We start from the raw sequence: 57,671 nt of genomic DNA on the forward strand, positions 1-57,671 counted from the left end.
GGTCGAAGGGTATGACTTTGCCTTCGACTTGCGCGAAGCCGTACTTGGATAGCATGCGTGCGGCGTCCAGCTTGTGGCAGGTCTTGATGGCATAGCTGTCGCTTTGCAAGGTGTCTGCCAGGAAGATGGCTATGGTCTCACCGTCGTTGGTGAGATTGGCTATTTTCTGTTGTAAGGTGTTTTGGATGCACACGATAAATCTCAGGTGTCAGGGTTCGGGCGTCGGGGCTTGAGTGTTAAGCAATCATATGTTCTGATTATGAGGGTAAGTGTTTGGGTTGTCAAGGGGAGGATGTGGGAGATAGCGTTTCTATTCGGAAGGTCGAAATAAGGAAACCCGTTCGTCTTGAGCTTGTCGAAGTGCGAGAACTCTGGGCGAGTGGTTCGCCCTTCGGCAAGTTCAAGACTCTCACCACGAACGGTAGTAAAACGCTCTTGACCACCTAGAAAGAAACGCTATCCTATTCCAATAGGATGGGCGAAATAGATAGTATGTGTGTATCTATGGATAAGGGCAGGCTGGACATTATAGGGTATATCGCGCAAAATGCAACCCAACATTGTGAAGTCCTATTGAAGCCTGAAGGGAGGACGAAAAATGCGACTACAAGGCAAGGTAGCGATCATTACGGGCGCGGCGGGCGGTATGGGCGCGGAGGAAGCGCGGCTGTTCGCGCGGGAAGGCGCGAAGGTGGTCATCGCCGATGTGCTGGACGACGAGGGCAAGCAGGTCGAAGCGGAGATTGCGGAAGCAGGCGGCGAGGCGACTTATATCCGCACGAATGTTACCAGCGAGCATAGCTGGGAACGCCTGATTGCGGAGACCGTTTCGCTGTACGGCAAACTGGACATTCTGGTTAACAACGCCGGAGTCAGCAGTTCGTCTGAGGTTGACAAATTGGACTTCGACGGCTGGAAGCGGATTATGGATGTCAACGCGACGGGCGTGTTCCTAGGGACGAAATACGCCGTGGAGCAGATGCGGCAGACGGGCGGCGGCGCCATCGTCAACATCTCGTCGATAATGGGCTTCGTGGGCGGAGAAGGCGGACATCCAGCGTACCATGCGTCGAAGGGCGCGGTTCGCATATTCACGAAGGCGATGGCGGTACAGTATGGACCTGAAGGCATCCGCGTCAACTCCATTCATCCGGGATTTATGCCGCCAATGCGAACATCCACGCCGGACGACGCGCAGCGCGCCGAACAAGTGCGCCTGACGCCATTACGCCGGACTGGTGAACTGATAGAAGTCGCCAATGGCGTGTTGTTCTTGGCATCGGACGAAGCGTCGTTCGTCACCGGAACTGAGCTGGTGATAGACGGTGGATTTATTGCGCGGTAACGCGGTCTCGCAGTCGGGCATCGTCGCTCGCATTCAATTTACCCACTAGCAACCACCCGTCCCTGCCGTCTTCGTGCACCGGGTACGGCAGTGTCTTGGCGCGAAAGCCTGCCGCCTCCATCAGAGCAAGCCAAGTGCTCAGCGGGAATATGCCGGTAATATGGCGGTCTATTTCCACGCGCGCGCTGCCGTCCGCGCCCTTGAAGATGTACACGAACACGGATTCGAGCATGTTATCGTCTGGGTCAGGGTCATGGTCAAACTCGATGGATACGAATTCTGGCGTTACGTCGCGCCGTATGCCGGCGTCAAGCTGTGTGCCGGGATAAGTCTCGGTGTACCAGTCCGGCGCCATGATAAGCACACCGCCATCGCGCAAATGCTCCCGCGCAGTCGCAAGCGTTGCGCCGATGTCGTCTTCGCTCATCAGGTGGCAGACGGCATCGTGAATCAGCACCGCGTCGAACTTCTCGTACAGCCGTACAGTGCGCATATCGCCTATGTGTTGCGCGACAGTGGGATTGAGCCGCTTGCAGTTGGCGAGCATCTTCGCGGACGGATCGACGACTGTTACATCGTGCGCCGGCAGGTCGCGCCGCATATGCTCGCCGTGGCATGCGGCATCGGCGGACAGGCTATCGTCGCAGTTGGGATATAGTATATGATGTAGGTTGTTGCCGCCGCCCACACCTAGCTCGAGAATTCTCAGCCTGCCCTGCCCTAACTCAGATGTCAGCGCGTTACGCCAGTGTACCGCCTCCATCTCGTAGTCCGAGTGGTGGCTGATGAGCGGCCAAAGGTGGGCGAATTCGTCATACATTCGGTTCATCTTGTCACCTGCACCCATCGTAATTCGTCCATAGACATATTATACAGAGGAGGAAAATATGACCGACTATATTTCGTATTTCAACGGTGAATGGGTACCATTGAGCCAGGTTCGCATCGACCCCGACGACCGCGGTTTCACGACTGGCGATGTGGTGTTCGATGTGGAGCGCACCTTCAACGGCAAGACCTTTCGCATGAGCTACCACATCGCAAGGCTGTATCGCTCGCTTCAGTACGCGCGGATGGACCCGGGACTGTCCCCGGAGGAGATGCATGCCATAAGCGAAGAAGTCGTGGCGCGCAACGAGGACGCCCGCGCCGAAGTCGGCGATTATTATGTCCGCCAGTTCGTGACGCGCGGCAAGGGCAGGTGGGCGCACTCTGCGGGACCGCCATCGGTCTGCGTACGCGTCAGCCCCATCGATCTAGGGCGATACGCGCCGGCGTACACCGATGGGCTGCACGCGGTCGTCGCCCGAACGCGCAGCTACTCTCCGGAATCCCTGGATTCCAAGATTAAGCACCAGAGCCGTATGAACTTCGAGCTAGCCGAGTTCGAAGCGGCGGATGTTGATCCGGAGGCATGGCCACTGCTGACTGACCTTGACGGCAACATCACCGAAGGCACATCCAACAATGTGTTCATCATAACCGACGGCGTCATACGCACGCCCGGTGACAGTACGATCCTCCAGGGCGGATCGCGCAGCATGGTACTCGAACTCGCCAGCCAACTGGGTATCCCGTTCGCGCAAGAGGAACTACAGCCTTACGACTTGTACACATCCGATGAGGTGTTCTTTTCGCGCACAGGACCTTGCATCCTGCCCGTAACGAGGGTTGACAATCGCATTGTCGCCGACGGCAAGCCGGGCGAGATTACACAGCAGCTTCTGGCTGCGTGGAGTGAGACGGTAGGCGTGAACATTATCGACCAAGTGATGAGTCAAGCATAATTCAGGCACCACGCAATAGCGAACTTAAAGCACGCAGCAAAGGGGCTTGGCAGTTATCGCCAAGCCCCGTCGAATTAATTCGTGGTGCCGAGGAAGGGACTCGAACCCCCACTCTCTTGCGAGAAGCGGATTTTAAGTCCGCCGCGTCTGCCATTTCGCCACCTCGGCATGTTTCTCTCCCAATGCATACGCATGGCAGCCCTACGTAAATTGTAGCATAGAGTTCGGCGAAGCGTGATTGGACAGGACTGCCCATCCGCTAGTGTCGAAAGGCAAAGAAGCGGGAAGAAGTGGAGAAAGAACACGGCGGCGATGAAGGACACCGCCGCCACGATTTCAGTCCGTTAGAATTAAGCGATTATAGGAACAACGGCGCGAAAACCAGCGCGACGATGGACATCAGCTTGATGAGAATGTTCAGCGCAGGCCCGGATGTGTCCTTGAACGGGTCGCCAACGGTGTCGCCGACGACTGCCGCGTCATGCTGCTCGGAGCCCTTGCCGCCGAGATTGCCTGCTTCTATGTACTTCTTCGCGTTGTCCCAAGAGCCGCCCGCGTTCGCCATCATGATTGCGAGCAGGAAGCCGGTGGCAATCGCGCCGATGAGCAAGCCGCCAAGCGCAGCCGCTCCCAGGATTATGCCGACCAAGACCGGCACGACCACCGCGAGCAAGCCCGGCACGACCATCTCTTTCATCGCGCCGTTAGTGCTGATTGCAACCGCCTGCGCGTAGTCCGCTTCCGCCTCGCCTTCGAGCAAGCCTTTGATTTCGCGGAACTGCCGGCGCACTTCCTCGACCATCGCGCCTGCCGCTCTGCCGACCGCTTGCATCGTGAGTGCCGCGAACAGGAAAGGCATCATCGCGCCGATAATCAAACCCATCAGCACACGGATATCCAGTAGGTCGAATGACTGTATGCCCGCAGACAGCGAGTACGCCGCCATCAACGCGAGCGCGGTAAGCACGGCGGAACCGATGGCAAAGCCCTTGCCTGTCGCAGCCGTGGTGTTGCCGAGCGAGTCGAGCGCGTCAGTTCGTTCGCGCACTGCCGGGTCGAGGTGCGCCTGCTCCGCGATGCCGCCCGCGTTGTCCGCGACAGGTCCGTACGCATCGGTTGCAAGCGTTATTCCCAGCGTAGATAGCATGCCGACCGCCGCAAGCGCCACGCCGTATGTACCAGCCATCCAGTAGGTCAAGCCCATTGCGACCACGACAACGATGCCGGGTATGAATGTGCTCAGCATGCCGAGTCCCAAGCCGCCGATGATGACGGTCGCCGGTCCCGTTTCCGCCTGCCCTGCCAAGTCTCTGGTGGGCTTGAACTCGAACGATGTGTAGTACTCGGACGCCGTGCCGATTAGCTGCCCTGCGACAAGCCCGATGAGCACGACCCAGAAGAGCTTGAAGTCCAGCCCGAGCATGTAGATTGCGATGCCCGTGCCAATCAGCACGAGTATGCCTGCCGCAATGATGCCGGTTCGCAATGACCAAAGTAGCTTGCCCATATCGGCGTCTTCGCCCGTTCGCACGAGGAATGTGCCAATGATGGCGGAGAATATGCCGATTGCGGCAACGAGGATGGGTAGCATCATAAGATTGCCGTCGAACCCGCCCGGGTTGGCGATGCTGAGCGCCGCCGCGCCGACTGCTGCGAGCGCGATAGTGGCGATAATCGAGCCGACATAGCTCTCGAACAGGTCTGCGCCCATTCCTGCGACATCGCCCACATTGTCGCCCACATTGTCCGCGACAGTCGCCGGATTGCGCGGGTCGTCCTCCGGTATGCCCTGCTCCACCTTGCCGACTAGGTCCGCGCCAACGTCCGCCGCCTTCGTGTAGATGCCGCCGCCGACCCTTGCGAACAGCGCGATGGACGATGCGCCGAAGCCGAAGCCCGCAACCACGCTGATGTCTTGGAATATCAGATACAGGATGGACACGCCAAGAAGGCCGATGCCCACAACCGATATGCCCATCACCGTGCCGCTGTTGAAGGCGACCCGCAGCGCCGGATTCAAGCCCTGCTGCGCCTTGACCGCCGTGCGCGTGTTGGCGCGAACCGCGATGCTCATGCCTATGTAGCCCGCGAGCGCCGAGCCTATCGCACCCACCAGATACGATATAGCCGTGGATGCGGGGAATGCGCTGACACTGCCCACGCGCCCGGTAACATCGAAGTCGATGAATACCGCGAGTATGATCGCGATGACCACGACAAACGCAGCGAGTAGCGTGTATTCGCGCTTCAGGAACGCTTGCGCACCTTCCTGGATTGCTCGCCCGATGAACTGGATTTCCTCGCTGCCGGGGTCCTGCTTTGTCACATTCATAGCAAGGTACGTGGCGAACGCCAGCGCAACGATGCCGGCAATCACAGCAAGAAGTATGATTTCCACAATCAGCCTCCAAAAAAATGGTCTTCCCCATGATTATGGAAAATACGGGAAGACTAGGGTTACTTTGCCTAATGATAATGTTTGAATGCCGCTAGAAAAAGTAACATAGCGAGATTGCCAAGGTCAAGATTGCGATTCCGGCGCGGCATGAATTCAACCATTTATTCCGTCCCCGCACGCTCATTGAGAAGCGCCTCCAATCGCTGCTGCCGCAGTGCAACAGTCAGGTCGCCGCGTGTGCGCTCAAGAACGCCGCGAACCATGTCCGTGCTGCGCCGCAATCCGCGCGTAACCGCGTCCGGGAAGTCCATCGTCACGAGGATGGTGTAAATCTCATCCATCAGTGCGAGCGCGCGTTCGCAGCCGTCGAAATCGTCTCGGCGCAGCTTGTCCAAGATGTGCCGGCGCAGCTCGCCGACGGTATCCGCAAGCCCACCAAGATACGGCGCCGCGCCAACTTGCAAGTCTTCAGGCGTTGGCAGTGGCTTGCCTTGAATGAAGGCGAGCACAGCGTTCGCCTCGACATACTCCTTCAGCGCGTCCTGCATATAGCCGGTGAAATACACTTCCGGGTGTTCTTGCAGCAGCGCGCCCGACTCATCCACAAGCGCCGCCGCGCTGCCAACCAGCCCGCGCGCCGTCTCAAACTCGCCGCGATGAATGGCGCGAATGGAGTCGGCGCAGTGGCGAATCATCTCGCGCGAAAGGCGCAGCGCGCGCTCCCGCGTCCTGTCGGTATCGGCGAGGGATTGCCGCGCGGTTTCGGCGGTGGCGCGGAGTTGGGTGATGTGGTTGGGAGAGTTGTTCATTGCTCAAACCTGCTTCGGCGCGATGGTGAGTTGAACGCCTATGCCATCGAGCGCCTTCATTACGGCACCGATTCCTGGGTCGCGCTCTTCGGGCAGCGACTTGTGCAAGCTCGCGCGCCGGGACCGCGGTTCTTGAGTTGGACCGTTCACGCCTTTGGCGCGCGCCACATTGCCGACAGCTCTCATGAAATACGCCGGGTCATTCTCTTCAAGCGCAGCCTTCAGATATTCGATGATTACTTCGTCATCGGTGAGCAGTTGTGCGCTGTCCCAAGGGGTGTAGGATTCTTTGCTCATGTCATTACCTCAGACTTCACTCGCCATCTGCCTAGCGCGCCTTATGTCTCGTTGTTGACTCGCCTTATCCCCGCCGCAAAGCAGAATAACTATCCGCCGTTGGCGTATGACGTAGTAGATGCGGTAGCCTTGACCGACATTGACGCGAAGTTCGCTGACACCGCCACCGACAGACCTACGGTCTCCAAAATTGCCTTCCTCTGCGCGGTCGATGCGAACTAAAATCTGCGCCTGCACTCGTTTATCGCGCAACCCGCTCAGCCAACGCAGAAACTCATCGCTCTTGATTACCTCATATCTCATTCAGGAATTGCCTTCGCAGGGAAGAATACAATGCGAGGGGAGATGAGCCGGGTCGCCCTTGCATGTCGGCACGGCTGGGCTATCTGCCGTCGGCGTGGGGCCAGACTTTGATTGCGACTTGCGCGAGTCGGCGGGCGCGTTCTTCGATTGGGCTTTGTTTACTTGTGGGATTTAGCCTCAAATCGGTAGTTTGTTGGGTTTGATGTAAGTCCATCGTATTTTTGCCCATTCGTGCCGCTCCCTAAAGCCGCGCTCAATCTCATTGCGCCGCGCTTCTGTCTGTATGCGCCCATCGGCAAATGCCTTGTCTATCGTTGCCCTAACATCCAGATTGTTGCCCTTATCGCTGTTGCAAGGAGCGCAGGCTAGAGCGCGGTTGAAGCAGTCGTCATTCGTCCCATCACCCTTGTTGGGTTCAATATGGTCAAGGTGGAGTTCGCGGCGGTCGGGGGCTTTCTCCGTGCCGCAATACCAGCATGCCGTCTCCCATTCGTCCACAAACGCTTGCCATATGGTATCGCTGGTTTCCACCGCTTTCCGCTTGAATTGCGGAGGGGGCAATGACTTGATTATCGGCTTCTGTTCCTCAACTGGTGTCTTCCGTTCTGGCAGGTCGTTAAAGCCCCGAACCTTAATCACCTTATCAGCGTTCTCAAAGCGCGACTCCACGCTCTCTATCAATTCCCCTTCCGTGATGATGCCTAAATCGGGGTGCTTATGGAGCGGAAGTCCCATATATCCTTAAACACTGCTGTAGTGCCTGCTTGGTCAGGAAACTCCAACCCCTTTTCGTAAGCGTCTTGTTCGCTCTGAACACCCCATGATTCCAGTAGGTCATATTCATGCTCAAGTTCTGCATCAGTAAGCGGCGGCTTCAGTTTGCCCTCAGATGTTTGATTTTTACCAAATGGTGGGTCTATGCACACAAGGTCAATGCTCTCGCTGTCCAATGCTTTCAGGAACGGCAGATTGTCGCTTATGAACATCGTTCCGCAAATGCTGTCAGCATTAGTCATATTGCCCTCCCTGGCGCATTTGCTATCAAGTCCTCATAGCGCAACCGCTTACCATCAATGCCTTGAACAGTCGCTACCATCTACGATTCCGTATTCAACAGACGGCTGTTGTGACGATTTCAGATGCATCATATCACACGTCATATCTCCTAAATCGCCCCCACCAACTCCCGCGCTGCCCGCTCCACGTCGTCTGCGAAAGTAACTGCGCTCACCACGCAGATACAGTCTGCGTCCGCCTGCGCAACCTCCGCGATGTTGCTCGCGTTGATGCCGCCAATCGCCACTACCGGCGCGCTTACCGCTGCCTTCACGCTGCCAATCATCTCGGGGCCCAGCGCCGTGCGCCCGCTCTTGCCCATGGTGGTTGTCGCGTATATCGCGCCGACCGCTACATAGTCTGCGCCCTGCGCTTCGGACTGGCGAGATTCTTCGACGCCGTTGTTCGACCGTCCGATAATCTGCTCGGGCGACAGAACGCGCCGCGCCTCTGCGACCGGCAAGTCCGTCTGCCCGACATGCAGTCCATGCGCCTCTGACAGGTATGCGATGTCCGCGTCGTCATTGGCGATGAACAGCGCGTCATACTCGTCGCACAGTGCCTTGATTGCGCGCGCCACTTGCAGCACCTCGCCCTTGTCGCGCGTCTTGTCGCGCAGTTGGATGACGCTTGTGCCACCTCGCAGCGCCGCCGCCGCAACATCGACGACATCCCTGCCTTTAGTTGCTTCCGGATCTACGATGACATAAAGCCCGTGCATTTTGGCGATGCGGCGTTGGCGTTCTTCGCTGATAGTGGTCATTATTTCCTCGCTGGTGCATTAATTTTGATTGGCAGAACAATGAGCATTCTAGCATGCGCGCGCTAATGGGTTTCCTGCCTGCCCTGAAGTTATGCTGTCAGCTGAGATTACAGTTCAATGGCGTTGCGGACGACACGCAGGCTTGCGACCCTGTTAAGATGGTCGAGCTGCACCGACACTACATCAATGCGCCAATTGCGCTGCCAGCCGTTGGTTTCGGTGAGATAGCGCTGCGCCGCGGTGAGCATTTGCTGTTGCTTACGCGGGGTAACGGACTCTTCCGGAGTGCCCAGTTGACGACCGCGCCGCGTGCGCACTTCCACGAACACGAGCGTATCGCCGTCTTGCGCAACGATGTCTATCTCGCTTCTGCCGCAGCGCACATTCGTGCCGATAATCGCGCAGCCGGCCGCTTCTAGGTGCCGCCGCGCAGCCAGCTCCCCTAGCCTGCCCGTCTCTTGGCGCGAGTTCATAGCGCGGACTCGACAAGCCGTCGCACCGGTGCGAAAGAATAGCGGTGAATCTCGCAAGGTCCGACATTCTCCAGCGCGTCTAGATGCTGGCGCGTGGCGTATCCCTTGTGCTGCGCGAATCCGTATGCGGGATATACATCGCTATATTCGCGCATCATGGAATCGCGTGTTTCCTTCGCCACGATGGACGCGGCGGCAATGGAAAGACACTTTGCGTCGCCTTTGATGATGGAACGCTGGTCGGTTGCCAAGTCCGGCAGGAGAATGGCGTCTAGCAAGAGGAAATCCGGTCGCACGGGCAGCGCGTCGATCGCCCTTGACATTGCCGTTCTGGTAGCCTCGACTATGCCGATAGCGTCGATTTCAGCGGAGGAGGCTGCGCCCGTCGCCATCGTAACAGGCGCGTCACCCATGTCTTGCAGCGCCTTTTCGCGCTGACGGGGCGTGAGGAGCTTGCTGTCCCTTATGCCCGCAATCCATTCGTCGCTTGGATGAACCGGCAAAGACACTGCTCCTGCCACTACTGGACCTGCAAGGCTTCCGCGTCCCGCTTCATCCACTCCGGTGATGACGGTGTAGCCGTCTTCAAGCAGAGCCGCTTCTTGGTCGTAAGTCGGGACAATGACTGAAGGCATGAATTTCAGCCGTCAATGCCGCGCTGAATACCGCGAATGTACGCTATCTGCCCGACGTGCTGCGCTTCTTCAACAATCAAATGGCCTAGCATCCCACCAACCGTAACTTCCCAATCGGCGGTCATGACAATCTTTGTGTTGAGATCTTCCGCGGTCAGCAGGTCAATGCACTGGAATGCCTCTTCGCGCACCGTCCTATAGTATGCCATCAGATCATCGAGCGAAAAGTGCGGCAGGTTTACGACTTGTTCGACAGAAAATCCAAAGCCGCTGTCGTGTTCGGGAAGACCGAGTTTTTCGTGCCAACCGTCGCGCTCCCAGACCTGTTGGCTATGGCGAATTCGGTGATTGATTAGACCGTCCTCAACACGCGCGATATGCCAGACCACGAAGTCGATGTGGTGCGATTCGGGCGTGGGCTGGAAGCGGCGCTCTTCCGGCGTAAGTCCCTCTAGCGCATCATCCAAGTCTTCCATGTATTCCGCCAAGGCAGCTTTCACGATGTCTCTGAAGTCCATGAGTTACCTTCCGGCGAGCACTTCGACCGGAGCCGGAGCCTCGATTTCGATTATGCCGCCGCCGATGATTTCGTCGGCTTCGTAGAATGTAACCGCCTGACCCGGAGTAACGGCGCGCTGCGGCTCATCGAAGCGCAGTTCTGCCCAGTCGCCGCGCGGTGTCAGCGTTGCCGGCGCTTCGCTCGCCTTGTAGCGAATCTTCGCGGTTATGGCGATAGCGCCGTCCGGTGGTTCTCCTGCGATGTAGTTGATGCGAGAGGCCCACAAGTCGCGGCGCAGCAAGTCGTCGTGCCTGCCCAGCGTCACACGGTTGGATTCGGAGTCGATGGCGGTAACATACAGCGGGTCGCCGGTGTTGCCCTGCAAGCCCAAGCGCCGCCGCTGCCCAATCGTGAAGAACTGGATGCCTGGGTGCGTGCCCAGAACATTGCCGTGCGCGTCCACCATATCGCCCGGCTTTGGTTCAACGCGCTTCCCCACGAATTTCCGATAGTCGCCGTCCGGAATAAAGCAGATTTCCTGGCTATCCGGCTTGTCCGCGACCGGCAGTCCGGCGTCCGCCGCGATGCGGCGAATGTCAGATTTCGGGTACTCGCCTACCGGCAGCAGTAGGCGGTTCAACTCTGCTTGCCGAAGCGTGAACAGCACATAAGACTGGTCCTTGCCCGCGTCTATGCCCTTGAGCAGCCGAGTGCGGTCGGCTTCGTGCCGTATGCGCGCATAGTGTCCTGTGGCGATGTAGTCTGCGTCCATGAACAATGCGCGGCGCAGCAGGAAGTCGAACTTAATCTTGTCGTTGCACGCGAGGCACGGGTGCGGCGTGCGTCCGCGGTCGTATTCGCGCACGAAATAGTCGATGACGTGCTGTTGGAACTCGCGCTCGAAGTTGACGAAGTAGTGGCGTGCGCCGATGGCGTCGCACACGCGGCGGGCGTCCTGCACATCTTCGACCGAGCAGCAACGCTTGTTCAGCGGCGCGGCTGCGGCGTCTTCCTCAGACCAAAGCCGCATCGTAACGCCCACGACGTCATAGCCCTGCCTCTTCAGCAGCAAGGCGGCAACCGAGGAGTCCACTCCCCCGCTCATTGCGACCACGACGCGCTTAGTATTCATAGAGTGAGCGTAACATACGGCGTTGTACGGTTCAACGAATTACGTCACAGTAGTGCGGTCAGACAGAGAGATCATCTCGCAGATGGTGGAACGAATTTGATCGAATGGGACTTTCCGCGCTCCAAGCCTGTTCAAGCCACTAATGCCTATACTTTTCTGTTCAGGAGCATTCTTTTCCAAGACGTAAGTGGGCAGAACAAAGAAATCCCATTGAGATACATCAAGTGGGTCAAGCATATTAGGCGCATATGCGGCACGAGGATTGTAGAGACAGAATACATATACATCGGCAGAACGAACTTGGTCGTCCGAAAAAGTGTCGGTTTCAGCGTCCCAAACCAATTTACGCGCGATGTCGAATGTTGGAATTGACTCTTTTTCCTGTTTCCAACTCTGTTTGTATCCTGACGACTTGACTTCAATTTTAACCCCATCAGGGCTAATCAAATCGTAGGAGTCCCATCCCTCTCGTGCATCCGACATTACCGTTACGCCATTGATAGCGAAGGCTACGATATACTCTGCGAATATGCCCCTTTCAGTGTTGTTGAGTATGTCAGAACCATACCATTCCCAAAAATTAAGCAAGGTCGCCTTGTCATGGACGCTATACCCTCTAGAATGTAACCGTTCGTTTCCTGTACGACGCTGTGGGTGGATGCGTCCTAGGGAGTCGTTCATCGGTTACTTCTCCTTGCCCTTCAGCCACTTCTCACGAATACACGCTGTTTGACCTCACCCGCCCTGCAAACCTATAATATCTCTATGACACAAACGCAACAGATTACTATGCAGTCCCTCGACTACGCCCGCTACGCCGCCGATGTCGCCTCCGACAAGTTGGCGACGGACATCGTGGTGCTGGATATTTCAGACATCAGCGATTTCGCGGACTACTTCGTGATTATCAGCGTGGAGTCCACGCGGCAGATGCGCTCGCTCGTGGAAGACCTTGAGCACGCGTTGGAGGAAAAAGGCGGCATACGACACCATCGCGAAGGCGCGCCTGAATCCGGATGGATGCTGCTGGACTTCGGCGATGTCGTCATCCATGTGTTCGGCGTAGAAGAGCGGCAGTTCTACGCGCTTGAAGCGGCATGGTCGGAGGCTACCGAGCTGGTCAGGATTCTATGATCCAGTCGTCTATGCCGCGCTCGTAGTCGATAATCTCCCCTTCGTCGAAGAAGAGCGAGAGTTCCGTCTCGGCGGATTCCGGCGAATCCGAGCCGTGAATCAGATTCATTCCGATGGTCAGCCCGAAGTCGCCGCGAATGGTGCCGGGCGTCGCCTCGACCGGATTCGTCGCACCCATCGTGGTTCGTACCACATCCACCGCATTCTCGCCCTCGACCGCGATAGCAACCAGCGGTGACGAGGTGATGAACTCCACCAGCCCCGCAAAGAAGGGCTTATCCACATGCGCGCCGTAGTGCTTGTGCGCCAGTTCCGGGGTTACTTGCAGCATCTTCATGCCAGCAAGTTTCAGCCCGCGCCGTTCCAGCCGCGCGATTATTTCACCGCTGAGACCGCGCTGCACGGCATCGGGCTTGATGAGTACCAAGGTTCTTTGCATATTGCCTATCGCTCCTGATTCAAGTGTTTCGCCAAGTTCGTTGCGCCGTGCTGACCTGCGAGCTGCGCAGATACAGCGGTTCAAGTGTCAAGGCGTCCGCCACACGCCCGGCTTGCAGTTCGCGGTAGCCGATGGATGCCAGCGTGCCCGCTCGCCGTGTTGGCGGCGCCAATTCGACGATGTTCGCGGCGGGACCAAATGCATCGCGCAGCAGCTCTGTCGTTTGCGCAACGCCTTCGCCGCAGATGATTGCGCCCATCGATACGAAGTATGAAATCGCATCCACGAGTTCGTCATGCTCCACAACCGTGTCTCCACGCGGCACTCCATGCGCGAACATGCCAAGATACACGCGCCGCCTGCCCGCGCCAACGAGCGCGCAGACAGGCCCGCCCAACCCGAGATATGGCTGTGCCTCAATGTCCAACGAGCCGACAGCGACCAGCGGTATGTCGAGCGACATTGCCATTGCCTTCGCCGCGCTCATGCCCACGCGCAGCGCGCTGAATCCCCCAGGTCCGGACGCAATGTATATGGCATCTAGTTCGCTGACGCTGCTACCCGTGCGCTCAAGCAGGCTCATTATGCTCGGCACAAGTTCGACGGAATGGTTGCGCTCGGAGCGCCAAGTCAGTTCGACGACTGGCTCGCCATTGCGGGACAGGCCTATCGATGCGAAGCGCGTGGATGTGTCAATGGCAAGTTCCATCGTTACGCCTCACCATTCGCACTGTTACAGTGCCCACCGTTGCCAGGCGCGTCGTTGCCGGGCGCATCGTTGCTGGGCGTAGTGGCTTCGAGAGAAGATGCGCCGCTAAACTGCTTTTCAAGGTCGTTCATGATCGCGTGGTATCGCTCTGAGTCAGCCTTGAATGTAAGAGTGCGTATTTCGCCGCCGGTTGATTCGATGCGAACGGTTAGGGACTCGCCTATGAAGGCATCGCTGCCCTTCTCCGCCCACTCCACGACGCACACGCCGTCGCCCAGAAAGTAGTCGTCAAGCCCGAGGTCGATAACCTCTTCGATGCTGTCGAGGCGGTATAAGTCCATGTGGTACAGCGTTAGCCGCGCCGCGTACTCGCAAATCAGCACGAAGGTCGGGCTGCGCGCATACTCATCGCCGCCAAGTCCCCACAGGATGCCCTGCGTTAGGCAAGTCTTACCCGCGCCAAGATCGCCGGACAGCAAGAACACATCGCCAGCGCGAGCGTGCGCGCCGAGAAGCCTGCCGACCGCCTGCGTCTGCTCCGGGCTGCTTGTCGTAAGTGAAATTGTCTGCTTCGTATCGATTTCCATGGACGTTTAGTGCTTGCCTGTCAAGAGGTGAACATGCGTGTATTATGTTCAGGTATAGCGCGTGTCGCACTGCCGTACACGCATAGCATTTGTGCGCCGGCAGACTGCGGACATGCGCGAAATAACTGTGTAGATAGAATACCAGAACAAGGCGCGGGCCGGTAAGAGATTGCCAGCGCGCAGAGGGCATGTCGGGTAGGATGCAGGCAATGAGAACGCTGATAGTCGCGGATGTGCACAGCAACCTTGATGCGTTTCAAGCGGTGATAGATGACGCGGCGTCGAACGGCGGCTTCGACGAGATATGGTCGCTTGGAGACATATTAGGCTATGGACCGGAGCCGTCCGAGTGCATCGAACTGCTGCGCTCGTATCCGCACAAGATGGTCGCGGGGAATCACGATCTCGGCTCGGTGGGCGAAGTGTCGCTGAGACGCTTCAATCCGTATGCGGCTGCGGCGAATCGGTGGACAGCCGAGCAGCTTACGCCCGAGCAGGCAGACTACATCCGAGCATTGCCGCTGACATTGGAAATCGGCGAGTTCACGCTGGCGCACGGCAGCCCGCGCGACCCAATTTGGGAATACCTGACGACCGCCGAAGCCGCAATCGCCTGCTTCACGCACATCGAGACATACTGGTGTCTGGTCGGGCATTCGCACCTGCCGTTCCTGTGCATCCCGCGACTGGACAGCGCCGCGTTCATGGAGCTGCCGGAAGACCGGCGCGTGCAGCTCGACGACAACCCGTTGATAATCAATCCCGGCTCCGTGGGCCAACCCCGGGACCGCGATCCCCGCGCAAGCTTCGTCGTGTACGACAATGCGGACAACACGATACTGCACAGACGTGTCCCCTACGACATCGAAGCCACGCAAGAGAAGATGCGCCGCCACAACCTGCCGGACTTTCTAATCGACCGGCTTGCAGTGGGGCATTAGTTTGGCATTAGAAGTATCGGCGCAAAGGGATTAGGCTATGTGGACATTTCGACGACGGCTTTAATTTCCTGTCATTTCGAGCGAAAGCGAGAAATCTAAAGTCTATAATAGGCTGACATGCAATGATTTTAGATTCCTCACTGCGTTCGGAATGACATGATAAGCGTATCTGGTCAAATGTCCACGGAACCTAACACGGCAGGATGACGCAAATCCGCCGCCACATCTTACTCGTCGTCTTCGTCGAAATCTTCGGTTGAGGCGGAGCCGCCGCCAAAGCCGACCCTTGGCGTATTGGCGCCGCGCGTGCTCTGCGATTTCCGACGCGGCAGATTGGCGATGTCGTCCCTGATGCGCTGAATGTCCTCGCCTACTTCCGCAAGGCTCACTGCGATTGCAGCCACGCCGGCGTTGCGAAGGGTTTCAATTTCGGACTTGCCGATTTCGGCTGGCACGTTCACGATCGCGCGCTTGCGGACGATGCCGCGCATCTTCTGGATGATGAGCAGCTTCTGCACGGTGAGCGGCAGCAGACCGTCTGTCGGAGTGAGCAGCGCGCAGTCGATGTCCAACGTGCGGATAGCCCGAGCTTCGTCTTCGTCGAACTCCGGCTCATCGAACCCGACAGCGATGACCTTGCCTAGCGCGTCGTCGTTCAGCACGGCAGCGGCGGTGCCTTCCGGATCGAACACGATGAAGTCACAGCCGGCGTCCTTCAGCGCCGTCGCGTGGTCCGCGCTTGCGCTGCCTACCCTCGCGCCCCATAGCCTATCACTGAGCGCGTCTCCAACACGGCTGGCGGCGCTGCCGTCGGATGCGTCCAGCGTAACGAGAAGCGCATCCGCAGGCGAGTCTGCGAGCGCTGAATCGTCGGCAAGCTCGGTTGCGGACACACGCCCGATAACGGCGATGTCCGGCGTTGCGGCTGCCTGCCGAGATGCCACGAACCCGATGCCGGGCGAACTGGTCTGCGTTTTGTCCAATAGGTCGGTAAGTCTGCTCATGGATTAACCTCTGATTTCGTCGAACGGGCGCGTAAGACGCGCGAAACGATGTATGGCTTATGGCTAGTTATGATTTCAAATCCGCTCGTCGATTTCCCCTTCTCGGGGCAAGAACAGCATGAACGGCAATTATGCCCTGCTGCATCAAGTTCACACGACAGTGCGACTTATCACGAATTATCGGCATATAGTTTATGGTTGTACACCTGTTCAAGTCAACGCACTTGCCAATGTCGCCGCGCGGTATTACCCTTTGACCGAATTCACAGCAAGGGAGATTTCAGTTGAGAATAGACCCGAAAACATTCGAGGGCTTCAATCGCGTGCTGACCGGCGTCGTCGTGCCGCGCCCGATAGCGTTCGTGTCGAGCGTGTCGGCGGACGGCGTTGTCAACCTCGCGCCGTTCTCGTTCTTCAACGCGATGGCGTATGATCCGGCGACAATCGTGATGGGCATATCGCGCAGCGCGGGCTGGAAGGCGAAGGACACGCTGGCGAACATCGAGCAGACCGGAGAGTTCGTGGTCAACGTGGTTGTGGACGACATCGCAGAAGCGATGAACAGCACCGCAGCCGAGTTCCCCGCCGATGTGGACGAATTCGAGATAAGCGGGCTGACCGCCACGCCGTCCGAAATAGTGCGCGCGCCGAGGGTCGTGGAATCGCCAGTGAACATGGAGTGCAAGCTCAATCAGGTCGTTGACGTCGGCGACGGCACGAAGCACGCGATAGTCATCGGCGAGATAGTGCTGATGCACATCCGCGACGACATCATCAGCGGGCATCGCATCAACCACGAGCGGCTGAAGCCGGTCGGCAGGCTCGCGGGCAATATGTACTGCAATACGCATGATGTGTATGAGCTAGTCCGGCCACAGTACGATGGCGAGGAGGGTTAATTGGAAGCGAAGCAGTTTGAGGGCAAAACCCTCCGTTACATCGCGGCTGAGCCGGACGGCTATGATCCGGCTCGCAAATATCCGATGATAATCCTGCTGCACGGATTCGGCGCGCACATGGGCGATCTTGTGAGTCTCGCGCCTGCAATCGACCCTGAAGGCTATGTCTATATCTTCCCTAACGCGCCGATTCCGTTCGAGATAGGCCCCGGCATGACCGGCTTTGGCTGGACACAACCGCGCCGCATTCCGCAAGAGCTGCGACGCGCTGAAGACATTGACCAAGTGGTTGATATGCTGGCATCGCTGGTCGATGAGGTGGCCGAGCAATATCCCACAGAGCCGGGCAAGATCATACTGGGAGGCTTCTCACAGGGCGGCATGATGACCTACCGATACGGATTGCCGAATCCGCAGTTGTTCAAAGGCTTGGCGGCGCTGAGCGGCGTCGCGCCGGACGAAGATACGATACGAGATCGCCTGCCGGACGACCGCTCGCAGCCCATATTCGTGGCGCACGGCACTGGAGATACGGTGATTGAGGTGCAAATGGCGCGAGACACACGTGATTTCCTGCAATCCGAAGGTTACGCGCCCGAGTACCACGAGTATCTTATGGCGCACGAAATCAGCCAGCAGACGCTGACCGACCTTTCGGAGTGGATAAAGAAGACGCTGCCACCTGCAGGCAGTTAAGCTAACTGAAGGCGCGGCATAATGCACCGCAGCGCATGAAAAAATGCGGTGCCGCTCGCAAGCACTAGAGGCAGCGCGCAATACCAAACCAACACAATAAATCGGGCTGCACAACACAGCAAACCCATATCAAGATACACTAAGGAGTAAATGAAATGGTCAAAATTAGAGAGAACAACATCCTGAAGAAGAACCGCGAAGGCAAGAAGGGTTTGGGGCTGAGCCTCGTTTTCCCCAGCGCTGAGGCGATCGAACTGGTCGGCATGCTGGGCGGGTTTGACTTCGTGAACCTCGATGCCGAGCACGGACTGTTCACGCAGGAATCGGTGGACGCTATGGTGCGTGTCGCAGACGGCTATGGGCTCACGACGATTATGCGCGTGCCGGACAAGGGCGCGAACTTCATCAACCTCTACCTAGACCGCGGCGTCATGGGCGTACTTGGTCCGCATGTGGAGACCGCAGAGGAAGCGAAAGCGCTTGTTGACGCCTGTCGCTTCACGCCTGAAGGCGAACGAAGTTGGGGCGGCGGCAGAGGCACCTATTACAACGACAGCGGACTTATCGACCAACCGGGACTGGACCGCAGCGAGTTCATGGAACTGACGAACAAAGAGATGCTCGTAATGGCGCAGCTGGAATCGGCAACCGCGTTCGATAACCTTGACGCCATTCTCGAAGTAGAAGGCATTGACGCATTCGCCTGGGGCACGAACGACTTGGCGCAGTCTATGGGTTATCCGGGAAAGCCGGAACATCCCGTTGTGCAGGAAGCGCAGGATGCAATCGGCGAACGGATTCATGCAGCCGGCAGGCACCTGTCGTCCGACATCCACACGGCGATTGCGCTGAACGACCTTATCCTGAGCGGCTCGCGCGCTTTCCTCGAAGCGAACCAATAGCGCGCCAGACGAGGGCAAATGGCGACAACCAAATCACAACGATAATTGCCACGGAGGGTGTAACATGGCAATGATGAAGGCTGCGTTCTACGACGGCAACGGCACAATGACGCTCGGCGAGTATCCGCGTCCGGAGGTGGGCCCCGGCGACGCCATTGTGCGAATCCGCTCCACAGGCATCTGCGGCTCTGACTTGCAGGTGAAGGCGGACCAGAAGGAAGCCGACGAATCGCCCGTTGGACACGAGGTCGCGGGCGAAGTCGTTGCCGTGGGCGAAGGCATTGACGAAGACTTGCTCGGCACGCGCGTGGCAATCGAGACTATCGGGCATGGGCGCGCGTGCCTGCGCTGCTGGTACTGTCGAATGGGTCAGTACAAGCAATGCAGGAGCATGGCGGCACCCGAAGGCGGCGGGTTCGCCGAATACATCAAGCGCAAAGCGTGGGGCTGCTATCCCCTGCCCGACAACTTGACATGGGAAGAGGCGGCGCTGGTCGAGCCGTTCGCGGTGTCGGTGCACGGCGTGCGGCGCGGTCAGCTCATCGGCGGCGAGACGGTCGTCGTGCTTGGCGCGGGCAATATCGGCTTGACGGCGGTCGCTGCAGCGCGCGCGCTCGGCGCCGGCACGATATTCGTAACCGCGCGGCACGAACAGCAGGCAACGCTCGCCAAGCAGCTCGGCGCGGACCACGCATTCGCCCCGGACGACCCTGCTCTCAACGACGCTATAATGGACGCGACGCAAGGGCTGGGCGCGGACCTGACCGTGGAAACCGTAGGCGGCTGGCGTCCGGACCCGATTACGCAGGCTATCGAAATAACACGACAACAGGGACGATTCGTGGTCATCGGCGGGTACCGCACGCCCATCACCGTTGACTGGCTGCCGCCGATGATGAAGGAGCAAACCATAGTCTTCTCGTCGTGCTACGGTATAATCAACGGCAAGCACGACTACGAAGTGGCAATCGACCTGATGGCGTCCGGTCGTGTTGACCTGAAGCCCATGGTGACGCACATCTACTCGCTGGACGACATCCAACAGGGCTTCGCAACCGCCTACGACAAAACCACAGGATCGGTGAAGGTGCAGATACATCAGGGAGGTTAGCCAATGCAGTACCGCAAGTTCGGCGACTCTGAGCTGGAGACGTCAGTAGTCGGCTTTGGAGGCTGGCCCATGGGCAGAGGACACTACGGCTCATTTGACGAGACGGATGTCCTGCGTGCCATAGACGCTTCCATTGACCTGGGCGTAACCCTGTTCGATACGGCAGCCGTCTATGGCTGGGGCGAAGGCGAGAAGCTTTTGGGCAGAGCGCTGAAGGGCAGGCGCGATAAGGTCGTCCTTGTCAGCAAGGGCGGACGCCAGTGGCACGACCCGGACAATCCGCAGATGAGAGACAGCTCCAAAGAGGCGCTTACCAAGGGGCTGGATGAAAGCTTGCAGCGTCTTCAGACCGACTACCTGGATCTATACCTCATCCACTGGCCCGACGAATCGCGCCCGATGTCCGAACCGATGGAGGCGTTCGCCGAGTTCCAGCGACAGGGTAAGATTCGCTATGGCGGCGTTAGCAACTTTAGCGTGCGGCAGATGACAGACTGCCTAGACACATTCCCAATCATCACAAATCAGGTCGGATATCACCTCTTCGACTTCCGCCCTGAAGAGGAAGTGTTTCCTTTCTGCACCGACAATGGGATGGGCGCGATGGCTTACGGTTCACTAGCACACGGACTGCTGACCGGGATGATGACGCCTGAAACGCAGTTCGAGGAAGACGACTGGCGACGCAGCCTAATGGCATTCGGGCAGCCACTATTCAAGGGAGAGACATTCCTCCGGAATCTCGGCAAGGTAGAAGCACTGAAGAACATCGCGTCAGAGAAAGGAATGACGGTAGCGCAGCTGGCGCTTGCCTGGGTCATCTCCAATCCTGCGGTCAGCGTCGCGCTGGTGGGTACGCGCCGCGCCGCCGAGATGGAAGAAAACGTCAAAGCCGCCGAATGGATGATGGGCGAAGAAGAGCGCGAAGAAGTCCGCGCCGTTGTGATCGGCGAATAATCAGCAGCAGCCTCGATCTTACTGCTCGTTCAGCCGCTACACTACCCGTGCCATATCAGCGCGTCGGAAGTTAAAGGATAAGGCAGTATAACTCAGTACGCTTTACAAGGATTCCGCCCGCAAAAAGTCGAAGTCGCAGCCTTGGTCGGCTTGGGTTACATGCTGGGAGTACATTACGCCGTAGCCGCGCTTGAAGTGCGGTTTGGGCTGCGGAACCTCGGATAGCCTGCGCTGCACTTCCCTTTCGTCCACCAGCAGGTCTAGGCGGCGGTTGGGCACATCAAGTTCGATGATGTCGCCGTTGTGGACTGCGGCAAGCGGACTGCCAGCCGCCGACTCCGGCGTTACATGCACGACGACCGTGCCGAAAGCCGTGCCGCTCATTCGCGCGTCCGATAGGCGCACCATATCGCGAATGCCGCGCTGCAAGAGCTTGCGTGGCAGCGGCAGAAAGCCCCACTCCGGCATGCCCGGCCCGCCTAAGGGACCCGCGTTGCGCATTACCAGCACATCGTCCGGATGCACATCGAGGTCAGGGTCGTCGATGCGGTATTCCATATCGTCGTGGTCATCGAAGACGAGCGCGCGTCCGCGGTGCGTAAGCAGTTCGGGCGATGCCGCAGTCGGCTTGATTACACCGCCGCCGGGTGCCAGCGATCCGTACACGACCGCAAGCCCGCCCTCTGAATTGAGCGCGTTGTCCAAACTGCGAATGATATCCGGGTTGTGGTTGATAGTGCCGGCGACATTCTCGCCGAGCGTTCTGCCCGTAATCGTCATCTGCTCGGTGTGGAGCAATGGACGTAGTTCGTTAAGCAGGGCGGGAAGACCGCCAGCGTAGAAGAAATCTTCCATCAGGAATTCGCCCGACGGCTTCAGATTCAGGATGAACGGTGTGGTGCGCGACAGTTCGTCGAACAGCGTGAGCGGTAGGTCTATGCCCAGTCGGCCGGCGATCGCGGTCAGGTGTATGATGGCGTTCGTGGACCCGCCGAGAGCGTGCAGGGTGCGAATCGCGTTCTCAAACGCCTCACGCGTCATGATTTGCGACGGGCGAAGGTCCTGTTCCACAAGCGTCAGTATTTGCCTGCCCGCTGCCTCCGCGAGCTGCGTGCGGCGCGAATCCACCGCGGGAATCGCGGCATTGCCCGGCAGCGCGATGCCGAGGGATTCGCCCATCGACGCCATGGTTGACGCCGTGCCCATCACCATGCAGTGCCCCGGACTGCGCACGATAGAGTTCTGCAACTCCGCCCACTGCTCTTCGTTGATTCGGCCGGCGCGCAGTTCCGTATGGTAGCGGCGGCAGTCGGTGCAAGAGCCGAGTTCTTCGCCACGCCAGTTGCCCTTGAGCTGCGGGCCGCCGGTAACGAGAATCGCTGGGATGTCCGCGCTTGCCGCGCCCATGAGCAGCGCGGGCGTGGTCTTGTCGCAGCCGCCGAGCAGCACGACGCCGTCCAGCGGGTTTGCCCTGATTGATTCTTCGACATCCATGCTCATTAGATTGCGGAAGAGCATGGTAGTGGGGCGCATATTGTACTCGCCCAGTGACATCACGGGAAACTCCATCGGAAAGCCGCCCGCCTGCCAGACGCCGCGCTTGACCGCCTCCGCGAGTTGGCGCAGGTGCGCGTTGCAGTGCGTCAGGTCACTCCAAGTGTTGCAGATGCCGATGACGGGCTTGTTTTGGTATGCCGGCTCGCCAAAGCCCTCTGCCTTGAACGCCGCCTGCCTCAGCCAGCCGTATAGTTCCGGCGTATCGAACCATTCTCGGCTGCGGAGTGGTTTGCCATTAGTCGCCATGCTCCTTATTCTCCTTCAAGCATATGCTGCGAATATGCAGCAGTTGGTCGCGGCAGTATCGGCGGTATTCGTCATCGGTTGGAGTCAGCGGTTCGGCGGCCCGCGGAATGGGTTCTCGACATATTCGGCGAGCTTCAGCGATTCTAGCGCGCCGTTCCACACATCGTTGGCGACCGCGTGGTCTTCGGGCCAATACTCCATCGTGATGAGCGCCTGCACATTGCCGCCGCGCGCCAGGCACGCCCGCGAGTGCGCCTTGCGCTTCTCCACCGGGTCGATGAAGTCAATCTCAAGCCATGCGTATTCAAGGTCGCTGCGGCGCACCTTCAGCAGGGGCCCCTTTCGCGTGCGATGTCGTACGTCGTTCCTCAAGACGACGGTGTCCATGTAGTGCTCAAGCGGCGGGAATATGCCCCAATTGACAATCGTGCCGTCCGGTCCGAGTTGCGTAACGGACACTTGCAGGCGAATGTCGTCGTCCGGCTCTTCGCCGTCGTAGAAGCAGATGGTGTCGCCCTCCGGCTTGACAACCCAGTCGCCCGGGTATTCCAAATGGACGGCGCCCCTGTTGATGACGAAAATCTTGTTTCCGGGCTTCGCCTTCCAGCGGTGCTTGTCGGACAGGTTGAATTCGCGGCTTTGCCACTTCTTGCTCATTGCTGCGCTCCGTCGCTAGGTTCGTTCGATTGCGCCTGCGCTGCGCCGCGCATTTGGCTGTCGATCCATCGTTTAAGCGCGTCCAATGCGGGCGGCGCGACGAAGAACACCTGAATGTCCGCGGGGAACTGTACGCGATGCCCTTCACTGATGAACAGCGCTCCGTTTCCCGTATTGGTCAGCGTCTCTGAGATGCGTTCTGCGATGTGGTCGAAGCGTTGCTGCGTCGTCTCCTGAATGCCGGAGATCGCCAGATTCATCACCTTCTCGCTCATCAAGCCGATGGACAGGCAGCGCTGCCAGTCGCTGTGCTCTTCGACGACAGCCCTGTCCTCCGTCGCCTCCAACGATGCGCCGCCGCTGCGCAGCGCCTGAATGAACGCGCCGCCAAACGGGTTCATCGCCTCGACCATTGCCATGCCTTCGTCATCGCCCGCGTAGATAGTCTCGTGGAACACGTGCATCACACTGCCAAGCGAGCGTTCAAGGTTCTGGATGTGGTCGCGCACTTCGGACCAGTAGCGTTCGAGCAGTTGCGTTGCGTCATTGGGCATGTCCGGCGGAAACAGGAATATCGGCACCAGAAACAGTTTGCGCCGCCCCGCGTACTGTCCGGCTTCGGGCTTCGGCATTTGCGATAAAGGTGTGGTCATCGGGCGTCCTTCCGTGCGTTATCGTGTCATAGAGATAATACCAGAATTAGAAGGTAATGACGCCAAGCGCAAGAGCCCGAGTGGTACAATGCGGCCGCTTAACACACCGACTCTAAGCTTGCCGGAGGCACGCATGACCACCATCATAGGCATCGACTTCAGTGGCGCAAAGCACGACCGAGACACCTGGGTTGCTAGCGGACGCCTGACAAGCGACGGCGCGCTCATATTCGAAGGCGCGAACATGATACGCCGCAAGGATGTGGTCAACCTTCTGATTGCCGCATACCCACCGACCGTATCCGCCATAGACTTCCCGTTTAGCGTTCCGCAAGAGTTCGCCGAGTTCCTGAACACAGGCGACGGCTTGAAGGCAATGCCGGATGTGTGGCGCACCATAGACGGAATGAGCCTTGATGACTTTTATGCGGCGCGAGACGCCTTTGTCAGCCATTTCGGCATAGAACCCAAGCGTGCCGGCGACAGAGCCCATTTCACAGAAAGCTTCTCGCCGCTGCACAAGGTCAACCCCAACATGGTTCCAATGACATATTGGGGCATCCGCATGCTGCGCGAGCTATTCAGCAAAGAGCCTAGCCGCTGGATTGTGCCGCCAATGGAAGCGTCGGGCGGCCAAGCCGAAGTCGTAACTCTGCTGGAAACGATGCCCGGCGCATTTCTCAGGGCTATTGGCGCAATCTATAAGGGATACAAGAAGCCAAAGTCTGCCCTACTGCGCGACGAACGGCGCAACGCCATCTTGGACGACATCCAGCACAATTCCGGTATCGCGCTGCCCAATTTATCCGATTTACGCGAGGTTTGCATCGAAAACGACAATTGCCTCGACGCCGTAGTTGCGGCAGTCGTGGCTGCGCGATGGGCGCAGGACGCAGCCAAATTTCGCCAACCTAACGCCGCCGAACTGCCGGCGGCAAGACTCGAAGGCTGGATATACGTCCCCAAGCCTCAGTCCGCCGAGTGAATCGGTTCGGCTACCTTTTCGATTCGCACCGCGCAGACTTTGTACTCCGGTATGCCGGAATATGGATCGAGCGCGTCACTGGTCAGGAAGTTAGCAGCGTGTTGCTGCAGCTTGACGAATGGCACGAACACCTCGCCCTGCCGCATCTTATCAGTGTAGTTTGCCCTGCCCTCTAACACGCCACGCCGCGACTTTAAGCGTATCCACTCGCCGTCTGATACCTCGAACTTCGCGCCATCGTCTGCGCTCATGCTGATTTGCAGCTCCGGCGCGCGCGCCAGCAGATTGTCCGCCCTGCGCGTTATCGTACCGCCGTGCCAGTGGTACAGGATGCGGCCGGTGTTCAATATCAGCGGGAAGCGCCTGGACGGCATTTCTTCTGCCTGCGGACCCTGGTTGAATGCGACGAACTTTGCCCTAGGACCGCGCGGGAAATCATACTCGTACAGATAGCGCGTGCCGGGGTGGTCAGGCGTCGGGCACGGCCACTGGATACCGCCTTCGATTTCAAGACGGTCGTACGAAATGCCCGCGATGATTGGAGTGTTGCCTGCCATTTCCTGCCATATCTCGGACGGATGCGTGAAGGCGAACTGGTCTTCCATGCCCAACCCAAGATTGCGGCTCATGCGCTGCGCCAAGTCGCAGAGAATGTCCCAATCCGGTCGGCTGTCGCCAATTGGCTCGACGACCTTGCGGACACGCTGCACACGGCGCTCGCTGTTCGTGAATGTGCCGTCCTTTTCGGCGAACGATGTGGCGGGCAGCACGACATCTGCGATCTGTGCCGTCTCGTGCAGGAAAATGTCCTGAACTACCAGAAACTCTAGCTTCTGCAAAACTTCTTCGGCGTGGTTGAGATTCGGCTCGCTCAGCAACGGGTTCTCGCCGGTAACATACATCGCCTTGATGCGACTGTTCTCGATGTCGCGCATCATCTCGGTGATGACATGCCCTGCCTCGTCCGGCAGCGGGTGATTGCCCCAAGCTTGTCGGAATTTGGACACTGTGTCCTTGCCGATTCGCTGATAGCCGGGGAATGCGTCGGGCAGACAGCCCGCGTCTCCGCAGCCCTGTACATTGTTTTGCCCTCGCAGCGGCGAAATACCCGATCCGGGCTTACCGAGCTGCCCCGCGACGAACGACAGGTTCAGCAGGCTGTGCGCGTTGGCCGTGCCCATCATGTGCTGCGTGATGCCCATTCCCCAGATGAGGCACGACCCGCTGAACGGCGGCTCAGCGTATATCCGTGCCGCCTGCGCGATGTCGTCCGCACGCACGCCGGTGAGCGATTCCGCATAGTCGAGCGTATATCCGTCTATTACCGAGCGCCAGTTCTCGAATTCCTCGGTGCGACCGTTCACGAAATCCCAATCGACCAGGTTCTCGTCGAGTATCACCTTCGCCATTGCGTTTAGCAGTGCGACGTCAGTGCCCGGGCGCGGTCGCAGCCACAGCTCGGCGAAGTCGCACATATCGATGCGGCGCGGGTTGATGACGATGAGCTTCGCGCCGCGTTCCAGCACCGCGCGCCGCATTCGAGACGCGGCGACCGGGTGGTTCGAGTTCGCGTCCGAACCGATAATGACGAGGCAGCCTGCCTCTTCGTAGTCTTGGTACGAATTCGAAGTAGCGCCGCTCCCCAGCGATGTCAGCATCGCCTCAACGGACGGGGCGTGACACAGGCGTGTGCAGTGGTCGATGTGGTTGCTTTGCATCAGCAGCCGCGCGAACTTCTGCTGAACATAGCCGTCTTCGTTGGTCGCCTTCGCGGAGCAGAGCGTGGAGAACTCGTAGCCGCGATACTTGGCGAGATTGTCGGCGACATATTCGAGCGCCTCATCCCAGCTCGCCTCGGTCAGGATGCCGTCCTTGCGTATGAGCGGTGCGGTCAGCCTGTCTTCGTGGTTGACAAATGTATAGCCGAATCGCCCCTTGACGCACAGCATCCCAATGCTGGACTGGTTATCAGGATCGTCGAGCATCGCCACGATGCGGTCGGTGTCGTCAACCTGTGCCTTGATGCCGCAGCCCACGCCGCAGTATGGGCAGGTCGTAGTAACCTCTTTTTCCACATTCGACGGCGGCGTCTTGACTTCGATTGCGCCCGTCGGGCATACGGACAAGCACTGCCCGCAAGTTGTGCAGACCGACTCCACTAGCGGGCGTTCCGCGAATGTGCCAATCTTGCCCTGCGTGCCTGTACCTAGCAGGTCAATCGCGCCTATGAACTGGTGCCCGTCTTGGCACGCCTGCACGCAGCGTTGGCACAGGATGCAGCTTTCCATCGCTATGTTGAACACCGGATTGCTGCTGTCAACGGCTTCTCGCTTCCTGCCCTCCCAGCGCGGGGCGGTAATACCGTGCCTGTCCGCTGCGATGGACAGTTCCTTGTAGGACTTGTGCCCGTTCGCCCCGTTTGACGGGAACATCGCGAGCGTGAGTTCCAGCACGCCCTTGCGCATCGCTTGCACTTCCGGCGTGTCCGTCCAGACGCTCATGCCGTCCGAAACGGGCACCGCGCAGGAAGCCGGATAGCCACGTACGCCCTCGATTTGTACAAGGCAAGTGCGGCAAGCCCCGATGGGCTTCATGTCCGGGTCTTTGCACAGCTGCGATATGTAAGTGCCGGACTGATTGATGGCGTCCAAGACCGTCGCAGACTCGCTGACGGTTGTCGGATAGCCGTTGATGCTGAGTGTGATGCTCATTTCGCGCCTTCCTGAGTTAACGCATTTTGTCCAGTCTGTACCTTTCCCCCTTGAAGGTGGAAGGTTAGGTTGAGAGTGATGTTCTCCCCAACTATGTACAAGCCAAAGGTGTGCTCGTCCACGACCGCCACCTACTGCCGTTCACCAGCCATCATCGCAAGTTCGTCGCCAAAGAAGTGGAGCGCGCTGAGGACGGGATTGCCCGCTGCCTGCCCCAAGCCGCACAAGGACGCGGCGTTCACCAGTTCCGCGAGCTGCCGCAGTTCGTCAAGCGCGCCAACCGGCGCCTTGCCAGCCACGATGTCATCCACCATTTTGACCATGCGTGGTGTTCCCTCGCGGCAGGGCGTACACTTGCCGCACGATTCTGCCGCGTTGTACGCCGCGAGCTTGCGCATCATATCCACCGCACTCACACTGTCGTCAAGCGCGATGACCCCACCCGCGCCAAGCATCACGCCCGATTCGTGGATGAAGCCCGGCGTGATTGGCGTATCCAGCATAGAAACGGGGAATATGCCGCTAGAAGGTCCGCCAACCGCAATCGCGCTCAAAGCCCTGTCGTCTGCGATGCCGCCGCCGATGTCGTAGATAATCTCGCGCAGTGTCGTGCCCATCGGCACCTCGGCAAGCCCCCCTCGCCGCACCGAACCGCTAAGGCTGATTATCTTCGTGCCTTTGGCGTCGTCTGTGCCGACTGCCGCGAACGCACCACTGCCGTACGCCAAGATGTACGGCACGCTGGACAGCGTTTCCGCGTTGTTAATGACGGTTGGCTTGCCCCAGAGTCCGGCTTCCGTGGGGAATGGAGGGCGTTGTCGTGGTTCTCTTCGCAAGCCTTCCATCGTGTTTAGCAGCGTGGTTTCGTCGCCGCACACATAGCCTCCCGCGCCGCGCATAATCGCCATGTCCAGCGCGAAGCCTGATGACAGAATGTCGTCGCCCAACAATCCGCTCGCGTATGCCTGCTCCAAGGCGGTCTGCATGCGCTCGGCGGATAGGTTTGCTTCTGCGTTGATGTAAATGTGCGCTTCGTGGACGCCAGCCGCGTAAGCCGCGATAATCGCGCCCTCTATCAGTCGATGCGGCACGCCTTCCATGATATGGCGGTCTTTGAATATGCCCGGTTCGCCTTCCTCGCAATTGACCACAAGGTAGCGCGGAGTGTTGTTGACCGCGCGCGCGCCGCGCCACTTCAGCCCTGCCGGAAAGTACGCGCCACCACGCCCTCGCAATCCGGACGCCAGCACTTCCTCGATAACATCGTCCGGTGGCATGGAAAGCGCGCGCGCAAGCCCGTTATATCCCCCGTTCAGGATGTACTCGCCGATGTGCAGGGCATCCCATTCGCCGCAGCCTTGCAGCGTCAGACGGTGTTGCCTTGCGAGGAAATCGCTGCTGTCAGATTTCGGTTGAGCGGTATTCGTTGCAGTATCGGAATCCGCTGATGTGTCTGAGAACATGTCCGTGTTCACATCATCAGCGGATAGGTTGCAATACTCGATAGTGCGACCGTCCGCGAACGACACTATCGCCTTAGGAGCGGCGAAACTCGCGCCATCGCAGCCTGCCGTAACCAGATATGCGTCGTTCGGCAACGCCTGCAACAGCGCGTCTGCAACTTCACCGGCGCCGACTGCCAGCGAACTGTGCGAGACCTGCACCACAACGCGCGTCTTGCGGTCGCGCGCCTGCCGTTCCACGCTTGCGGCAGCGCGAAGTGAGCCTAGAGCATCCGTAATGGCGTCCGTCAAGACGACACCTCCTCGATAATCGCGCTGACTTGAGCGACCGCTGCCCTGCCGCGCCACACGCCATCGACTTCGACCACCGGCGCGACACCGCACATGTAGGCGCAAGGCGTTTCTTCGAGAGTTACATTGCCGTTTGTGCTGTCATTGGCGAGCGCGGCTTGCGTTTCTGCCATCAGCTGCCTGCCGCCGTTAAGCCAGCAACTCAGCCCCGTGCAAACTCGAATCACATGCTCGCCCGGCTTCTGAATGCGGAGCTCGGTGTAGCTCGTGGCGGCACCATAAACTTCGCTCGAAGGTATGCCAAGATGCCATCCCACGACTTCCATCGCCCAGTTCGGCAAGTGGCCATACTCGTGCTGGAGGAAGTGCAGCGCCGGCAGCAGCTGCCCCCGACTGCGCGGGAACTTCTGCCGCAATGTGGTGCGTAGTGCGTTTCTTACTTCCCTGTTCAATCTGCGTCCCTTGTCCTCGCCTGCTTTCTGCCGCTATTCCAGAATGCGCGATGCGTGATAGCTTGGATTCAGTGCGTCAGCGCCGCGTCCCTCACCACATCCTCTATGCCCAAATCGAGCAGTGTATCATCCGGTATCGTGCCGTCTGCGTTCCAACGGCGGGCGCGATAGTAACCGTCTATCATCATATCCAAGTCAGCGCGGCTTAAGCCTACGCCCTGCGCTACGCCGGTTGGTAGCACTTCGTCGAACACTCGCTGCGGCAGTGTATCATCTTCGCGCGTCCAACCTTCGCGGATGTTGAACGCCTTTTTGAGATTGTTCACACGCTCGCCGATCGCTTGCAACTCGTCCGCGCTCACATCCCAGCCTGTGATGTGCCGGTATATCTCCGCCGATTCTTTGTACAAGTCGTCGAACGCCTTGCGCAGAAACTTGCACCATATCAGCGAGTCTAACACCGCGGAGAAGTCCTCGCCTTCCGCCGTGATTTTACCGCGCCGTTCATCCGCTTCCAGTCTATTGACGCGCGCGGAGAAGTCCGCCTCGTACGCCGATGAACGATTGTGGCACGCGCCGCGTGTGCTGACCGCGAGTCCGAGTGCCATCGTCTTCAGACTGCGCGGTTCGTACCCGGGCATCTCCAAGCCCTTGACCTGCATTGCCCAGTCCTCGCTGCCCTGCCCGACAATACGCGCGGCGCGCAAACTGCCCTCGGCGAGCAAGCCGCCTACGCCCTCACGCGCCGCAATGAGCCGGACGCACGCCAATAATTCGTCGCCGCTGCCGAAGCGCAAGTCCATTCCGCCCGTGTCGTCGAGCGTCAGAATGCCGCGCTCGAAGCACTCCATCGCCCAGGCGATAGTCGCGCCAACGCTGATGGTATCCATGCCGAGCTCGTCGCAAAGCGTGGACGCGCGAATGACGGTGTTGCCGTCAGCGACGCCGACCAGCGGACCCAAGGCGAAGGCGCTTTCGTATTCCATCCGCCCTTTCGCCTTCTTGCCGCTGTCGCTCGTCACCAGAATCTTCTCGCAGCCGATTGTGCAGTTGGCGCAATGCGCGTTCTTCACGAAGTTAGTTTCATGGAACTGCTCTGCGCTCACGCCGTCCGCGCCGTCGAATGTGGACTGCTGGAAGTTGCGCGTGGGCAGGGTGGCAAGGCTGTTGAAGACCGAGACATTCGCCATCGTGCCGAGTGTGCGGTATTTCTCGGTCGCCGGGCCCAGACTACGCCGCGTCAAGTCCGCGCCGATGCGGTTGAGCGCGTCCGGGTTTTGCACGGGTACGGCTCGCGTTCCCTTGACCGCGATCGCCTTCAAATTCTTCGAGCCCATCACTGCGCCGGGTCCGGTGCGCGCCGCCTGCCGTCCGCCGTCATTGGTGATGCTGGCGAAGCGCACCAGATTTTCGCCTGCGGGACCGATGCACGCCACGCGGGTACGATGCCCCAGACGCATCTTGACAGCCTTCTCGGTTTCAAGCGTGCTCAAGCCCAGCAGGTCGTCCGCGTCTAGGAAATCAACTTGCCCGTCGTCGATGGACAGCAGGCAGGGATATTCGCTCTTGCCTGTGATTATGAGCGCGTCGCAGCCGGATTTTTTCAGCTCGGTCGCCATGAAACTGGACGACAGCGAATCGCCGATGAAGCCGGTGAGCGGCGATTTTGTCAGCACCGCGAACTTACTGCTGGTGGTCAGGCGGCTGCCGACGAGCGGGCTGGTGACGAATATCAGCGGGTTCTGCGGCGCGAGCGGCTCGACGCCCGGCGGGCAGTGCTTGAATAGCAGATATGCGCCAAGCCCCGTGCCGCCGATGTATCGACGCAGCACGTCTTCTGACAGCGCCTCCCAGTGGCTCTCTTGGCGCGTCAAATCGACTACGAGCGCCCTGCCGTTGTATCCATAAAGCAAGCGGTTATCCCCAGTTTGCGAATTCGTCGCGCTAGATTTACTGCGCTGACTCGCGCTATTTTGCGCCATTGTATCATGTAGCGCAAGTGAGGATTCAGCCACCCGCTTGGCTGGAAAAGAGTAGCAGCGTGTCGCCGTCCCGAAGGCGCAGGCAGCCGTCGCTCACGAACTCTGTGCCGTTCAAGTTGAGGGTGTAACTTTCCAGCAAGCCGGCAAGGTCATCGCGCAGTACGACGCCGACGAGCGCGGGGCATTTCTCTGCAAGCGCAACGACCAAAGAGGCGGCGCTGGCGTTCGATGGCAGTGTCAATGCGATTGCCTTGCGACCGCTCGCAATGCGTGCCGTGCCGAATAGCTCGATCGTGACGTTAGCGGTGTGCACCGTGGTATGTTCCATCATGCTGCTACCTGCCCTCTTCAACGAGCGACAGAGCGTGCGCCAAGTCGTCCGGCGTGTTCACATTGAAGAAGCTCAACCGGTCGGCGTCGAGCGCGTCAACTTCATCATCTTGCACATACCGCACGCGAACATCGTCGAAGAAGCGGGCGATGCGCAGCTGTCCGGCTTCGAGGCGGCGCTCAATATGCGGCAGGCATGCCTTAGAGTACGCGGAGTGCGTCGGTTCGGGATAGCCTTCCAGCATTGGCACAACGGCGTCGTGCCCCTGCCGCAATGACAGAATATGCTTGATGAGCGCGGTGTTCAGGAACGGCATGTCACAGGCGACGACGAATCCCCATTCGTTAGACGCGGCGGTTAGCCCGGTGAATATCCCGCCTAACGAACCGGAGTCCGGGTAGATGTCCACGGCGGTCTTTGCGCCGGCGGGCAGCGGCAGTTCGGCGGCGCGCTCCTTGCTGTTGACCACGACGACGGTCTCGTCCGTAAGCGTGGCAAGTCGTCCGATGACTCGTGAGATTAACGGCTCGCCGCCGAATGGTTCAAGCGCCTTGTCACGGCCAAGCCTTCGGCTCAATCCGCCGGCAAGCACTATTGCTGAGACGCTTCTTGAGTCGTCCATCACCTTATTCTCGCTGCTAACCTGAATTGTCGCATCACAACCATATTATTGCGCCGCTAACTCAGCTCTGCTACGACCTGTCCCATCGACTTAGTGCCGTAGCCGCCTAGCGCATCGACTTCTGCTTTGAATGCGTCGCTGCGGATGGTTTCAAGCGCAAACTGCACATTTTCGCTATCGTAGTGTTCGCGCGGTATCACGAGGTCGTACTGCTCTGACAGCAGCGGCACGAAGTCCAGCCCCATCGCGTTTGCTGCCGACAGGATGCCCAGCCCGACATCGGCGCGCCCTCCTGCGACCGCTGCCGCAACCGCGAGATGTGTGTATTCCTCGCGGTCATAGCCGCGAATGTCGTCCGGTTCGATGCCAAGTTCGCGCAGCTTGTAGTCTAGCAAGAGCCGCGTGCCGGAGCCACGCTGCCGGTTGAGGAATGTAACATCATCTCGCGCAAGGTCGTGCAGCGCGGCGATTTGCTTGGGATTGCTGCATGGCAGAATCAGCCCCTGTATGCGCTGCACGAGATTGACCACGACCACGCTGCGCCCTTTCAGGAAGCGGCGGATGTACGACAGATTGTACTCGCCCGTTTCTTCGTCTAGCAGGTGCGAGCCTGCCATATGCGCCTCGCCTCGCGCCAGCGCCATCAGCCCGCCCATGCTGCCCACATTCGACGATGCAAGCGTCATCTGCGGCTTTGCCCGGCGCACATGGCTCGCTAGGAGGTCGAGCGTCATATCGTGGCTGCCGATGGCCACGACGGTATCGTCGATCGATTCGACCGGCCGCAGAAGTTCGACGCTGACCTCCGCGCCGGCGTCCAAGCCTTCGGAGAAGCGCGGTATCTTCACGATGCCGTCCGCGCGAACAAGCGACATTATGACACCCGCGCCGCGCATGATCGGTGATGCGACTAGTTTATCGCCGACACGACCTAGCCGAACTCGCAGAAATTCGTCCTCGCCCATAGGCGACATTGTTTTGCGCGTGATTGTCGCTTGCGCTGCGCTTCGGACTGACGCGGGGACACCCAGCATACGCTCGACCAGAGGCTTAACGAAGAGTTCGCAGGTGAGCGCCGCTGACACGGGATAGCCGGGAATGCCCAGCACCGGCTTGCCTTGCACTACGCCAAGCGCGATAGGATGTCCGGGTCGAATTGCCGTCCCATGCACGACGAGTTCGCCAAGCGATTCGATGACGCGCGCCGTGTAGTCTTCGCTGCCCGCAGACGAACCGGCGTTCACCAGTACGATGTCGTGTTGAGCCACCGCCGCCTTGACACCAGCAAGCAATGCGTCGAAGTCGTCCGGTATCGTCTGCCAAGTCGTCGCATCCCCGCCCCAATCGTCCACCATGCCGCCCAGAACCAGCGAGTTGAACTCAATGATGTCGCCGGGCTGTAGGTCGCCTCCCACCTGCACGAGTTCGTTGCCGGTCGGTATGACCGCCACGCTAGGCTTACGGCGCACAGGCAGCGAGGGCAGACCCGCCGCCGCGCACGCCCCCAAGTCCACCGGACGCAAAGTATGGTTCTCGGGCAGCACAAGCTCCGTCGCCACGATGTCCTCTCCAAGCGGTCGGACATGCTGATATGGCGCGGCAGGCGCTTGTATCTCCAATGTGTCGCCATCAACTTCGTGCACGACTTCAACCATAATCACCGCATCGTAGCCATCCGGCATGGGATCACCGGTGTCGATCCAGACCGCTTGCGCTCCAACTGCGAGGTGCAGCGGGGATGTTTCAGTCGCGCCAACCGTGTCCGTGGAGCGCACCGCAATGCCGTCCATCGCCGCCGAATCATAGTGCGGCGACGATATTTGCGCCCATATCGGTTCGGCGGTTACACGCCCTTGGGCGCTAGTGAGCGGCACGACTTCGGACTCTGTGTGGCGTAATCCGAAAACGGCGTCTAACGCCTTGAAATAGCGGTCGAGCGCATCCTCAAGCGGAATATCGCTGAGATAGTACCGCCTGCCGTGTCTATGGGATTGGGTCGTCAAATTGCGTTGTCCTGTTGCTAATAATACATTTATGTGGACGACTATTGCTCGGCGCTTCTTTCCAGCCTGTCGTCAGACGGCAATTCGCTGACGTATCATCGCCTGAGGTGTCGGGGAAATTCATCAAGCCCTATTTCATGCGAAGGTGATGGTCGCGCTTCACATTGCTACAATCATCTCGTAAATCACTACCGCCGAGTTCAAACTAAAAACAACCGCACATCCACCGTATCGCCCGCATAAAGCCCTGACCTGTCGAGCGGTACCTTTACGATGCCATCGGAGCGCACAAGCAGATAAATCAGGTTTGATTTGCCAAACACAGGTATGGCTTGCGCGCGACCGCTATCGTGTTCGATACGGACAGGGACAAAGTCTTCTCGGCCTGCATCGGAAGATATGTCGCGCGTGAGCGTTGCCTCGCACGACGCCGAATTCGGCGCACTATCAATGCCGCTCATTTGATAGATTGCCGGACGAACTATCAGGTGGAAGACGATCATCGCGGAGACAGGATTGCCCGGCAGGCCGAACACGGGCTTGCCGTCCGCCAAGCCAATGACGGTCGGCTTGCCCGGCTTGATGGAAATGCCATGCACGATGACGCCCGGCTCGCCGAGGCTGTTTATCACATCCGCGGTCAGGTCGCGGCTGCTTACCGAGCTGCCGGCGGAGAACACGAGCGCATCGCAAGCCGCAAGCCCTTCAATCGCCGCGTTACGCTGCGCATCGAAATCGTCCGGTGCGAGCGCGATAGGAATCGGTTTGCCTCCTACCTGCTCCACCAGCGCGGCGATGGTGTATGTGTTGATGTCGCGAATCTGTCCAGCGCCGACTTGCGCGCCGGGCGGCACCAACTCGTCGCCGGTGGATATTATGCCGACACGGGGCTTGCGGCACACATCAATGTGTGTGATACCCAGCGCGAGCAGACCGCCAATGTCCTGCGGTCGAATCACACTGCCTTTGGACAAGATGACATCACCCTTGCGCACATCCTCGCCGACCTGCACAACATTCTCGCCGGGCGCAACGGCGCGCAGCACTTCAATCGCGGTCTCGTCCAGAGCTTGCGTGCGTTCGACCATAACTACGGCGTCCGCGCCTTCTGCCAGCATGCCGCCGGTATAAGCCTTCGCCACCTGCCCTACTCTGAGCCGGACATTCGCCGATTCGCCCATCGGCACTTCGCCTACCAAGTCAAGGTACGCGGGTAAGCCTTCGCTCGCGCCGAATGTGTCCCGCGAGCGCACGGAATAGCCGTCCATCGAGGAACGCGGGAATGCCGGCAAGTCTTCGGGCGAGTGTATGTCAGCCGCCGTTACGCGCCCGAGCGACTCAGACACGGGCACGACCTCCACTCCGACCGACGATTTCAGCATCGGCTTCAGCGCGTCGAACGCAGCGTCCGGGGCAAGCACATTGAAGAACTCGGGCATGTTAAACCCCGCCACTCAAGACCATAGATTGTCAGCCTTCACTTCCACACGTCTAGCAAGGTTGACGCCTTTGTTGAAAACACCCATCGTTGCCGAAATCTACGTCCACCATTGATGTGCCATCGCCTTACTACAACCCCAAGATATTCCCCTCGCCGTCCACATCTAGCGCGCGCGGGGAACCCGGCAAGCCGGGCATCGTCATGATGCTGCCGGCAATTGGGTATATGAAGCCCGCGCCGACGGATGCTCGCACGTCGTTGACCTCGAAAGTGTAGCCGGACGGCCTGCCCTTGAGGCGCGGGTTGTGCGAGATGGACAGGTGCGTCTTCGCCATGCACACAGGCAGGCTGCCCCAGCCCTGCTCTTCGTAACGGCGCAGCAGCCGGCGCGTGGACGGCGCCCAGGACACATCGTCCGCGCCGTACATCTTCTGTGCCAATGCCAACACCTTCTCGCGAATCGTGGCGTCTTCGGGGTACATATAAGTGATTTCCGGTTCGTCGCCAGAGGTCGCATCTATGACCGCCTGTGCAAGATCGACGCCGCCTGCGCCGCCCTCGGTGAACACGCGCGTGTCCACGGCGGCGAATGCGCCTGCTTCCTCGCAGCCCTTCCTGACAATATCCAGCTCCGATTCGGTGTCAGACGGGAATCTATTCAGCGCGACCACAACGGGCAAGCCGAACGAACGGATCGCGCCGATTAGATGCACCAGATTTGCCATGCCGCGCTGCACTCTTTCTTCGTTCGGCTCGTCGAGCTGACGCCTAAGCGCCCCGCCGTGCGACCGCAGCGCACGCACCGTCGCCACGATAACCGCGCCGCTCGGTTCGAGGCCATTGAAGCGCGCTTTGATGTGCATAAATTTCTCGAAGCCCAAGTCTGCGCCGAAGCCCGCTTCAGTCAGCACATAGTCGGCGTATCCGAGTGCAATTCTGTCGCCCATCACCGAGCTGCAGCCGTGCGCGATATTGCCGAATGGGCCGGCATGCACGATGACCGCCTGCCCTTCCGTAGTCTGCACGAGGTTCGGCTGAATGGCGTAGCGCAGCAGCGACATCATCGAGCCGACCGCGTTCACATCTTCCGCCGTTACGGGATCGCCGGAGTTTGTAGTGCCCACCACGATGCGGCTGAGACGTTCGCGCAGGTTCTCGAGGCTAGACGACAACGCGAGCACCGCCATAATCTCGGACGCGGTAACGATGTCGAATCCGGACTCCCGCATCGGAGCATTTGGCGAGCCGCCAATGCCGCTGACAATTGTTCGCAGCGCCCTGTCTTCGACATCCGTCACGCGCCGCCAAGTTATGCCGGTCGGACCGAAGCCGGGAATCTGCCCGCGCTGCGCCACATTGTCCGTAAGCGCGGCGAGCAGGTTGTGCGCCGAGCCGACGGCGTGCGCGTCGCCGGTGAAGTGGATGTTTACTTCGTCCTGCGGCTCGACTAGAGACAGTCCGCCGCCCGTACCGCCGCCCTTTATGCCGAATATCGGACCGAGCGAAGGTTCTCGCAGCGTAGCGACGACATTCTTGCCAAGCCTGCCGAATCCTTGCGCCATGCCGACCGTCGTGGTCGTCTTGCCTTCGCCGGCGGGCGTAGGCGTGATGCCGGTTACGACAATCATCTTGCCACGCTTGCCGTCCGTGCGCTCGGCGCTCAGCGGTATCTTCGCCTTGTAATGCCCCTGCGGGATAAGCGATTGCGTGTCCAGACCGAGTTCTGCCGCAACATCCATTATTGGACGCATATTTTCTATCTCCTCATATAGCCACCAGTGATATTTCAACGGAACGCGATTCGCTCAATTTCTCAATTCAGCGTCGCAAGCGCATTCTAACACACAGCGCAATACTTACACACAGACCGTCTCTGAAAGGGGCGATGTTTAGGAGAGGGCAAAACGATTCACACACAATCCCAAATACCGTGCTGTCCTGCCAATCGTCTAATCCCAGTTAGACACGACCTTGCCCACCGTCGAACAGCGTGTACACCTATGCCGCCTTTTCCAGCGTGTAATGTGACTCAGCGGAATGCCGCGCTTGTCTCAACCCGAGTTCCGAGTTCGTTTTAGGCGTGGTCTCAGGTGCCATGCCGTCGTGGTGCACAGTGGCTACTCGTCTGCCAAGCGCGCGAAACCCATCGGGATAGTTTCTCGTGTTGCCAGGCTCTTATCCCCCGTCATACAATAACGCCCCCGCTATGGATACCAGCGAGCCGCCTTGCGCGTCTGCGGGGCATTGGTCGTAGCCCATCGATTCACCTTGCAGGTTGCTGCCCTTGCCTTGCCGGTTCAGCAATTCAAGCATAAGGTAAATGGGTGGGATGCCGCATATTCGGCGCGAGTCCGATTCGGCGCGGGAGCGTTCAAAGAATGCCGCGCCGTCTCCGTTGCAGATCTCGGTCATTGAGTCGCCGTCTTCTGCCGCGAGCTTTGCGCGCGCTATGGCGTCGAGCGGTGCGGTGTCTCCGAATGCGGGGCCCATGTGTGCCAAGTCGCCCGCTGCGATGACCAGCGTCCGGCGTCCGGCGGTGGCATCGACTAGGTAATCTACCGTATCGTTAATTCGACGGTCGTCCCACGGATTGCCCCTGCCCGATACGAAGTGATGGAACGAGCCGCACAGCACCGGCACGACTGCGCAATCTCGTCCGTCAAGGAAGTGGTGCAGCCACACGGCGGCGAGTTCGATAGAATGCTCTTTGATGTGGTGAATCTCTTCCTCGTACGCACGCTTGCCGAGCGTATCTGCCAGACCGTCGATGATGTCCGTGTCCGTCCGCAGTGTGCCGTGCGGCGTGAAGTAGCTCTGGCGCGTGGGCGTCAGCATCCCAAGCCCGCCGGAATGGTCCGTGCCGAATATCACGACCAGCTCTATGTCGTCAAGCGATGGCTTGGCGCGCTGCCACAACTCGGCGTAAGTCTTGTGGCCGCGCTGGTAGTCGATGTGCGGGCATAGCATGCCGATAAGTTCACCGACAGCAGTCTCGTCGGCAGACACGGGCGTTTCTTCGCAGTACGCTGCCATTGTGCGGGTTAGGCGTGCTACATCGCCGGGATACACCGGACCGGCATGCGACGGCGGGCGATGCCTCGCGTCATGGTATCGCCGCATCACGTCGGCGGCAGCGTCCTGGTACGCGCCATTCTCCAACAGCAGCGCGTCGTCCATCTGCTCGATAATCTGCGCGATGACATGCTCAGGCAGCGTGTTGCCGGTGTGCAGCAGCAGGCCGGAACGTAAACCGGATATATCGCGCGTACCGTCGCACAGCGATAGCAGAGGCGCAAGCGGCTGCGGGATGAGCGCGCCGTCCTCGGCAATGCCCAGACTGTCGTACAGGTAAATCATGCGCTGCCCTTGATAGTCCACCAATTGTGGCTCCAGCAGCCTCAACTTCGGATGTGTGGGTGCGCTTCTTGCCCGTTCGCTCGCCAAAATCATCGCCTCCTCATCGACGCCGACTGCGCCGCACATTTCATGGCGAAACCTCGTTCGCCGCGCTGATTATAGACCAGATGTGGTGTGATGGCTATTGGGCGGCTATCGGCAAACAGCGTTGGCTATAGCTTAGGCTTGGCAATAGCTCGGAATGCCCCTACCCTAGCCTCCCCCCCACAGTGGGAAGGGAATAAACCCATCACATCTCAGATTTGCATGAAATTGGGCACGGTGCGAACTAGTAAGTAAGAATTGCCCACATGATATAATTGGCTTCCGAAATACAAGAAGTTGACGTTGGAACGCCTTAATTTCGGAGATACACGATGGTGACCGGACTATGACGATGGCAGAGATCGGAATAGTGCTCTCAGAGGTTTTGAATGGCTCTTTACGAAGACCTGAAGGTATTTAGCGGGAACGCCCATCGCAAGCTGGCTCAATCCATCTGCGCCTACTTGGACATTCCGCTTGGCATGAGTGAAGTGTTCAAGTTCAGCAACGACAACACTTTCGTCCGGATTCTCGAGAACATCCGCGAGCAGGATGTGTTCCTCGTTCAGCCCATCGCATACCCGGTCAACGACCATATAATGGAACTGCTGATTATGATCGATGCCGCCAAGCGCGCGTCCGCAGGCAGGATCACGGCGGTCATCCCATACTTCGCATACGCCCGCAGCGACAAGAAAGACCAGCCACGCGTGCCCATCACGGCGCGGCTTGTGGCAAATCTGATAGAGACCGCAGGCGCTGACCGCGTGCTGACGCTCGAGTTGCATGCCGGGCAGATTCAGGGATTCTTCAACATCCCGCTCGACGAACTGAGCGCCATACCGGAGCTTGCGCACCACTTCCGCGACAGGCAGGTTGACAACGACATTGTGGTGGTCGCGACGGACGCCGGCGACGCCAAGCGCGCGCGCAATCTGGCATCGCGCCTGGACGCGCCGCTCGCCATCGTTGAAAAGGTGCGCTTGGGCAACACGGAGAGCGTGGAATCGACAACACTCATCGGCGATGTACAGGGCAAAACCGCCATCATAGTGGACGACGAGATTGGCACTGGCGGCACGGTCATCGCCACGGCGAACACCATACGCAGCCGCGGCGCGCGCGACATCTACTGCTACGCCGCGCACGCAGTTCTCGCCGGCAGCGCCCCGGATGTGCTGGAAAGCAGCATCATCAAAGAACTGGTCGTTACCGACTCCCTACCTGTGCCGCCCGCCAAGATGGGCACGAAGACGAGCGTAATTTCCGTCGCGCCAATGCTGGGCGAGGCTATACAGCGCATCCATAGCGGCACATCCGTCGGCGCGATGTTCAACGGCGCCGGCGCCTAGTCTGACATCGCTGGCAATACTCCAATCGCACTTCACCATATCCCTTTCCTACCCTCCCCTCTTGACGGTGGGAGGTCAGGATACGGTCGTAAGAATACTCGACTCCATCGAATTGGCGGCGGGCAAAAACGCGATTTGCCTTATAGGGTATAATGAGCGTAAGAGGTTCGCCAAACTTCGCTTGGCATACTGCCGAGGCCGCGCGTCAAGCGGGTCAACGAGCGGTTGCCGGGCATTCCTTCCGATTCGCAGGGCGGATCTCCCAACCACGGAGGCAAATCTCTCATGCTGAAATCTCTCACAAGGCTGCTAGTCGGCTCCAACGAGGGAGCAATCAAGAAGCTGCGCCGCATCGCCGAAGACATTAATAAACTCGAAGGCGAATTCGAGAGCATGTCGGACGCGGAACTCGCCACGATTCGCTACAAGTTTCGCCAGCGCATTGAACGTGGCGAGGAACTCGACGACATTCTGCCCGAGGCGTTCGCCACGGTGCGCGAGGCGGCTAAGCGCGTATTGGGAATGCGCCACTTCGATGTACAGCTCATTGGCGGCATGGTGCTGCATCAGGGCAAAATCGCCGAGATGCGTACAGGCGAAGGCAAAACGCTCGTTGCCACACTGCCCGCCTACCTGAACTCGCTCGCCGGCAGCGTGCATGTCGTTACCGTAAACGACTACCTAGCGCGCCGCGATGCCCAATGGATGGGGCAGGTGTATCACTTCCTCGGTGCTTCTATTGGCGTGCTGCAGCATGATGCCGCGTACATGTTCGACCCTGATGTGGAATCGTCTGAACGCGGCATGGAAAGCCTGCGCCGCGTGGAACGGCGAGAGGCTTATGCGGCGGACATCACATACGGCACGAACAACGAGTTCGGCTTCGACTACTTGCGCGACAACATGGTCGTGGAACTCGGCAGGCGGGTGCAGGGAAAGCGCGAATTCGCCATCGTGGACGAGGTGGATAACATTCTCATCGACGAGGCGCGCACGCCGCTTATCATCAGCGGGCCGGCGCAGCAATCGCCAAACGAATATCGCCGATTCGCGCGGCTGGCGAACACGCTCGACCGCGAAGACGACTACACCATCGATGAGAAGCACCGCACCGCCGCGCTGACGAACGAAGGCATATCCAAACTGGAGAAGATGCTGAATGTCAGTAACATCTACGGCGCGGAGAACTTCGAGCTGGTCCACTACGCCGAGAATGCGCTGAAGGCGCAGGCGATATTCGAACGGGACCGCGATTATGTGGTGCAAGACGGCGAAGTCGTCATTGTTGACGAGTTCACCGGACGCCTGATGACCGGCAGGCGCTACTCTGACGGGCTGCACCAGGCGATCGAAGCTAAGGAAAACGTAAAAGTTCAGCGCGAGTCAGTGACATACGCCACGATTACGCTGCAGAACTACTTCCGCCTGTACGACAAGCTGTCCGGCATGACCGGCACGGCTGCCACGGAAGGCGAAGAGTTCTGGAAGATATACAAACTCGAAGTAGTCGAGATTCCCACGAACAAGCCGATGGTTCGCCAAGACGACCAAGATCTCATTTATCCAAACCAAGACGCGAAATACCGCGCGGTCGTCGGCGAAATCAGGGAGCGCAGTCAAGCGGGACAACCCGTGCTAGTCGGCACGACGGACATCGATATGTCGGAGATGCTGAGCGATCGGCTGCGGAAGGCGGGCGTCAAGCACGAGGTGCTGAACGCCAAGCAGCACGAACGCGAGGCGCATATCGTCGCGCAGGCAGGTCGTCCGGGCGCGGTCACCGTCGCCACCAACATGGCGGGTCGCGGCACCGACATCATTCTCGGCGGCAATCAGGAAATGCTTGGCATTCCCGAAGAAGAGTGGCAGGCAGACCACGACCGCGTTATCAGGCAAGGCGGCTTGTTCATTCTCGGCACGGAGCGGCATGAGGCGCGTCGCATCGACAACCAGCTTCGCGGGCGTTCCGGCAGGCAAGGCGACATTGGGCACTCGCGGTTCTATGTTGCGCTCGACGATGAACTGATGCGGCGCTTCGGCGGCGACACCATCAAGAAGTTCATGAACTGGGCGATGGAAGACGAAGGGCACATTGAAAGCAAGTCTATCAGCAAGTCCATCGAGTCCGCGCAGGTGAAGACAGAGGCGTTCCACTTCGACATCCGCAAGCATCTCGTCGAATACGACGATGTGGTGAACACGCACCGCGATGTCATCTACGGCGAGCGCGAGAAGATTCTGTCCGGCTCCGACTTAAAGGCGAATATGCAAGCGATGGTCGCGGCGAATATGCAGGAACTCTTGCAGCAGCACTTGGGCGGCAATCGTCCCGAGCTGTGGAATACCGAACGCCTAGCGCGCGAACTCGGCGGCATAATGCCTATGCCGTCCGAATTCGCATACCACGACGACATCGCGGCATACTCATACGAAGAAGTGGAAGACATCATCCTGCGCCACGCCGAAGCGCTGTACGACAGCATCGAAGCCGAGCTGGGCGACGACGAGATGCGCACCCTGGAGCGCCAAGTGATGCTGCGCGTCATAGACAGCAACTGGGTGCAGCACCTCACCGCAATGGAAAACCTGCGGCAGGGCATCGGGCTGCACGCCTTCGGGCAGCGCGACCCACTGGTGATGTACAAAAAGGAGGGGCACGAAAAGTTCCAAGACTTGCAGTCGCGCATACAGAGCGACATCGTGCACGCCATCTACAACATCGGCGATATGGCGCAGCAGCATGCGCGGCTGAACGGCAGCTTACAGCACCCCAACGGCGCGAACGGCACAAACCGCCGCCGCCAGCGCTCCGGCACGAACGGCGCGTCCCGCAATGGCAACGCCAGCGTGATGACGCAGGTCGTGTCCGCGCAGCGCGAAGCCGTCCCCGCGGGAAGCCGCAAGATCGGGCGCAATTCGCCCTGCCCGTGCGGTAGCGGAAAGAAGTACAAGCGCTGTTGCGGAGCGTAGTCCCTGCCCTATTTCATACCACACAGAGAAGGCCGCAAAGGCGGACACATAGAGCATGTGAGAAGTAATGAACAACTCTCAGATAGCCGAGACTTTTGAGAACATCGCAGGCTTGCTTGAAATGAAGGGCGAAAAGGTATTCACCATTCGCGCCTACCAACGTGCCGCGCGCACCATCGAACGCCTGCCGATGGAACTCGGCGAGATGTTGCGCGAAGAGCAGGACTTGAAGGCGATCCCCGGCATCGGCAAGGCAATCTCCGAGAAGATTGGCGAGATGGTCGATACGAACTCGCTTCACTACTACGACCGCCTGAAGGCAGAGTTTCCCGACGGCATTCTGGAAGTGATGCAGATTCCCGGTCTGGGACCGAAGACCGTGCGGCGGCTATGGCTGGAACTGGGCGTTACAGATGTGTCCGGCTTACAAGCGGCGATAGACGACGGCAGGCTGGAATCGCTGCCGCGTCTGGGCAAGAAGACCGCCACCAATATCGCGCGACAATTACAGTTCAAGCGCAGCCAGAGCAAGCGAATGCCAATCGCGCGCGCGCAGCCGATATGCGACCGACTCATCGCCGCGCTGCGAGAGCAATGCCCGGAAATCAGGCAGATTATGCCGGGCGGCAGCCTCCGCCGCTACGAAGAGACCATCGGCGACATCGATCTCGTTTGCACGGCGGACGACCCGGCGCAAGTGCTGGACGCACTGGTGTCCCTGCCGAATGTCGCGGATGTGCTGGGGCACGGCGATACGAAGGCGTCGGTGTATCTGCACGACGGCATTCAGATCGATCTGCGCGTGGTGCACGAACGGCACTTCGGCGCGCTGTTGCAGTACTTTTCCGGCAATTTGCAGCACAACATTCTGCTGCGCGACAGGGCGAACCAGCTCAACCTATCGCTCAACGAATACGGCATCACCGACAAGGAAACCGGCGTCATAGAAGAGTTCGCCGACGAGCAGGCGCTGTACAAACGGCTCGGCTTGCAGTACATCCCGCCCGAATTGCGGCAAGGCGGCGGCGAGGTCAAGTTGGCGCTCCAACAAGCCATTCCAGCGCTCGTAGAATTGTCCGACATTCGCGGCGACTTGCACGACCACTGCGATTGGAGCGACGGTCGCGACCCGATGCAAGCCATGGTGCTCACCGCGAAAGAACGCGGCTTGGAATATTTGGCAATCACCGACCATTCGGTCGGCAGAGGCATCGCCAACGGGTTGAGTGAGGAGCGCCTGGAACGGCAAATATCAGTCGTGCGGGAGTGCGAGCAAAACATCGGCGGCATTCGCCTACTCGCCGGCACGGAGATGGACATCCGCGCGGATGGCACGCTTGACTACGACGACGATATTTTGCAAAAGCTCGATTGGGTTGTCGCATCCGTCCACTCTGCGATGAGCCAAGACGCCGCCACAATGACAGAGCGCATTATCAAGGCGATGCGCAATCCAAATGTCGATGCCATCGGACACCTCAGCACGCGCATTGTTGGCGGGCGGAAAGGCGTTGACGCCGATTACGAAGCGATATTCCGCGCGGCAGCGGACACCGGCACCGCGCTCGAAATCAATGCTGCGCCGGAACGCCTGGACCTGCGAGACAGCCATGCGGCGCGCGCCCGTGAACTCGGCGTGCCACTGGTCATCAGCACGGACGCACACACCACAGAAGCCCTGAGTAACGCCCGATTCGGCGTGGGCGTGGCGCGCCGGGCGTGGTGCGAACCCAGACACATCCTCAACACCCTCCCCTACGACAAGCTCATCGAATACTTGAAGACTCCCAAGCCTACGAGGATAGAAGCGTTTGCAAGACTTGCACGAGGCTGAGATAGCCGATGCCGTCACGCCGTCAGCGCCGACCGACGGGGAAGACGCCGTAGCGATAGCGCACCTGATTGGCGCGCTAGAGCGCGGCGTGGACTGGCCCACGGCTGTGCTGGAAGCGATGTCCATCTGGCGCACCGCAACCGAGACCATTGGCGACCGGCGCAACAATTACTTCGTCGGCGGCGAGGCGTTCGATTGGATGCTGATGGCGGAGCGCCTGTGCGAGGTGGCAGGAACACTAATCCCCGACGACGAACGCGAGGAGCTATTGTTCAGCGGACGCTTCCCAGAGAGTTTCGACGCAGAGCGATTCAAGGAACTGCTAGGCGCGCAGAAGCACAGCGGTTTCCTGAACTACTACTACGGAGTCGTCGTAGAAGAAGCGCTACAATTGGCGGTGGAGCGAGAAGTGCATAAGCGCGCTGTCAGCAACGGCAATCAGTACCAAGGCGACTTCTCCGAAGAGGCATATTTCCGGATATACCGCCGCAGCCTCACCGAACTCTTGCAGGATTTCTGCGCCGAAATGGGTTACATCAACGAAGGCGTCATATCGCTAAGCCAGTGCAAAGAGTTCCTGTATTGGTTGTTCAAGTACCGCATGCGAATATCGGACAAGGCAAAAGTCGCCAGCGACACGCGCAAAGGCATCGCCCAGCTCCGCGAAATCGCCGAAGCGCAGCCGCAGACCGGCGGCGGGTATGCGCCGGAGCAGCCTTAGCGCATTCCTCTACCATCCACGCAAGCCTCACGCAGACCGCGCACTTCGACACGACACATCGTCCCCAGCTGTCCCGCATTTTCGCGCCGTTCCTACTATCTTCTTTCTTTCCACGACGAATGCCTGCTCCGAAGTCACTTATGTGGATATTCGTCGGCTCATTTGCGCAGGCAGGCTGACACGATACTAGCCCTCTTCCGGCGGTTTGATGCCGCGGAACATCTGTAGAAGCAACCCGTTGTACACTAGCTTGACAACGGCACCAACTAGGAACGGCGCGCCAAGATACGCGATTCCAGCGATTACACCTGCGGCGGCTGGGCTGACGGTTTGCGCGAGATTTCGGCCGAGATTGTTCATACTCGCCATTGCGGTGCGGGATTCCGCCGGCACGATTGCCATCGTGTAGGACTGGCGGGCAGGCACATCCATATCGTTGCAGACTTCATGCAGCAGGTAGAACGCCACGGCAAGCCACACTTCAGTCGAAAGCGCCAAGCCGATGAACATCAGGTTCGCCGCGACTTGCGTGAACGCCATCGTGTTCACCAGCCCGATGCGTTTGGCGACCGGCGCAGCGAGGGAGACCGACACCACATTCAGCACTTGCGCGGCGAAGAAAATACCCGTTACTTCGAGCAGGTCAATGCCAAACTGAGTTACGAACCAGTACGATACGAACGCCCGCACCGCGAACCCGCCACCAAAGGCGTCAAGTATCGATAGCCCGGTCATTCTGTAAATCAAGCCACGCGCGGATGGCGTGCCTGCGGGAGGCGTTGGCGCGTTCTGCGGTGCCTCAGCATCGCTGGAATCCCTGCGACGCACTTCCACATCGGGAGACAACCGGGCGTACAGAGGAATGCCCACCGCAGCAATCGCGGTGTACAGCACGAACATCACCTTGTACGAATCTAGTTCGTCTATAACCCAAGACTGCTGTATCAGGTCGTGCTGAATTAGCACGGGCAGCCCAATCATCATCGAGCCAAGCGCGCGCGTGAATATGGTCGCGAGGTTGTAACAGCTGAACGCCACGGTGCGCTGCGATGGGCTGGTGTTCTCCGCAAGCACTGCGGTGTCCAGCGATATGAACGCCGTTCGGTCGCCGCCGCCGGATGTCGTTACCGCGAACACGCCTACAATCAGCAGCACTATGTAATCTGACGAAATCGAGAAGACCACGCCACCGCCGACCATCAGCACGGACATCGCCATGAACATCCGCTTGCGCCCGATTCTATCTCCCCAGAATGTGGCGAGGAAGTTCGACAGAGCGCTGCCTGCCATAATCGAGCTGAATATCAGAGTCGCCTGAATTACCCCGAAACCCAGCAGCGACAGATACACGCCGAGGAAAACGCTGATGAATCCGTAGTCAAGCGTACGCAGCGCAGCGGCAAGAATGACAATCCTGCCATTCCGTCCCACCTGCGGGAATATGTGGCTGACCGGCCGCATTACACGATTGAGCATCGGTTATGCCTCAGTCGGGAATGGTGGGACGAACGGCTTGCGAACCGCGAAATGCGTGGATGTTTGCGTAGCGCGCTCACATTCGGCCGACACTACGCGCCGAGCCTAGATAGGACATCTTCCGCCCTGCTCTTACGCTCTTCGATACCTGCCAGACGCTCGCGTTCGCGCTCGACGACTTCGGTGGGCGCGCGCGACAGGAAGCGCTCGTCGCTAAGGCGCGCGTTGAGGCGGTCGCGGTTGCGTTCCATGTCCGCAATCTCGCCGCGAATGCGTTCGCGTTCCTTGTCCAGGTCAACCAGACCGCCGAGCGGAATCGTAACAACGCCCTTCGACAGTACAAGCGACACGCTTTCGCCATTCTCGCTATCGTCAGCCGCGGCGCCGTTGGTCGCAGCGCCGAATTTCAGCGGCTCGACGCGCGCGAGCATTTTGATGGCGTCCGCCTCCGCCGCTGCGACATCACCATCTTGCGGCAAGTCTAGTACGGCTTCGATGCGCTGGTGCTGCTGTATGCGGAACTCCGCGCGAAGGTTGCGTATAGAGCGCACCGTCTCCATCACTAGCGATATGTCCTCTTCCGCGTCATCATCGAGATATGCCGTGTCCGCCATAGGGTATTCGGCGACTATCAGCGCATCCGGCGCGTCCGGGTCGGCTGGAACTCGCTCTTTCAACGACTGCCAAATCTCTTCGGTTACGAACGGCATGAACGGGTGTAGCATCCGCAGCGTGCGATCCAGCACGTAGGCGAGATACGGCAGCGGCGAATCGCCTGTGTCATCATCCGAACGCAGCCGAATCTTTGCCATTTCGATGTACCAATCCGCGTATTCGTGCCAGAAGAAGTCGTGGATGGTACGCTGCGCCTCACCGAACTGGTAGTCGTGCATAAGCCTATCGACCTGCTCGGCAACGCGATTCAGCCGGCTCATTATCCAGCGGTCTTGCCGATGGCTCGGCAGTGCGGGGCTGTACCAGCCGTTGAGCGCCGTTCCTGCATCTTCGAGATTGCTCATCACGAATCGCGCGGCGTTCCACAGCTTGTTGGCAAAGTTGCGGCTCGATTCGAGCTTCTGCTCGTTCAGGCGCTGATCGTTGCCCGGCGAATTGCCAATAGTCAGCGCGAACCGCAACGCATCCGCGCCGTACATGTCGATGAGCTGCAGCGGGTCGAGCACATTGCCCTTCGTCTTGCTCATCTTCACGCCTTCGGGGTCGAGCACCAAGCCGTGCAGATAGACCGTGTGGAACGGCGGCTTGCCCATATTTTCGATGCCCATCATCATCATCCGCGCGACCCAGAAGAATATGATGTCGTAGCCGGTTTCCATCACGCTTGTCGGATAAAAGTAGTCGAGGTCATCCGTGTCGCGGGGCCAGCCCAACGTAGAGTGCGTCCACAGCGCTGAGCTAAACCATGTGTCCAGCACATCTTCGTCCTGCCGCAGATTGCCATTGGGGCAATGGGTACAGGGTGTCGGGTCTTCCAGTTCCACGATCGGCTCGTCACAGTCGCCGCAGTACCACACGGGGATGCGATGCCCCCACCAGAGCTGGCGGCTGATGCACCAGTCGCGGATGTTGTCCAACCAATTGAAATAGACTTTAGCGAAGCGCTCCGGGATGATTCGCGTCTCGCCGTTCGCCACGGCGTCTCGCGCCGCTTTTGCAAGCGGCTCCATCCGGACATACCACTGTGTTGTAACTATAGGCTCGACGACGATGTCGCACCTGTCGCAGTGTCCTACCGAGTGGTTGTACGGCTCGACCTCTACCAGCAAGCCCTCTTCTTCCAACTGCGCGACGATGTTCTTGCGCGCCTCTTCCATGCTCTGCCCTTCGTATGGACCGGCATTGCTGTTCAGCGTGCCGTCAAGATTCATCACGCTGACGGTGGGCAAGCCGTTGCGCTGGCCAATCTCGAAGTCGGTCGGGTCGTGTCCAGGTGTAACCTTCAGAGCGCCGGTGCCGAAGCCAAGTTCGACCGCTTCGTCGCCGATGACGGGCAGCTTGCGCCCCAGTACGGGCAGGATGGCGTACTTGCCGATGCAGTCCTTGTAGCGCTCATCTTCCGGATTGACCGCAACCGCCGTGTCGCCTAGCAGCGTTTCAGGACGGGTTGTCGCCACGACGAGCGCGCCACTGCCGTCTTCTAGGTCATACCGAATCTGATACAGATTGCCGTTATCTTCGCGGTACTTCACTTCGAGGTCGGAGAGCGCAGTGTGGCAGCGCGGGCACCAGTTCGTGATGCGTTCGCCGCGATATATTAGGCCCTTCTTGTACAAGTTGACAAATGTGGTTCGCACGGCGGTGCTCGGACCTTCGTCGAGCGTAAACGCGGTGCGCGTCCAGTCACAAGATGCGCCGATGCGCTTCGTCTGCTCGTAGATGCGGCTGCCGTAACGATCGACCCATTGCCAGACGCTTTCATTAAATCCGTCGCGTCCCAAATCGTGGCGCGATACGCCTTCGCCCGCGAGCATTCGTTCCACGACAACCTGCGTTGCGATGCCGGCGTGGTCGGAGCCGGGCAGATACAGCGTAGATTCGCCCTTCATCCGGTGCCAGCGCACCATCAGGTCTTCAAGCGCGATGGTAAGCGCGTGTCCCATATGCAACTCACCCGTAACATTCGGCGGTGGCATAATGACGGTGAACGGCTCGCGGTCGTGGTCTATCTCCGGCGTGAAATAGCCGCCGTCCATCCAGAAGTCGTAGATACGCTTTTCAACGCTCTGCGGCTCATAGGCTCGTGGTATCTCGCTCAGGCTTGTTCTCTGTGTCATGAATTTCGTCCTGTCAATTCGGTTTGCCTTGTTGCTGCTCGCCTATTCAATCAATCCAACTTGATAGATGGCAGGGCGGTATCTTGGAGCGGGGATCGGCTTGCCTGATTCCGTGACGACCGCAAGCCATGCTTCCTTAGCAATCTACAACTCTTTCAGAGCCTATTCAGCGGTATCCCCGAAAGCCGAGCAATGTATGAGGTCGGGTATATCCGCAACATACGGCTCGTCTTCTTTAGGAGTAGAAGATGTTTATATGGTAGCCCTTCATCATATCCACCCTGTGCATCGACGTTACTGCCCATCTTACCCACTGTAAATGTACTGCCCGCCGACGCGGTCGCAGTTCAGACGGCGGTTCAGATGCAGCCCTTCCAATATGAACTCCACGGCGGATGCGATTGCCGCCGCCTCTTCAGACTGCTCGATCTCTTTGATTAGCTCGGCTGCTTCGCCCATCCCGGCGTAGCCAGATAGGTAATCAGCGGACGACTTGTCGCTGCCGCATTCGATTGTCAGCCCTTCCTCAAACAGGTCGGTCAAGTCGGCGAATTGGCGCGGCTGGTAGTAGCGGCCAAATGTGTTCAGCACCGCCTTCTTCACCAGATCTTCGATGACGCGGAACTCCCTGCCCTCTTCGACGCTTTCCATCTCGATCTTGCCCGTCGTGGAGGCGACCAGCGCCGGAAGGTCGCTTACGCGCGGGGATGCGGGTTCGTTGTGGCGCAGGCTGCGCTTGAACGCAGAGCTAAGCATCGTCTCGTAGTTGGCGATGGACACGCGTAGGCTGACGCCCGAACGCTGGTTGATGTCCGGGCTGCGGCGAGCCAATGCGGTGAACTCGGCTATAATCTCGCGCATATATCGCGGCACGCTGACTCGGCTGCCGGTGTCGTCAAAGTGCGCGTATTCCTGCTCTACAATGCCGATTTCGTCGTCCAAGGAACGAGGGTAGTGCGTGCGTATCTGCGCGCCGTAGCGGTCCTTAAGCGGAGTGATGATGCGTCCGCGGTTCGTGTAGTCTTCCGGGTTCGCGGTCGATACCAAGAACACATCGAGCGGCAGCATAATGCGGTAGCCCTTAATCTGAATGTCACGCTCCTGCATCAGGTTGAACAGGCTCACCTGAATTCGCTCCGACAGGTCGGGCAGTTCGTTGATGCAGAATATGCCTCTGTTCGTGCGCGGTATCAGCCCGTAGTGTATCGTCAGTTCGTCGGAAAGGTAGCGCCCTTCCGCGACCTTTATCGGATCGACTTCGCCGATAAGATCGGCAACGGTGATGTCCGGCGTTGCAAGTTTTTCGCTGTAACGCTCGTCGCGGTGCAGCCACGAAATCTTTGTGGCATCGCCGTCGCGGGCGATCCTTGCCTTGCACTGGTAGCATATCGGATCGAACGGTTCACAGTTCAGTTCACATTCGGCAATGACGGGGATTTCCTCGTCCAGCAGCGACACCATGTGCCGTATGAGCCGCGACTTCGCTTGTCCACGCTCGCCCAGCAATATGATGTCCTGCCCGGCGAGTATGGCGTTCTCCAGCTGCGGTATCACCGAGTCGCTGAAGCCGATTATGCCCGGAAACAGGTCCTCGCCCGCCTGAATCTTGCTGATGAGGTTGTTGCGGATTTCTTCGCGTACAGTCAGGGGCTTGTAACCGCTCGCTCGCAGTTCCCCGACGGTGCTCGCCTTATCAGGCATTTTCATCCTCCCGTCCCATTGTGTACAAATTGGCGTGTACGATTTGACTTGTTCAATTTTGCAGAACAATCATATCAGACATTCGCGACGGCTGACGAGATACCCACGCTTTATCCTGCTTATCTTGTTCATCCATGTAATTGCAATTGCTGATATACTGCCAATCACTATGATGAACTACATCTGCAAGACCTGCGGCGTGGAGTTCTCGGCGAGCGAGTCGCCGCCGCCAAACTGCCCGATTTGCGACGACCCACGCCAGTATGTGGGCTGGGACGGGCAGCAATGGACCACGATGGCGGAACTCAAGGCGCAAGGCTATGTCAATGAAACCCGCGAGATAGAACCGGGCTTGATCGGCATTGGTATGACGCCGTCGTTTTCCATCGGGCAGCGCGCCCTGCTGCTGCAAACGCCCGGCGGCAATGTGCTGTACGACTGCATCAGCCTGCTGGACGACAGCGCCATTGCAGCGGTCAACGCGCTGGGCGGCATACAGGTTATCTGCTTCTCGCACCCGCATTTCTACGACAGCATGGTGAGCTGGAGTCTCGCGTTCGACGACGCTGCAATTATCATCCCGGAGGCGGACCGCGAGCATGTGATGCGCCCGCACGCCAACATCCGGTATTGGGATGGCGAGCCGTTGGAAATTATGCCCGGCGCGACACTGATTCAGTGCGGCGGACACTTCGACGGCAGCGCAGTGCTCCATTGGGCTGGCGGCGCGGACGGAAAAGGAGCGCTCTTCGTCGGAGACAGCATCACCGTCGTGCCTGATAGGCGATTCGTCAGCTTTATGACTAGCTATCCGAACCTTATTCCCCTGTCCGCGCCTGAAATCGGACGAATCGTCGCGGCAGTCGATCCGTATGAGTTTGACCGCATATACGGCGGCTGGTGGGGGCGCAATGTTATGCAGAACGCCAAAGACGCCGTGCGCCGGTCCGCAGAACGGTATATCGCACACATTCAGGGCTAACCATAGCCCATCTCTACTCACAATCCGTCCCTGAGTCCACGCCTTTATGCGTCCCGAGTTATCGGCGCATTTGGTTCTTCCTCGGTAGCATTAAACCGCAAACGCGCCGTTACACGACGGTTTCCGTTGTTCTATAATGGTTTGCGAAATTCTGAGCAAGCCGAGTAGGAGCCGCGCAAATGAACCGACATGCTGGCCGGTTGGACGAGCAACACGACGCCAACGACCCATTAGGAATGTCGAAGTTCAGCATCCGCCGCTCCTCGGTGCAACAACTCTTGTGCATGCTGTTCATGCACATATTCCTCATCATTGCAGGCGTGGCATCGCTGGCTCAGGGTAACTGGCTGATATTCGCGCTGTCCGGCGGAGCTTACATCGCATTAGTCCTGCATACGATAATAACCGCGGTCAACATACCGCGAATAGTCGAAGTCGAGGTGTGGATACGACGGCTGGGCGCCGGCGATTTCGATCATAGTGTAGAGCCTTGGGGAAACGACGAAGTTTCCAAAGTGGCTATCGCGCTGGAAGCGCTACGGCAGAACTCAATTCGTGCCTTGCAGATTGACACCGTAACGCAACTGTCAGAGGAACTGCGCGACAGGAATGCCGAGTTGGAACAAGCAATGGCAGATCTGCAAGACAGTCAGGACAGAATCATTAGCCAGCAAAAGTTAGCGGAACTGGGCGAGCTGACATCGGGCGTGGCGCACGAGATGCGCAACCCGCTGCAATTCATCCGTAATTTCACAGAATCCTCGCAGGAACTTGCAGAAGAGCTGCAAGAGCTGCTGAGCGAATCCGGCGATTTCGACCGCGAAGAAGCAGCCGAGATAGTCAACGACCTCGTCGGCAATATGGAGCGCATAGAGCATCACGCCAGCCGCCTGAACCACATTGCGTCCGCTATGATGATCCTGGATCGCGGCACCGGCGGCGGCTTCCGCTCGGTTAACCTGAACCGCCTAGTCATCGAGCAGACCGACCTGGGGCACAAGGCGATTCAGGCGTATGAACCCGGCTTTGAGGCTACGGTTGATATGGATCTAAGCCCGACACTTGATGAAATAGAGGTCGTACCGGAAGATATTGCGCGGGCAATCATCAACTTGGTGATGAACGCTTGCGAATCAATGGCAGAGCGTCGCCGACTGGCACAAGGCAAGTACAGCCCACAACTCACAGTAAGCACAAACAGCACGGACGACGGAGTAATTATGCTAGTCCGGGACAACGGCACGGGCTTAAGCCAAGAAGTCAAAGAGCGCATGTTCAACCCGTTCTACACCACGCGAAAGACACCGCGAAACACCGGCTTGGGACTCAGCCTTGTCTGGGACATCGTGCGCGAGCACGGCGGCAGCGTCGCCGCAGCATCCGTGCGGGGCGAATACACCGAACTGAAGGTAGTGCTGCCGACAAGCCCTGCCGCAGAAAGCATGTGTACGGCAGAGTGAATTGATCGCATGCGGCTAGCGGGCGATCCGCTACGGTCTAATTCAGTCTTGCCGCTGCCTGTATATCTGTATGCCTGCGTATGACAAGATACTACCCTTGATTGCCACTTCGGGCTTCTTGATGCTAATGCTGACGGCGCTCGCGGCGGTCTCGGCGAATATGCGCGTTGCGATCTGCTCGGCGACGCTTTCTATCAAGTCTTTGCTTTCGCCTTCGAGCGCCTCCTTGGCGATGTCGTACACTGGGACGTAATCCACCGCGTCTTCAAGGTTGTCCGATGCTCCGGCTGCGCGCGTGTCGCACTCCATCGTTATGTCCACTATGAAGCGCTGTCCCCTCGCCTTCTCCGCCGCGCCGACCCCGTGGTAGCCATAGAAGACAAGCCCGTGCAGAAATACTTTGTCCGTGTCATCTCTAGTCGCTCCCATATTATTCACATCCTGCTTGTGATTGCTTAGATTGGAGACGATTTCACAAGTGCCCTAATGTTGTCATTTCGCATTACTCTTATGTCATTCCGAACGCAGTGAGGAATCTGAGATCGTTGCATGCAAACCCGTTGCAGACTTTAGATTTCTCGCTTCGCTCGAAATGACAGGTACGAATTGCATTTGTGAAATGGTCCTCTGAATAGAGTCTAATGCGGCTACGCAAGTCGCTTTGACAGCAAAGGGCTCACTCGGACGAAGATAGCGATTCCGCCAGTTCTAGCAGTGCCTCTGCTCGCTTTACGACCGGCACATCAACTACCCTACCGTCTAGCGAAGTCGAGCCGCGTCCTCTGCCCTCTGCCTCGCGGTACGCCTCTACGACGCGGCGCGCCTGCTCGATCTCGGCTGCGGACGGCGAGAATGTCTGGTTGATAATGTCGATCTGCGCCGGGTGGATGGCGAACTTGCCCTTGAAGCCGTATTGCTTTGCTGTCTGAGCGTTATCGCGCAAGCCGTCAGGATCCCGGAAGCCGAAGTACGGCGTGTCGAGCGCGAGCACATCGGCAGCGCGCGCCGCCACCGCGATGCTGTTTCGCGCAAAATATGTCTCGGTTTCAGATTCGGTGCGCTCGATGCCCATGTCGTTCGTAAAGTCCTCCGCGCCGAACGCCACGCCAATGATGCGCGGTGACGCCGTGCATATCGCGTACAAGTTTACTATCGCCTGCGCGGTCTCAATCCATGGCACAAGGCTTATGCTGCCGACTTCCAAGCCGGCGTCGCGTTCCAGTGCCTCCAGTTTGTCGCTGATGGTGGCGATGTCTTCGGGGGTGCATATCTTGCCGACGGACACGCCGGAGATATGCTCGCCTACCACAGCCGCCAGATCGTCGTCCAGCAGCCCGGTTTCCAGCGAGTTTACGCGGGGAATCACGCGCGCGCCGGCCGCCGCCAGCTGCGCGAGATACGACGCCGTAACCACCCGCGCGTTAGCCTTCTCGTCATCCGGCACAGAGTCTTCCATGTCCGGTATGAACGCGTCCGGCTTCAGCCCCGATGCGCGTTCCAGCATGCGTGGCTGGTTGCCCGGCACGAATAACAGGCTTCTCAAAATAGTCATTCAATTTCCTCCCACAGTCCCTGCCCCGACATGGGCCAAGGGATAGAAAGTACGGCAACGACATGCCCGTAATTGTTCTTGCTGATATACTTGAACGGCAACGCGCCGCATCAAGCCTGTCAAACCATGTTAGCCTGCCGCACGGAGAACGCAAGTATGAACGAGGTCCCGCGCATCGAAGTCATTGGCATCACCGGCATTCCGGAGATTACCGGCGGCGAATCGTTAGGCAGTCTAATATCGAACGCAGCGCGCGCGCAAGAAACACCACTTCAGTCGGGCGATGTCCTTGTCGTGACGCAGAAAATTATCTCCAAGGCAGAACACCGACTCATAGACTTGAACACAATTGAGCCATCGCCGCTCGCGGTGAATTTCGCCGCCGAGACACACAAAGACGCCCGACTCGTCGAGCTTGTACTGCGCGAGAGCCGCGCAGTTGTGCGGATGGAATCGGAGCGCGGCATCATCATCAGCGAGACGCGGCAGGGCTTCGTGTGCGCGAACGCCGGCATCGACGCGTCAAATGTGCCGGGCGTCGATGTTGTCTGCCTCCTGCCCGAAGACTCCGATCGCTCGGCGCGTGAAATACGTGATGAGATTGCGAGCGTAACGGGCGGCGTCGATGTAGCGGTGGTAGTATCGGACACATTCGGGCGCGCTTGGCGCGATGGGCATGCGAACATCGCCATCGGCGTCGCGGGCATGAACCCGGTCAAGGACTATCGCGGCACTTACGACGTGAACGGCATGGAACTTAAGGTAACAACCATCGCCGCCGCAGACGAACTCGCCGCAGCGGCAGAACTCGCGATGGCAAAGGCGATCCAAGTGCCGGTCGCCCTAATTCGCGGCTACGACTACGAACCGATGCAAGACGCCACCATCGCGCCGCTAATCCGCGAACGCTCGAAGGACATGTTTAGGTAGCCCTACACGGGCCACTCCTCCATACGCCACGCCGCATCCCAGAACATGTACTCGTACTTGCTCCCAATCCGAAATGCTTCGCGCATGCGCTCGACCTCTTCTTCGCCGCTGTCGGCTGCGATTCGGTCAATGAAATCGCGCATCCAGGCGGCTAGTTCCGCGAACTCCGGCGAGTTGTACATCTCAATCC

The 57,671-nt window shown here is 58.9% G+C and carries 54 protein-coding genes, 1 tRNA gene and 1 pseudogene (1 of these 56 running past the window's edge); 17 read left to right on the top strand and 39 right to left on the bottom strand.

Going from position 1 to position 57,671, the window contains the following annotated elements:
• Positions 1–193 (bottom strand): hypothetical protein (locus F4X57_00805; GenBank protein ID MYC05716.1); only part of this gene is annotated, 193 nt, incomplete at its 3' end.
• A 405-nt stretch (positions 194–598) separates the two neighbouring features.
• On the opposite strand from F4X57_00805, the gene F4X57_00810 reads away from it, so the two are divergent.
• Positions 599–1,345 carry a glucose 1-dehydrogenase gene (locus F4X57_00810; GenBank protein MYC05717.1) on the top strand — a complete coding sequence of 249 codons (747 nt, stop codon included), beginning with the start codon at positions 599–601 and terminating at the stop codon, positions 1,343–1,345.
• Here the strand turns inward: F4X57_00810 and F4X57_00815 are convergent.
• A complete protein-coding gene (locus F4X57_00815; GenBank protein ID MYC05718.1) occupies positions 1,332–2,192 on the bottom strand; it encodes a class I SAM-dependent methyltransferase in 861 nt (286 codons plus the stop codon). The two genes, F4X57_00810 and F4X57_00815, sit on opposite strands and share 14 nt — an antisense overlap.
• A 40-nt stretch (positions 2,193–2,232) precedes the next feature.
• Between F4X57_00815 and F4X57_00820 the strand changes: the two genes are divergently transcribed.
• Positions 2,233–3,132, top strand: a complete 900-nt coding sequence (locus F4X57_00820; GenBank protein ID MYC05719.1) for a branched-chain amino acid aminotransferase — start codon at positions 2,233–2,235, stop codon at positions 3,130–3,132.
• Positions 3,133–3,214: 82 nt separating this feature from the next.
• On the opposite strand, the gene F4X57_00825 is transcribed toward F4X57_00820, so the two are convergent.
• The 13 genes from F4X57_00825 to F4X57_00885 form a co-directional block, all read right to left on the bottom strand.
• A tRNA-Leu gene (locus tag F4X57_00825) sits at positions 3,215–3,300 on the bottom strand.
• 190 nt (positions 3,301–3,490) lie between these two features.
• Positions 3,491–5,524: a sodium-translocating pyrophosphatase gene (locus F4X57_00830; protein MYC05720.1), complete on the bottom strand. Its 2,034-nt coding sequence runs from the start codon at positions 5,522–5,524 to the stop codon at positions 3,491–3,493.
• A gap of 167 nt (positions 5,525–5,691) precedes the next feature.
• Entirely contained in the window at positions 5,692–6,339 is a 648-nt protein-coding gene (locus F4X57_00835; GenBank protein MYC05721.1) for a haloacid dehalogenase, read from the bottom strand.
• Between the two features lie 3 nt (positions 6,340–6,342).
• Entirely contained in the window at positions 6,343–6,636 is a 294-nt protein-coding gene (locus F4X57_00840) for a putative addiction module antidote protein (protein MYC05722.1), read from the bottom strand.
• Between the two features lie 9 nt (positions 6,637–6,645).
• Positions 6,646–6,939, bottom strand: coding sequence for a type II toxin-antitoxin system RelE/ParE family toxin (locus tag F4X57_00845; GenBank protein ID MYC05723.1), 294 nt, complete (start codon positions 6,937–6,939; stop codon positions 6,646–6,648).
• Positions 6,940–7,116: 177 nt separating this feature from the next.
• Entirely contained in the window at positions 7,117–7,674 is a 558-nt protein-coding gene (locus tag F4X57_00850) for an HNH endonuclease (GenBank protein ID MYC05724.1), read from the bottom strand.
• Entirely contained in the window at positions 7,641–7,955 is a 315-nt protein-coding gene (locus F4X57_00855) for a hypothetical protein (GenBank protein ID MYC05725.1), read from the bottom strand. Before F4X57_00855 ends, F4X57_00850 begins: the two co-directional genes overlap by 34 nt.
• 149 nt (positions 7,956–8,104) lie before the next feature.
• Positions 8,105–8,758 (bottom strand): thiamine phosphate synthase, encoded by a 654-nt coding sequence (gene thiE, locus F4X57_00860; GenBank protein MYC05726.1) that lies wholly within the window; start codon positions 8,756–8,758, stop codon positions 8,105–8,107.
• Positions 8,759–8,865: 107 nt separating this feature from the next.
• A complete protein-coding gene (locus F4X57_00865; protein MYC05727.1) occupies positions 8,866–9,231 on the bottom strand; it encodes a YraN family protein in 366 nt (121 codons plus the stop codon).
• Entirely contained in the window at positions 9,228–9,866 is a 639-nt protein-coding gene (locus F4X57_00870) for a ribonuclease HII (GenBank protein MYC05728.1), read from the bottom strand. The genes F4X57_00865 and F4X57_00870 overlap by 4 nt, the downstream gene beginning before the upstream one ends.
• 5 nt (positions 9,867–9,871) lie before the next feature.
• Positions 9,872–10,384, bottom strand: coding sequence for a DinB family protein (locus tag F4X57_00875; protein MYC05729.1), 513 nt, complete (start codon positions 10,382–10,384; stop codon positions 9,872–9,874).
• Positions 10,385–10,387: 3 nt separating this feature from the next.
• On the bottom strand, positions 10,388–11,497 hold the full coding sequence (gene mnmA / locus F4X57_00880) for a tRNA 2-thiouridine(34) synthase MnmA (GenBank protein ID MYC05730.1): 1,110 nt from the start codon (positions 11,495–11,497) through the stop codon (positions 10,388–10,390).
• A gap of 39 nt (positions 11,498–11,536) precedes the next feature.
• On the bottom strand, positions 11,537–12,178 hold the full coding sequence (locus F4X57_00885) for a hypothetical protein (GenBank protein ID MYC05731.1): 642 nt from the start codon (positions 12,176–12,178) through the stop codon (positions 11,537–11,539).
• A 108-nt stretch (positions 12,179–12,286) separates the two neighbouring features.
• Between F4X57_00885 and rsfS the strand changes: the two genes are divergently transcribed.
• On the top strand, positions 12,287–12,631 hold the full coding sequence (gene rsfS / locus F4X57_00890; protein ID MYC05732.1) for a ribosome silencing factor: 345 nt from the start codon (positions 12,287–12,289) through the stop codon (positions 12,629–12,631).
• On the opposite strand, the gene F4X57_00895 is transcribed toward rsfS, so the two are convergent.
• The 3 genes from F4X57_00895 to tsaE are packed head-to-tail and all read right to left on the bottom strand — an operon-like array spanning position 12,618 to position 14,366.
• The gene (locus F4X57_00895; GenBank protein MYC05733.1) at positions 12,618–13,070 is read right to left on the bottom strand and encodes a nucleoside-diphosphate kinase; all 453 of its coding nucleotides are present in this window, start codon (positions 13,068–13,070) and stop codon (positions 12,618–12,620) included. The two genes, rsfS and F4X57_00895, sit on opposite strands and share 14 nt — an antisense overlap.
• A gap of 19 nt (positions 13,071–13,089) precedes the next feature.
• A complete protein-coding gene (gene tsaB / locus F4X57_00900; GenBank protein ID MYC05734.1) occupies positions 13,090–13,779 on the bottom strand; it encodes a tRNA (adenosine(37)-N6)-threonylcarbamoyltransferase complex dimerization subunit type 1 TsaB in 690 nt (229 codons plus the stop codon).
• 2 nt (positions 13,780–13,781) lie between these two features.
• Entirely contained in the window at positions 13,782–14,366 is a 585-nt protein-coding gene (gene tsaE, locus F4X57_00905; GenBank protein ID MYC05735.1) for a tRNA (adenosine(37)-N6)-threonylcarbamoyltransferase complex ATPase subunit type 1 TsaE, read from the bottom strand.
• Between the two features lie 188 nt (positions 14,367–14,554).
• Here tsaE and F4X57_00910 point away from each other — a divergent pair, with 188 nt between their 5' ends.
• Positions 14,555–15,307 carry a metallophosphoesterase family protein gene (locus F4X57_00910; protein MYC05736.1) on the top strand — a complete coding sequence of 251 codons (753 nt, stop codon included), beginning with the start codon at positions 14,555–14,557 and terminating at the stop codon, positions 15,305–15,307.
• Positions 15,308–15,534: 227 nt separating this feature from the next.
• Here F4X57_00910 and F4X57_00915 read toward each other — a convergent pair whose 3' ends face one another.
• Positions 15,535–16,311, bottom strand: coding sequence for a hypothetical protein (locus F4X57_00915; protein ID MYC05737.1), 777 nt, complete (start codon positions 16,309–16,311; stop codon positions 15,535–15,537).
• A 284-nt stretch (positions 16,312–16,595) separates the two neighbouring features.
• Here F4X57_00915 and F4X57_00920 point away from each other — a divergent pair, with 284 nt between their 5' ends.
• The 5 genes from F4X57_00920 (at position 16,596) to F4X57_00940 (ending at position 20,876) form a co-directional block, all read left to right on the top strand.
• The gene (locus F4X57_00920; GenBank protein ID MYC05738.1) at positions 16,596–17,210 is read left to right on the top strand and encodes a flavin reductase family protein; all 615 of its coding nucleotides are present in this window, start codon (positions 16,596–16,598) and stop codon (positions 17,208–17,210) included.
• Positions 17,211–17,906, top strand: a complete 696-nt coding sequence (locus tag F4X57_00925; protein ID MYC05739.1) for an alpha/beta fold hydrolase — start codon at positions 17,211–17,213, stop codon at positions 17,904–17,906. It abuts the gene before it with no gap.
• A gap of 155 nt (positions 17,907–18,061) precedes the next feature.
• Entirely contained in the window at positions 18,062–18,808 is a 747-nt protein-coding gene (locus F4X57_00930; protein MYC05740.1) for a siderophore biosynthesis protein SbnG, read from the top strand.
• A gap of 64 nt (positions 18,809–18,872) precedes the next feature.
• Positions 18,873–19,919, top strand: a complete 1,047-nt coding sequence (locus F4X57_00935; protein ID MYC05741.1) for a zinc-binding dehydrogenase — start codon at positions 18,873–18,875, stop codon at positions 19,917–19,919.
• 3 nt (positions 19,920–19,922) lie between these two features.
• Positions 19,923–20,876 (top strand): aldo/keto reductase, encoded by a 954-nt coding sequence (locus F4X57_00940; GenBank protein ID MYC05742.1) that lies wholly within the window; start codon positions 19,923–19,925, stop codon positions 20,874–20,876.
• A 102-nt stretch (positions 20,877–20,978) separates the two neighbouring features.
• Here the strand turns inward: F4X57_00940 and F4X57_00945 are convergent, their stop codons facing one another.
• From F4X57_00945 to F4X57_00955, 3 genes are all read right to left on the bottom strand, one after another.
• Entirely contained in the window at positions 20,979–22,679 is a 1,701-nt protein-coding gene (locus tag F4X57_00945; GenBank protein ID MYC05743.1) for a dihydroxy-acid dehydratase, read from the bottom strand.
• 84 nt (positions 22,680–22,763) lie between these two features.
• The gene (locus tag F4X57_00950; GenBank protein ID MYC05744.1) at positions 22,764–23,336 is read right to left on the bottom strand and encodes a hypothetical protein; all 573 of its coding nucleotides are present in this window, start codon (positions 23,334–23,336) and stop codon (positions 22,764–22,766) included.
• Positions 23,333–23,890 carry a hypothetical protein gene (locus tag F4X57_00955; protein ID MYC05745.1) on the bottom strand — a complete coding sequence of 186 codons (558 nt, stop codon included), beginning with the start codon at positions 23,888–23,890 and terminating at the stop codon, positions 23,333–23,335. The genes F4X57_00950 and F4X57_00955 overlap by 4 nt, the downstream gene beginning before the upstream one ends.
• Here F4X57_00955 and F4X57_00960 point away from each other — a divergent pair.
• On the top strand, positions 23,889–24,974 hold the full coding sequence (locus F4X57_00960; protein ID MYC05746.1) for a DUF429 domain-containing protein: 1,086 nt from the start codon (positions 23,889–23,891) through the stop codon (positions 24,972–24,974). The genes F4X57_00955 and F4X57_00960 overlap by 2 nt on opposite strands.
• Here F4X57_00960 and F4X57_00965 read toward each other — a convergent pair.
• From F4X57_00965 to amrB, 10 genes are all read right to left on the bottom strand, one after another.
• Entirely contained in the window at positions 24,959–27,685 is a 2,727-nt protein-coding gene (locus F4X57_00965; protein ID MYC05747.1) for a formate dehydrogenase subunit alpha, read from the bottom strand. The genes F4X57_00960 and F4X57_00965 overlap by 16 nt on opposite strands.
• Positions 27,686–27,816: 131 nt before the next feature.
• Complete coding sequence (locus tag F4X57_00970) at positions 27,817–29,439, bottom strand: NADH-quinone oxidoreductase subunit F (protein ID MYC05748.1); 1,623 nt, start codon at positions 29,437–29,439, stop codon at positions 27,817–27,819.
• Positions 29,436–29,891, bottom strand: a complete 456-nt coding sequence (locus tag F4X57_00975) for a hypothetical protein (protein ID MYC05749.1) — start codon at positions 29,889–29,891, stop codon at positions 29,436–29,438. Before F4X57_00975 ends, F4X57_00970 begins: the two co-directional genes overlap by 4 nt.
• A gap of 68 nt (positions 29,892–29,959) precedes the next feature.
• Positions 29,960–31,873, bottom strand: coding sequence for an aldehyde ferredoxin oxidoreductase family protein (locus F4X57_00980; GenBank protein ID MYC05750.1), 1,914 nt, complete (start codon positions 31,871–31,873; stop codon positions 29,960–29,962).
• A 25-nt stretch (positions 31,874–31,898) separates the two neighbouring features.
• The gene (locus tag F4X57_00985) at positions 31,899–32,204 is read right to left on the bottom strand and encodes a MoaD/ThiS family protein (protein ID MYC05751.1); all 306 of its coding nucleotides are present in this window, start codon (positions 32,202–32,204) and stop codon (positions 31,899–31,901) included.
• 4 nt (positions 32,205–32,208) lie between these two features.
• Positions 32,209–32,826: a molybdenum cofactor guanylyltransferase gene (locus F4X57_00990; GenBank protein MYC05752.1), complete on the bottom strand. Its 618-nt coding sequence runs from the start codon at positions 32,824–32,826 to the stop codon at positions 32,209–32,211.
• Positions 32,827–32,882: 56 nt separating this feature from the next.
• Entirely contained in the window at positions 32,883–34,829 is a 1,947-nt protein-coding gene (locus tag F4X57_00995; protein ID MYC05753.1) for a molybdopterin biosynthesis protein, read from the bottom strand.
• 200 nt (positions 34,830–35,029) lie between these two features.
• Positions 35,030–36,268 carry a molybdopterin molybdotransferase MoeA gene (locus F4X57_01000; protein ID MYC05754.1) on the bottom strand — a complete coding sequence of 413 codons (1,239 nt, stop codon included), beginning with the start codon at positions 36,266–36,268 and terminating at the stop codon, positions 35,030–35,032.
• 130 nt (positions 36,269–36,398) lie between these two features.
• On the bottom strand, positions 36,399–38,021 hold the full coding sequence (locus F4X57_01005) for a formate--tetrahydrofolate ligase (protein MYC05755.1): 1,623 nt from the start codon (positions 38,019–38,021) through the stop codon (positions 36,399–36,401).
• 424 nt (positions 38,022–38,445) lie between these two features.
• Positions 38,446–39,753 (bottom strand): AmmeMemoRadiSam system protein B, encoded by a 1,308-nt coding sequence (amrB, locus tag F4X57_01010; GenBank protein ID MYC05756.1) that lies wholly within the window; start codon positions 39,751–39,753, stop codon positions 38,446–38,448.
• Between the two features lie 347 nt (positions 39,754–40,100).
• Between amrB and F4X57_01015 the strand changes: the two genes are divergently transcribed.
• From F4X57_01015 to F4X57_01030, 4 genes are all read left to right on the top strand, one after another.
• Positions 40,101–41,063 (top strand): ribose-phosphate pyrophosphokinase, encoded by a 963-nt coding sequence (locus tag F4X57_01015; protein ID MYC05757.1) that lies wholly within the window; start codon positions 40,101–40,103, stop codon positions 41,061–41,063.
• A 285-nt stretch (positions 41,064–41,348) separates the two neighbouring features.
• The gene (secA, locus tag F4X57_01020) at positions 41,349–44,033 is read left to right on the top strand and encodes a preprotein translocase subunit SecA (protein MYC05758.1); all 2,685 of its coding nucleotides are present in this window, start codon (positions 41,349–41,351) and stop codon (positions 44,031–44,033) included.
• 67 nt (positions 44,034–44,100) lie between these two features.
• Complete coding sequence (gene polX, locus F4X57_01025) at positions 44,101–45,867, top strand: DNA polymerase/3'-5' exonuclease PolX (GenBank protein MYC05759.1); 1,767 nt, start codon at positions 44,101–44,103, stop codon at positions 45,865–45,867.
• The gene (locus F4X57_01030) at positions 45,845–46,588 is read left to right on the top strand and encodes a hypothetical protein (protein MYC05760.1); all 744 of its coding nucleotides are present in this window, start codon (positions 45,845–45,847) and stop codon (positions 46,586–46,588) included. The genes polX and F4X57_01030 overlap by 23 nt, the downstream gene beginning before the upstream one ends.
• Before the next feature lie 186 nt (positions 46,589–46,774).
• Here the strand turns inward: F4X57_01030 and F4X57_01035 are convergent, their stop codons facing one another.
• From F4X57_01035 to F4X57_01050, 4 genes and pseudogenes are all read right to left on the bottom strand, one after another.
• Positions 46,775–48,064, bottom strand: coding sequence for an MFS transporter (locus F4X57_01035; GenBank protein MYC05761.1), 1,290 nt, complete (start codon positions 48,062–48,064; stop codon positions 46,775–46,777).
• 92 nt (positions 48,065–48,156) lie between these two features.
• Complete coding sequence (locus F4X57_01040; GenBank protein MYC05762.1) at positions 48,157–50,856, bottom strand: valine--tRNA ligase; 2,700 nt, start codon at positions 50,854–50,856, stop codon at positions 48,157–48,159.
• 42 nt (positions 50,857–50,898) lie between these two features.
• Positions 50,899–51,127 (bottom strand): annotated as a pseudogene (locus F4X57_01045) (type II toxin-antitoxin system HicB family antitoxin).
• A 35-nt stretch (positions 51,128–51,162) separates the two neighbouring features.
• Complete coding sequence (locus tag F4X57_01050) at positions 51,163–52,557, bottom strand: magnesium chelatase (GenBank protein MYC05763.1); 1,395 nt, start codon at positions 52,555–52,557, stop codon at positions 51,163–51,165.
• 169 nt (positions 52,558–52,726) lie between these two features.
• Here F4X57_01050 and F4X57_01055 point away from each other — a divergent pair, with 169 nt between their 5' ends.
• On the top strand, positions 52,727–53,539 hold the full coding sequence (locus tag F4X57_01055) for an MBL fold metallo-hydrolase (protein MYC05764.1): 813 nt from the start codon (positions 52,727–52,729) through the stop codon (positions 53,537–53,539).
• A gap of 179 nt (positions 53,540–53,718) precedes the next feature.
• Positions 53,719–54,999: a hypothetical protein gene (locus tag F4X57_01060; GenBank protein MYC05765.1), complete on the top strand. Its 1,281-nt coding sequence runs from the start codon at positions 53,719–53,721 to the stop codon at positions 54,997–54,999.
• 42 nt (positions 55,000–55,041) lie between these two features.
• Here F4X57_01060 and folB read toward each other — a convergent pair whose 3' ends face one another.
• Together folB and F4X57_01070 are read right to left on the bottom strand one after the other, a co-directional pair.
• The gene (gene folB / locus F4X57_01065) at positions 55,042–55,428 is read right to left on the bottom strand and encodes a dihydroneopterin aldolase (protein MYC05766.1); all 387 of its coding nucleotides are present in this window, start codon (positions 55,426–55,428) and stop codon (positions 55,042–55,044) included.
• 247 nt (positions 55,429–55,675) lie between these two features.
• Positions 55,676–56,551 (bottom strand): CoA ester lyase, encoded by an 876-nt coding sequence (locus tag F4X57_01070; GenBank protein ID MYC05767.1) that lies wholly within the window; start codon positions 56,549–56,551, stop codon positions 55,676–55,678.
• Positions 56,552–56,707: 156 nt separating this feature from the next.
• Here F4X57_01070 and cofE point away from each other — a divergent pair, with 156 nt between their 5' ends.
• Positions 56,708–57,481, top strand: a complete 774-nt coding sequence (gene cofE / locus F4X57_01075; GenBank protein MYC05768.1) for a coenzyme F420-0:L-glutamate ligase — start codon at positions 56,708–56,710, stop codon at positions 57,479–57,481.
• A gap of 2 nt (positions 57,482–57,483) precedes the next feature.
• Here cofE and tenA read toward each other — a convergent pair whose 3' ends face one another.
• Positions 57,484–57,671: the end of a thiaminase II gene (gene tenA, locus F4X57_01080; protein ID MYC05769.1), read on the bottom strand. 481 nt of this gene lie beyond the right edge of the window; 188 of the gene's 669 nt are visible here — the last part of the coding sequence; its start codon lies beyond the right edge, outside the window; its stop codon occupies positions 57,484–57,486.

The sequence above is a fragment of the Chloroflexota bacterium genome, assembly GCA_009840355.1.
GTDB lineage: Bacteria > Chloroflexota > Dehalococcoidia > Lucifugimonadales > JADFKI01 > Bin90.

What these genes read in the sequence shown, in the direction of transcription:
- F4X57_00810 (MYC05717.1), top strand. Translation starts at nt 599, where the DNA reads ATGCGACTACAAGGCAAGGTAGCGATCATTACGGGCGCGGCGGGCGGT.
- F4X57_00815 (MYC05718.1), bottom strand. Translation starts at nt 2,192, where the DNA reads ATGGGTGCAGGTGACAAGATGAACCGAATGTATGACGAATTCGCCCAC.
- F4X57_00820 (MYC05719.1), top strand. Translation starts at nt 2,233, where the DNA reads ATGACCGACTATATTTCGTATTTCAACGGTGAATGGGTACCATTGAGC.
- F4X57_00835 (MYC05721.1), bottom strand. Translation starts at nt 6,339, where the DNA reads ATGAACAACTCTCCCAACCACATCACCCAACTCCGCGCCACCGCCGAA.
- F4X57_00840 (MYC05722.1), bottom strand. Translation starts at nt 6,636, where the DNA reads ATGAGCAAAGAATCCTACACCCCTTGGGACAGCGCACAACTGCTCACC.
- F4X57_00845 (MYC05723.1), bottom strand. Translation starts at nt 6,939, where the DNA reads ATGAGATATGAGGTAATCAAGAGCGATGAGTTTCTGCGTTGGCTGAGC.
- F4X57_00850 (MYC05724.1), bottom strand. Translation starts at nt 7,674, where the DNA reads ATGGGACTTCCGCTCCATAAGCACCCCGATTTAGGCATCATCACGGAA.
- F4X57_00855 (MYC05725.1), bottom strand. Translation starts at nt 7,955, where the DNA reads ATGACTAATGCTGACAGCATTTGCGGAACGATGTTCATAAGCGACAAT.
- thiE (MYC05726.1), bottom strand. Translation starts at nt 8,758, where the DNA reads ATGACCACTATCAGCGAAGAACGCCAACGCCGCATCGCCAAAATGCAC.
- F4X57_00865 (MYC05727.1), bottom strand. Translation starts at nt 9,231, where the DNA reads ATGAACTCGCGCCAAGAGACGGGCAGGCTAGGGGAGCTGGCTGCGCGG.
- F4X57_00870 (MYC05728.1), bottom strand. Translation starts at nt 9,866, where the DNA reads ATGCCTTCAGTCATTGTCCCGACTTACGACCAAGAAGCGGCTCTGCTT.
- F4X57_00875 (MYC05729.1), bottom strand. Translation starts at nt 10,384, where the DNA reads ATGGACTTCAGAGACATCGTGAAAGCTGCCTTGGCGGAATACATGGAA.
- mnmA (MYC05730.1), bottom strand. Translation starts at nt 11,497, where the DNA reads ATGAATACTAAGCGCGTCGTGGTCGCAATGAGCGGGGGAGTGGACTCC.
- F4X57_00885 (MYC05731.1), bottom strand. Translation starts at nt 12,178, where the DNA reads ATGAACGACTCCCTAGGACGCATCCACCCACAGCGTCGTACAGGAAAC.
- rsfS (MYC05732.1), top strand. Translation starts at nt 12,287, where the DNA reads ATGCAGTCCCTCGACTACGCCCGCTACGCCGCCGATGTCGCCTCCGAC.
- F4X57_00895 (MYC05733.1), bottom strand. Translation starts at nt 13,070, where the DNA reads ATGCAAAGAACCTTGGTACTCATCAAGCCCGATGCCGTGCAGCGCGGT.
- tsaB (MYC05734.1), bottom strand. Translation starts at nt 13,779, where the DNA reads ATGGAACTTGCCATTGACACATCCACGCGCTTCGCATCGATAGGCCTG.
- tsaE (MYC05735.1), bottom strand. Translation starts at nt 14,366, where the DNA reads ATGGAAATCGATACGAAGCAGACAATTTCACTTACGACAAGCAGCCCG.
- F4X57_00910 (MYC05736.1), top strand. Translation starts at nt 14,555, where the DNA reads ATGTCGGGTAGGATGCAGGCAATGAGAACGCTGATAGTCGCGGATGTG.
- F4X57_00915 (MYC05737.1), bottom strand. Translation starts at nt 16,311, where the DNA reads ATGAGCAGACTTACCGACCTATTGGACAAAACGCAGACCAGTTCGCCC.
- F4X57_00930 (MYC05740.1), top strand. Translation starts at nt 18,062, where the DNA reads ATGGTCAAAATTAGAGAGAACAACATCCTGAAGAAGAACCGCGAAGGC.
- F4X57_00935 (MYC05741.1), top strand. Translation starts at nt 18,873, where the DNA reads ATGGCAATGATGAAGGCTGCGTTCTACGACGGCAACGGCACAATGACG.
- F4X57_00940 (MYC05742.1), top strand. Translation starts at nt 19,923, where the DNA reads ATGCAGTACCGCAAGTTCGGCGACTCTGAGCTGGAGACGTCAGTAGTC.
- F4X57_00945 (MYC05743.1), bottom strand. Translation starts at nt 22,679, where the DNA reads ATGGCGACTAATGGCAAACCACTCCGCAGCCGAGAATGGTTCGATACG.
- F4X57_00950 (MYC05744.1), bottom strand. Translation starts at nt 23,336, where the DNA reads ATGAGCAAGAAGTGGCAAAGCCGCGAATTCAACCTGTCCGACAAGCAC.
- F4X57_00960 (MYC05746.1), top strand. Translation starts at nt 23,889, where the DNA reads ATGTCCGGCGGAAACAGGAATATCGGCACCAGAAACAGTTTGCGCCGC.
- F4X57_00955 (MYC05745.1), bottom strand. Translation starts at nt 23,890, where the DNA reads ATGCCCAATGACGCAACGCAACTGCTCGAACGCTACTGGTCCGAAGTG.
- F4X57_00965 (MYC05747.1), bottom strand. Translation starts at nt 27,685, where the DNA reads ATGAGCATCACACTCAGCATCAACGGCTATCCGACAACCGTCAGCGAG.
- F4X57_00980 (MYC05750.1), bottom strand. Translation starts at nt 31,873, where the DNA reads ATGGCGCAAAATAGCGCGAGTCAGCGCAGTAAATCTAGCGCGACGAAT.
- F4X57_00985 (MYC05751.1), bottom strand. Translation starts at nt 32,204, where the DNA reads ATGATGGAACATACCACGGTGCACACCGCTAACGTCACGATCGAGCTA.
- F4X57_00990 (MYC05752.1), bottom strand. Translation starts at nt 32,826, where the DNA reads ATGGACGACTCAAGAAGCGTCTCAGCAATAGTGCTTGCCGGCGGATTG.
- F4X57_01000 (MYC05754.1), bottom strand. Translation starts at nt 36,268, where the DNA reads ATGCCCGAGTTCTTCAATGTGCTTGCCCCGGACGCTGCGTTCGACGCG.
- F4X57_01005 (MYC05755.1), bottom strand. Translation starts at nt 38,021, where the DNA reads ATGCGTCCAATAATGGATGTTGCGGCAGAACTCGGTCTGGACACGCAA.
- amrB (MYC05756.1), bottom strand. Translation starts at nt 39,753, where the DNA reads ATGTGCGGCGCAGTCGGCGTCGATGAGGAGGCGATGATTTTGGCGAGC.
- F4X57_01015 (MYC05757.1), top strand. Translation starts at nt 40,101, where the DNA reads ATGGCTCTTTACGAAGACCTGAAGGTATTTAGCGGGAACGCCCATCGC.
- secA (MYC05758.1), top strand. Translation starts at nt 41,349, where the DNA reads ATGCTGAAATCTCTCACAAGGCTGCTAGTCGGCTCCAACGAGGGAGCA.
- polX (MYC05759.1), top strand. Translation starts at nt 44,101, where the DNA reads ATGAACAACTCTCAGATAGCCGAGACTTTTGAGAACATCGCAGGCTTG.
- F4X57_01035 (MYC05761.1), bottom strand. Translation starts at nt 48,064, where the DNA reads ATGCTCAATCGTGTAATGCGGCCGGTCAGCCACATATTCCCGCAGGTG.
- F4X57_01040 (MYC05762.1), bottom strand. Translation starts at nt 50,856, where the DNA reads ATGACACAGAGAACAAGCCTGAGCGAGATACCACGAGCCTATGAGCCG.
- F4X57_01050 (MYC05763.1), bottom strand. Translation starts at nt 52,557, where the DNA reads ATGCCTGATAAGGCGAGCACCGTCGGGGAACTGCGAGCGAGCGGTTAC.
- F4X57_01055 (MYC05764.1), top strand. Translation starts at nt 52,727, where the DNA reads ATGATGAACTACATCTGCAAGACCTGCGGCGTGGAGTTCTCGGCGAGC.
- F4X57_01060 (MYC05765.1), top strand. Translation starts at nt 53,719, where the DNA reads ATGAACCGACATGCTGGCCGGTTGGACGAGCAACACGACGCCAACGAC.
- folB (MYC05766.1), bottom strand. Translation starts at nt 55,428, where the DNA reads ATGGGAGCGACTAGAGATGACACGGACAAAGTATTTCTGCACGGGCTT.
- F4X57_01070 (MYC05767.1), bottom strand. Translation starts at nt 56,551, where the DNA reads ATGACTATTTTGAGAAGCCTGTTATTCGTGCCGGGCAACCAGCCACGC.
- cofE (MYC05768.1), top strand. Translation starts at nt 56,708, where the DNA reads ATGAACGAGGTCCCGCGCATCGAAGTCATTGGCATCACCGGCATTCCG.